Annotated in this window: 51 protein-coding genes and 1 other RNA gene (2 of these 52 running past the window's edge); 40 read left to right on the top strand and 12 right to left on the bottom strand. The window is 59.9% G+C overall.

The window, feature by feature from the left end; all coding sequences use genetic code 11:
- A protein-coding gene (gene rnr, locus ACNAZA_RS07415) for a ribonuclease R (RefSeq protein ID WP_415795862.1) crosses the window boundary here: on the top strand, window positions 1-1,379 show its 3' portion. The gene continues 1,534 nt to the left of window position 1, outside the view; only the last 1,379 of its 2,913 coding nucleotides appear in the window; its start codon lies off the left edge, out of view; its stop codon occupies window positions 1,377-1,379.
- 103 nt (window positions 1,380-1,482) lie between these two features.
- Here the strand turns inward: rnr and ACNAZA_RS07420 are convergent, their stop codons facing one another.
- Window positions 1,483-3,087 carry an NAD(P)H-hydrate dehydratase gene (locus ACNAZA_RS07420; protein WP_415795863.1) on the bottom strand — a complete coding sequence of 535 codons (1,605 nt, stop codon included), beginning with the start codon at window positions 3,085-3,087 and terminating at the stop codon, window positions 1,483-1,485.
- A 95-nt stretch (window positions 3,088-3,182) separates the two neighbouring features.
- A complete protein-coding gene (locus ACNAZA_RS07425; RefSeq protein ID WP_415795864.1) occupies window positions 3,183-4,580 on the bottom strand; it encodes an amidase in 1,398 nt (465 codons plus the stop codon).
- A 269-nt stretch (window positions 4,581-4,849) separates the two neighbouring features.
- Between ACNAZA_RS07425 and rpsB the strand changes: the two genes are divergently transcribed.
- The 21 genes from rpsB to ACNAZA_RS07530 all read left to right on the top strand — a co-directional run bounded on the left by rpsB (window position 4,850) and on the right by ACNAZA_RS07530 (window position 27,021).
- Window positions 4,850-5,602, top strand: a complete 753-nt coding sequence (gene rpsB / locus ACNAZA_RS07430; RefSeq protein ID WP_120969360.1) for a 30S ribosomal protein S2 — start codon at window positions 4,850-4,852, stop codon at window positions 5,600-5,602.
- A 109-nt stretch (window positions 5,603-5,711) separates the two neighbouring features.
- A complete protein-coding gene (gene tsf / locus ACNAZA_RS07435; protein WP_120969357.1) occupies window positions 5,712-6,605 on the top strand; it encodes a translation elongation factor Ts in 894 nt (297 codons plus the stop codon).
- Window positions 6,606-6,701: 96 nt separating this feature from the next.
- Window positions 6,702-7,424, top strand: coding sequence for a UMP kinase (gene pyrH / locus ACNAZA_RS07440; protein ID WP_120969354.1), 723 nt, complete (start codon window positions 6,702-6,704; stop codon window positions 7,422-7,424).
- 58 nt (window positions 7,425-7,482) lie between these two features.
- Window positions 7,483-8,043, top strand: a complete 561-nt coding sequence (gene frr, locus ACNAZA_RS07445) for a ribosome recycling factor (protein ID WP_120969352.1) — start codon at window positions 7,483-7,485, stop codon at window positions 8,041-8,043.
- A gap of 26 nt (window positions 8,044-8,069) precedes the next feature.
- Window positions 8,070-8,807, top strand: coding sequence for a polyprenyl diphosphate synthase (gene uppS, locus ACNAZA_RS07450; protein ID WP_120969349.1), 738 nt, complete (start codon window positions 8,070-8,072; stop codon window positions 8,805-8,807).
- 14 nt (window positions 8,808-8,821) lie between these two features.
- The gene (locus ACNAZA_RS07455; RefSeq protein ID WP_415795865.1) at window positions 8,822-9,688 is read left to right on the top strand and encodes a phosphatidate cytidylyltransferase; all 867 of its coding nucleotides are present in this window, start codon (window positions 8,822-8,824) and stop codon (window positions 9,686-9,688) included.
- Window positions 9,685-10,863, top strand: coding sequence for a 1-deoxy-D-xylulose-5-phosphate reductoisomerase (ispC, locus tag ACNAZA_RS07460; protein WP_415795866.1), 1,179 nt, complete (start codon window positions 9,685-9,687; stop codon window positions 10,861-10,863). Before ACNAZA_RS07455 ends, ispC begins: the two co-directional genes overlap by 4 nt.
- Before the next feature lie 79 nt (window positions 10,864-10,942).
- Window positions 10,943-12,313, top strand: coding sequence for an RIP metalloprotease RseP (gene rseP / locus ACNAZA_RS07465; RefSeq protein ID WP_415795867.1), 1,371 nt, complete (start codon window positions 10,943-10,945; stop codon window positions 12,311-12,313).
- A gap of 44 nt (window positions 12,314-12,357) precedes the next feature.
- Complete coding sequence (gene bamA / locus ACNAZA_RS07470) at window positions 12,358-14,658, top strand: outer membrane protein assembly factor BamA (protein WP_415795869.1); 2,301 nt, start codon at window positions 12,358-12,360, stop codon at window positions 14,656-14,658.
- Entirely contained in the window at window positions 14,658-15,161 is a 504-nt protein-coding gene (locus ACNAZA_RS07475; RefSeq protein ID WP_120969337.1) for an OmpH/Skp family outer membrane protein, read from the top strand. The genes bamA and ACNAZA_RS07475 overlap by 1 nt, the downstream gene beginning before the upstream one ends.
- A gap of 18 nt (window positions 15,162-15,179) precedes the next feature.
- Complete coding sequence (gene lpxD, locus ACNAZA_RS07480; protein ID WP_415795870.1) at window positions 15,180-16,181, top strand: UDP-3-O-(3-hydroxymyristoyl)glucosamine N-acyltransferase; 1,002 nt, start codon at window positions 15,180-15,182, stop codon at window positions 16,179-16,181.
- Complete coding sequence (fabZ, locus tag ACNAZA_RS07485; RefSeq protein WP_120969331.1) at window positions 16,181-16,621, top strand: 3-hydroxyacyl-ACP dehydratase FabZ; 441 nt, start codon at window positions 16,181-16,183, stop codon at window positions 16,619-16,621. The genes lpxD and fabZ overlap by 1 nt, the downstream gene beginning before the upstream one ends.
- A gap of 6 nt (window positions 16,622-16,627) precedes the next feature.
- On the top strand, window positions 16,628-17,425 hold the full coding sequence (lpxA, locus tag ACNAZA_RS07490; protein ID WP_415795872.1) for an acyl-ACP--UDP-N-acetylglucosamine O-acyltransferase: 798 nt from the start codon (window positions 16,628-16,630) through the stop codon (window positions 17,423-17,425).
- Between the two features lie 63 nt (window positions 17,426-17,488).
- Window positions 17,489-18,700, top strand: coding sequence for a lipid-A-disaccharide synthase (lpxB, locus tag ACNAZA_RS07495; RefSeq protein WP_415795874.1), 1,212 nt, complete (start codon window positions 17,489-17,491; stop codon window positions 18,698-18,700).
- Window positions 18,663-19,385 carry a ribonuclease HII gene (gene rnhB / locus ACNAZA_RS07500; RefSeq protein WP_415795875.1) on the top strand — a complete coding sequence of 241 codons (723 nt, stop codon included), beginning with the start codon at window positions 18,663-18,665 and terminating at the stop codon, window positions 19,383-19,385. Before lpxB ends, rnhB begins: the two co-directional genes overlap by 38 nt.
- A gap of 88 nt (window positions 19,386-19,473) precedes the next feature.
- Window positions 19,474-20,265: a TrmH family RNA methyltransferase gene (locus tag ACNAZA_RS07505; RefSeq protein WP_415795876.1), complete on the top strand. Its 792-nt coding sequence runs from the start codon at window positions 19,474-19,476 to the stop codon at window positions 20,263-20,265.
- Between the two features lie 170 nt (window positions 20,266-20,435).
- Window positions 20,436-21,608, top strand: coding sequence for a glutamine-hydrolyzing carbamoyl-phosphate synthase small subunit (gene carA / locus ACNAZA_RS07510; RefSeq protein ID WP_415795878.1), 1,173 nt, complete (start codon window positions 20,436-20,438; stop codon window positions 21,606-21,608).
- Window positions 21,601-24,849, top strand: a complete 3,249-nt coding sequence (carB, locus tag ACNAZA_RS07515) for a carbamoyl-phosphate synthase large subunit (RefSeq protein ID WP_415795879.1) — start codon at window positions 21,601-21,603, stop codon at window positions 24,847-24,849. The genes carA and carB overlap by 8 nt, the downstream gene beginning before the upstream one ends.
- A gap of 220 nt (window positions 24,850-25,069) precedes the next feature.
- Entirely contained in the window at window positions 25,070-25,546 is a 477-nt protein-coding gene (gene greA / locus ACNAZA_RS07520) for a transcription elongation factor GreA (RefSeq protein ID WP_415795881.1), read from the top strand.
- Window positions 25,547-25,673: 127 nt separating this feature from the next.
- Window positions 25,674-26,096: a DUF4149 domain-containing protein gene (locus tag ACNAZA_RS07525; RefSeq protein WP_415795882.1), complete on the top strand. Its 423-nt coding sequence runs from the start codon at window positions 25,674-25,676 to the stop codon at window positions 26,094-26,096.
- A 46-nt stretch (window positions 26,097-26,142) separates the two neighbouring features.
- Window positions 26,143-27,021, top strand: a complete 879-nt coding sequence (locus ACNAZA_RS07530; RefSeq protein ID WP_415795883.1) for a Kdo hydroxylase family protein — start codon at window positions 26,143-26,145, stop codon at window positions 27,019-27,021.
- 81 nt (window positions 27,022-27,102) lie between these two features.
- Here the strand turns inward: ACNAZA_RS07530 and ACNAZA_RS07535 are convergent, their stop codons facing one another.
- Window positions 27,103-27,870, bottom strand: coding sequence for a glycosyltransferase (locus ACNAZA_RS07535; RefSeq protein WP_415795884.1), 768 nt, complete (start codon window positions 27,868-27,870; stop codon window positions 27,103-27,105).
- Between the two features lie 68 nt (window positions 27,871-27,938).
- Window positions 27,939-28,409, bottom strand: coding sequence for a YhbY family RNA-binding protein (locus ACNAZA_RS07540; RefSeq protein WP_415795886.1), 471 nt, complete (start codon window positions 28,407-28,409; stop codon window positions 27,939-27,941).
- A gap of 31 nt (window positions 28,410-28,440) precedes the next feature.
- On the opposite strand from ACNAZA_RS07540, the gene ACNAZA_RS07545 reads away from it, so the two are divergent.
- From ACNAZA_RS07545 to ppk1, 5 genes are all read left to right on the top strand, one after another.
- On the top strand, window positions 28,441-29,103 hold the full coding sequence (locus ACNAZA_RS07545; RefSeq protein ID WP_415795888.1) for an RlmE family RNA methyltransferase: 663 nt from the start codon (window positions 28,441-28,443) through the stop codon (window positions 29,101-29,103).
- A 278-nt stretch (window positions 29,104-29,381) separates the two neighbouring features.
- Complete coding sequence (ftsH, locus tag ACNAZA_RS07550) at window positions 29,382-31,304, top strand: ATP-dependent zinc metalloprotease FtsH (protein WP_120969257.1); 1,923 nt, start codon at window positions 29,382-29,384, stop codon at window positions 31,302-31,304.
- A gap of 69 nt (window positions 31,305-31,373) precedes the next feature.
- Window positions 31,374-32,222: a dihydropteroate synthase gene (folP, locus tag ACNAZA_RS07555; RefSeq protein WP_415795889.1), complete on the top strand. Its 849-nt coding sequence runs from the start codon at window positions 31,374-31,376 to the stop codon at window positions 32,220-32,222.
- A gap of 40 nt (window positions 32,223-32,262) precedes the next feature.
- Window positions 32,263-33,597: a phosphoglucosamine mutase gene (glmM, locus tag ACNAZA_RS07560; RefSeq protein WP_415795890.1), complete on the top strand. Its 1,335-nt coding sequence runs from the start codon at window positions 32,263-32,265 to the stop codon at window positions 33,595-33,597.
- 370 nt (window positions 33,598-33,967) lie between these two features.
- Window positions 33,968-36,079, top strand: coding sequence for a polyphosphate kinase 1 (ppk1, locus tag ACNAZA_RS07565; protein ID WP_415796094.1), 2,112 nt, complete (start codon window positions 33,968-33,970; stop codon window positions 36,077-36,079).
- A 171-nt stretch (window positions 36,080-36,250) separates the two neighbouring features.
- On the opposite strand, the gene ACNAZA_RS07570 is transcribed toward ppk1, so the two are convergent.
- A complete protein-coding gene (locus tag ACNAZA_RS07570; RefSeq protein ID WP_415795891.1) occupies window positions 36,251-37,732 on the bottom strand; it encodes a Ppx/GppA phosphatase family protein in 1,482 nt (493 codons plus the stop codon).
- A gap of 358 nt (window positions 37,733-38,090) precedes the next feature.
- Between ACNAZA_RS07570 and pstS the strand changes: the two genes are divergently transcribed.
- The 7 genes from pstS (at window position 38,091) to phoR (ending at window position 44,818) form a co-directional block, all read left to right on the top strand.
- Entirely contained in the window at window positions 38,091-39,131 is a 1,041-nt protein-coding gene (gene pstS, locus ACNAZA_RS07575; protein ID WP_415795892.1) for a phosphate ABC transporter substrate-binding protein PstS, read from the top strand.
- A gap of 115 nt (window positions 39,132-39,246) precedes the next feature.
- Complete coding sequence (gene pstC, locus ACNAZA_RS07580; protein WP_415796095.1) at window positions 39,247-40,239, top strand: phosphate ABC transporter permease PstC; 993 nt, start codon at window positions 39,247-39,249, stop codon at window positions 40,237-40,239.
- Entirely contained in the window at window positions 40,236-41,120 is an 885-nt protein-coding gene (pstA, locus tag ACNAZA_RS07585; RefSeq protein ID WP_415795893.1) for a phosphate ABC transporter permease PstA, read from the top strand. Before pstC ends, pstA begins: the two co-directional genes overlap by 4 nt.
- Window positions 41,121-41,138: 18 nt before the next feature.
- Window positions 41,139-41,921, top strand: coding sequence for a phosphate ABC transporter ATP-binding protein PstB (gene pstB, locus ACNAZA_RS07590; protein ID WP_415795894.1), 783 nt, complete (start codon window positions 41,139-41,141; stop codon window positions 41,919-41,921).
- A gap of 10 nt (window positions 41,922-41,931) precedes the next feature.
- On the top strand, window positions 41,932-42,633 hold the full coding sequence (gene phoU / locus ACNAZA_RS07595; RefSeq protein ID WP_120969240.1) for a phosphate signaling complex protein PhoU: 702 nt from the start codon (window positions 41,932-41,934) through the stop codon (window positions 42,631-42,633).
- A gap of 18 nt (window positions 42,634-42,651) precedes the next feature.
- The gene (gene phoB / locus ACNAZA_RS07600) at window positions 42,652-43,347 is read left to right on the top strand and encodes a phosphate regulon transcriptional regulator PhoB (protein ID WP_415795895.1); all 696 of its coding nucleotides are present in this window, start codon (window positions 42,652-42,654) and stop codon (window positions 43,345-43,347) included.
- Between the two features lie 64 nt (window positions 43,348-43,411).
- Window positions 43,412-44,818 (top strand): phosphate regulon sensor histidine kinase PhoR, encoded by a 1,407-nt coding sequence (phoR, locus tag ACNAZA_RS07605; RefSeq protein ID WP_415795896.1) that lies wholly within the window; start codon window positions 43,412-43,414, stop codon window positions 44,816-44,818.
- Here the strand turns inward: phoR and ACNAZA_RS07610 are convergent.
- The 5 genes from ACNAZA_RS07610 to trxA all read right to left on the bottom strand — a co-directional run bounded on the left by ACNAZA_RS07610 (window position 44,815) and on the right by trxA (window position 50,528).
- Window positions 44,815-46,185 (bottom strand): MATE family efflux transporter, encoded by a 1,371-nt coding sequence (locus ACNAZA_RS07610; RefSeq protein WP_415795898.1) that lies wholly within the window; start codon window positions 46,183-46,185, stop codon window positions 44,815-44,817. The two genes, phoR and ACNAZA_RS07610, sit on opposite strands and share 4 nt — an antisense overlap.
- A complete protein-coding gene (locus ACNAZA_RS07615) occupies window positions 46,182-47,906 on the bottom strand; it encodes a hypothetical protein (RefSeq protein WP_415795900.1) in 1,725 nt (574 codons plus the stop codon). The genes ACNAZA_RS07610 and ACNAZA_RS07615 overlap by 4 nt, the downstream gene beginning before the upstream one ends.
- Before the next feature lie 228 nt (window positions 47,907-48,134).
- A complete protein-coding gene (locus ACNAZA_RS07620) occupies window positions 48,135-48,380 on the bottom strand; it encodes a type B 50S ribosomal protein L31 (RefSeq protein ID WP_120969225.1) in 246 nt (81 codons plus the stop codon).
- Window positions 48,381-48,651: 271 nt separating this feature from the next.
- Window positions 48,652-49,914 (bottom strand): transcription termination factor Rho, encoded by a 1,263-nt coding sequence (rho, locus tag ACNAZA_RS07625; RefSeq protein ID WP_120969222.1) that lies wholly within the window; start codon window positions 49,912-49,914, stop codon window positions 48,652-48,654.
- 281 nt (window positions 49,915-50,195) lie between these two features.
- Window positions 50,196-50,528 (bottom strand): thioredoxin TrxA, encoded by a 333-nt coding sequence (gene trxA, locus ACNAZA_RS07630; protein ID WP_120969219.1) that lies wholly within the window; start codon window positions 50,526-50,528, stop codon window positions 50,196-50,198.
- A gap of 309 nt (window positions 50,529-50,837) precedes the next feature.
- Between trxA and ACNAZA_RS07635 the strand changes: the two genes are divergently transcribed.
- The 3 genes from ACNAZA_RS07635 (at window position 50,838) to ACNAZA_RS07645 (ending at window position 52,766) form a co-directional block, all read left to right on the top strand.
- Window positions 50,838-52,088: a TIGR03862 family flavoprotein gene (locus tag ACNAZA_RS07635; protein WP_415795902.1), complete on the top strand. Its 1,251-nt coding sequence runs from the start codon at window positions 50,838-50,840 to the stop codon at window positions 52,086-52,088.
- A gap of 68 nt (window positions 52,089-52,156) precedes the next feature.
- Window positions 52,157-52,495 (top strand): hypothetical protein, encoded by a 339-nt coding sequence (locus ACNAZA_RS07640; protein WP_415795903.1) that lies wholly within the window; start codon window positions 52,157-52,159, stop codon window positions 52,493-52,495.
- Between the two features lie 37 nt (window positions 52,496-52,532).
- Window positions 52,533-52,766, top strand: coding sequence for a hypothetical protein (locus ACNAZA_RS07645; protein WP_415795904.1), 234 nt, complete (start codon window positions 52,533-52,535; stop codon window positions 52,764-52,766).
- Window positions 52,767-52,774: 8 nt separating this feature from the next.
- Here the strand turns inward: ACNAZA_RS07645 and ACNAZA_RS07650 are convergent, their stop codons facing one another.
- A complete protein-coding gene (locus ACNAZA_RS07650) occupies window positions 52,775-53,272 on the bottom strand; it encodes a CPBP family glutamic-type intramembrane protease (protein WP_415795905.1) in 498 nt (165 codons plus the stop codon).
- A gap of 457 nt (window positions 53,273-53,729) precedes the next feature.
- An RNA gene (gene ffs, locus ACNAZA_RS07655) (signal recognition particle sRNA small type) lies at window positions 53,730-53,825 on the bottom strand.
- A 101-nt stretch (window positions 53,826-53,926) separates the two neighbouring features.
- Here ffs and dnaX point away from each other — a divergent pair.
- The 3 genes from dnaX to recR all read left to right on the top strand — a co-directional run.
- Window positions 53,927-56,092, top strand: coding sequence for a DNA polymerase III subunit gamma/tau (gene dnaX / locus ACNAZA_RS07660; protein ID WP_415795906.1), 2,166 nt, complete (start codon window positions 53,927-53,929; stop codon window positions 56,090-56,092).
- A 37-nt stretch (window positions 56,093-56,129) separates the two neighbouring features.
- On the top strand, window positions 56,130-56,462 hold the full coding sequence (locus ACNAZA_RS07665; protein WP_120969202.1) for a YbaB/EbfC family nucleoid-associated protein: 333 nt from the start codon (window positions 56,130-56,132) through the stop codon (window positions 56,460-56,462).
- A gap of 187 nt (window positions 56,463-56,649) precedes the next feature.
- On the top strand, window positions 56,650-56,849 hold the start of the coding sequence (gene recR, locus ACNAZA_RS07670; protein ID WP_415795907.1) for a recombination mediator RecR. The gene runs 391 nt beyond the window's last position; 200 of the gene's 591 nt are visible here — the first part of the coding sequence; its start codon is at window positions 56,650-56,652; the stop codon falls past the right edge of the window.

The following is a 56,849-nucleotide window of genomic DNA, read 5'->3' on the forward strand; positions in this document are numbered from 1 at the left end:
ACCGCGTCATCAAGGCCGAGCTTAACGGTACCCATTACAAGCTGCCCGCCTTGCCGGAGCCCGGCGAAGCCGAGGCCAAGATGGCCAAGCGCCTGGCGTCGCGGGTGGTGGAGCCCAGTCAGAAGCCGCGCAAGCGCGCCGCCGCCAAGGAAGTACAGGCTTGGGAAGCTGCCGGCCTGCACTGCAGTGCCAACGAGCGCCGCGCCGATGAGGCCAGCCGTGATGTGGAAGCCTGGCTCAAGTGCAAATACATGCGCGAGCATCTGGGCGAGGAGTTTGCGGGCACGGTGTCTTCGGTCACCACCTTCGGTATTTTTGTGACGCTGGACGCCATGTATGTGGAAGGCTTGGTGCACATCACCGAGCTGGGAGGCGACTACTTCCGCTTTGATGAAGCGCGCCAGGAATTGCGTGGCGAGCGCTCCGGCATTCGCTACGGTATCGGTGCACGCGTTCAGGTGCAGGTCAGTCGCGTGGATCTGGACGGCCGCCGTATCGATTTTCGCCTGGTGCGCGATGGCGAGGACGGTTTGCCTTCGCAAAACCGTGGCAAAAACGAAGGCCGTGGCGATGCGCGCAAGAGCGGACGTGACGATTCGCGCTCGCGACGAGAAGGTCGTGATGGACGCGACAGCCGTGAGAGCCGCGAGGGGCGGGCCGAGCCTGCGCACTCCGATAAGTGGAATCGCCGTGATGCCAAGGCCAACCGGGCCCAGCGCAATACCGCTGCTAACACTGCGGGCGGAGCGGCAGGTCATGGCGGGGCATCCGCCAGTGCGGGAGCCAGTGCAGGCGCATATATGAATAACGCTGCGCCAGAGCAGCGCCATGGCAAGCAAAGCCGCAAGGCAGCTAAAAAAGCCATGCTCAAGAGTGTCAATCTGGCCGCTTTGGAAGCGGAATACGCGAAAAAGCTTGCCAGTACCCCAGCGGTTCCCGCACCTGTACCCGCCCCGGTGCCTGCCCCAGCCCCTGTGGTTGTGGAGCAAGCAGCGGCGCCTGGCAAGAAGGCGCGGAAAAGCGGTCGTAAGAGCGCGGTGCCGGCCTTGTTGTTGCCGCCTGTCGAGCCTCAGTCGGCAGTGGCGGCTCCCGTGGCCAAGGCCGCACCGGCAGCGGAGCCTGCATCTGCGTCAGCAAAGCCGGCTGCTGCCAAGCGCAGCAAGGCGGCGGCCAAGTCCACCAAGCCCGAAACCAAGGCCGCGCCCAAGCCCGAAGCCAAGGCTGTGCCCAAGGCAGCGGCCAAGGTGACGAAAAAGGTCGCAGCCAAGACAGTGGCTAAGACTGCGAACAAGGCAGCGGAGACGGTTGTGGACAAGGTTGAAGCTCAGGCCGAAGCCAAGCCTGCCAAGGTCACAAAGCGCAAGCCCCGCGCGGTTTGAAGTAAGACTTGAGTTGGTTTGGCTGCGCAGCAACGCGCAGCTGAGTGTCTCGCTCAAAGGCCTTGCCGGAATTCATCCGGCAAGGCCTTTGTTGTTTGGCTTGTCAGCGGGTGCGCAGGTGCTGGGCCAAAGCGCTTGCGCTAAAGGGCCGCTCTGCAGGCCACTGGTCGGCGACTTGGCCGTGGCGATAAGCGCCTTGAATGGCGGCCTGCTGCGCACTGAGCCCCTGTGCCCAGAGCGAGGCGATCAATCCTGCCAGTACGTCGCCCGTGCCGCCGGTGGCCAAAAGTGCATTGCCTGTGGGGTTGATCCATAGACTGGACGTGCGCTGCTTGCTATCCAATGCATTGCAGGCGATCACCGAGCCCGACCCTTTGAGCACCACGGTGCAGGCAAATTTTTGTGCCAGTTCGCTGGCCGCCTGCAGTCTGTCGGCCTGAATGCGGGCGGTATCGGTTTGCAGCAGGCGAGCGGCTTCCAGCGGGTGCGGTGTCAGCACCGTGGCCTGGCCGCGGGCGGCGCGGGCAGCCAGCTGCTGCATCAAGTCTGTGGATGCCGCTACGGTGTTGAGTGCATCGGCATCCAGCACCAGGCGCGGGGCTTGTGCCAGCAGCGTGGGCAGCCAGGGGGCAACTGCCAGTCCTCCGCCGCAGCCGCAGACCACGGTGGCGCTGCTCCAGTCTTGCGCATTGGGTTTGCGTAGCATGATCTCGGGCCAGGCCGAGCCGGCTTGATTGGCATGCTGCTCTGCATCGAGCAAGGCCAGCATCACACGCCCTGCGCCGCCGTGCATGGCGGCCAGAGCTGCCAGCCAGGCTGCGCCGACCATGGACAGCCCCCGCTCCGCCAAGCCCTCGCCGCCCAGAATGGCTACATCGCCAAACACGCCCTTGTGGCAGGCATGCTGGCGTGCCGGAGCGAGCTGGGGCGCGCTGAGCAGGGCCAGAGGCGGCTGATTAGTCTGTTGATGTGCGCTGATGTCTGCGCCCAATTCATCCCACCAGATTTGCCCGCATGCATCGCGCCCGGCGCCGGTAAAAAGACCGGGTTGTAGCGTCAGCAAGGCCAGGGTGTGACGCTCGCGGGTGAGGGCTTGCGGCGCAGGGGCTGTTGCACGCCCTGGCGCGAATCCTGGTGCGAATCCCGGCGCATATTGCCCGGTTTGCGCATCCAGGCCAGAGGCAATGTCCACACACAGCAGAGTGCAGGGGCTGTTTTGCACCAGGGTGAGCAGCTGCCGCAATCTTTTGTCTGACTGGTGGCTGCTGTCTGCCTTCAGGCCTATGCCCAGCAAGGCATCGATGCACAGATCTTGTGCTGTCAGTTCGTCGGGTTGTGCGTCCACCCAGATTGCACCGGCTTGTCGAGCCTTGTCCCATGAGGCCCGGGCATCGGCAGGCAGGGCCTCGCGGGCTCGCACATCGCTGATCAGAATGCGGGCATGGGGCAGCTTGCGCCTGAGGCTGGCGGCAGCCTCATATCCGTCGCCGCCGTTATTGCCCGGGCCGCAGACAATCCAGATGGTCTGGGCATGCGGCGCCAGGGCCATGGCCAGGCGTGCGACGGCCTCGCCCGCTCTTTGCATCAGCGTGTGCGGCGGCAGGGCGGCGGCCAGCGTTTGCTCCAGTCTGCGAGTGCTGGCCGTGCTGAAAAGCGGCAGGCCCTGAGGGAAGGCCGAGATTGATGAGGGCGGGAGTATGCGCTGCATGGCCAGAGCATAGCTCCATGCAGCGCAGAAATAATAGGCAAAAACAGCTGCCAGCCTTTATCAGTCAAGCGCAAGCAGCTATTGAAAGCGCAGTTTTATACCGATAGGGCTGGCTGCAGAATCTGTTCGATTGCAGCGCTGATCTGCAACACGGCGTCGTCATGCAGGGCGGCATGCCAGACCATCAAGCCCATGGGTAGCTCATTGGCCGCATGGCAGGGCAGGGAGAGTGCGCAGCCGTCCAGCATATTGATCACGGCGGTATTGCGTAGCAGCAAGCCATTGACGCGGAAAAACTCGGCGTCGCGTTGCGCGTCCAGCTCTGCGTTCACGCCGTCGGCGGGCGCCACCGAGGCGATGGTGGGCGCCGTCATCGGTACGGTAGGCGAGAGCAGGGCGTCATAGGGCGCGATGGCGGTCTGCATGGATTTAATCCACTGCCGACGCGCGGCCCGCAAATCCAGGTAGTCTGCCGCGCTCATGGAGGCGCCGCGTTCTATGCGCGAGCGCACGCGGGGGTCGTAGAGTGCGGCCTGGGCCGGGTCCTTCAGGTATTTGCGGTGCCAGGCATAGCTTTCGGTAGGCGAAAAACCGCCAATTGCGTTGACGGCGTCCAGCGCAAGCAGTTCGGGCAGGTCGATCCATTCGATGCTGGCCCCGGCGGCCTGCAGCTGAGCAATGCTGCGCTCGAAGGCCTGCTGTACGGCCGGTTCGATCTGCTTAAAAAACACCTGTCGCGGTACGGCTAGCCGGCGCTGTTGCAGGTTTTTTTCACTGGTCGAGACTTTGCGATCGGCCAGAATTTCGTGCAGCAAGACGGCATCGCGCACGCTGCGGGTGATGGCGCAGGCGGTATCCAGCGTAGGAGACAAAGGGATGGTGCCGCCTGCAGGCACCAGTGCGGCCGTGCTTTTGAAACCTACCAGGCCATTGAGGGCGGCAGGAATGCGGATGGAGCCGCCGGTGTCGGAGCCCAGGGCGGCCCAGGCTGCACCGCTGGCTACCGAAACGGCGGCCCCCGATGAAGAGCCGCCGGGAATGCGTGCCGGGCGCGAGGGCGCCAGCAAGGGATTGCCGGGGTGGCGGGCATCGAGCGCGGCCGGTGTGCCAAAGTGCGGATTGGTGCCCACGCCGGAGAAGGCAAACTCCGACATATGGGTGCGACCGATAATGGCGGCCCCGGCGGTGCGCAAACGCGCAACGGCCGGGGCATCGCTAGCAGCGGCTGCGGATGATTGCAGCAGCATGGAGCTGGCGGTAGTGGGCGAGCCCCGGGTGTCAAACAGATTCTTGACGGAAATGGCCAGTCCGGCCAGCGGGGTATCGGGCGCAGCAGCCGAAGCTTCGAGGCGCGCTTCTACGAGAAAAGTCTGAGAAAAAACGTTGCCGCACAACGGACTTTGCGCGGCGGCGATGCTCAATTCCATCAGCTGGGAAGCACTGGTTTTGCCTTGGCGTATGTCTTGTACAGCGTCAAACAGGTCGTGTTGCATGGCGATGTGCTAAAATTTTCCGGCTTTGCTGAGGGTTTGCCCTGGAATTGATGAAATGCTTGGCTGCTAAATGCTTGCCGACTCGTTGATTCAGTATCTATGGGCTGATCTGATTCATGCTGATCTCGGACGATTTTTGTGCGCAAGGCGTGCAGCTTGTCCGGCAGCTGCAAGGCAAATAGCAAACCAGTCCCTTCAAGGTGTTGCGCTCACTTGGCTGAGTGCAATCGTTGGGCTGGATTTTAGACCTAACCTTTGAGGTAATTAACATGGCAGTAACAATGCGCGAGATGCTGGAAGCTGGCGTCCACTTCGGTCACCAAACTCGCTTCTGGAACCCCAAGATGGCCCCGTTCATCTTCGGTCACCGCAACAAGATTCACATCATCAACCTGGAAAAGTCGCTGCCGATGTTTCAGGACGCCCAGAAGTTCGCCAAGCAATTGGTGGCCAACGGTGGCACCGTGCTGATGGTGGGTACCAAGCGTCAAGCCCGCGAAATGGTGGCTGCTGAAGCTCAGCGCGCCGGCGTGCCTTACGTCGACCAACGCTGGTTGGGCGGCATGCTGACCAACTTCAAGACCGTCAAGACTTCGATCAAGCGTCTGAAGGATATGAAGGCTCAGCAAGAAACCGGCCTGGAATCCATGTCCAAGAAGGAACAGCTGATGTTCGTTCGCGAACTGGAAAAGCTGGAAAAGGACATCGGCGGCATTCAAGACATGAACGCTCTGCCTGACGCCATCTTCGTGATCGACGTGGGCTTCCACAAGATCGCCGTGGCCGAAGCCAAGAAGCTGGGCATCCCCCTGATCGGTGTGGTGGATACCAACCACAACCCCGAAGGCATCGACTACGTGATCCCCGGTAACGATGACTCCGCCAAGGCTGTGCAGCTGTACGCTCAAGGCATGGCTGACGCCATCCTGGAAGGCCGTGAAGCCCGTCTGAACGACGTGGTCAAGGCCGCCGCCGGTGAAGACGGCGACGAGTTCGTGGAAGTGGAAGAGTCCGCCGCCTAAGCGAAGTCCGGCTGCGCGACCGCATCGCGAGAAAAAGCGGGGCTCTAAGTAGCCCCCTTTTTTTAAGCCGAATTCCTGTAACGAATCGAACAGATACTGGAGAAATACGATGGCAATTACTGCAAGCATGGTCGCTGAACTGCGCGCCAAGACCGACGCCCCCATGATGGAATGCAAGAAGGCTCTGACCGAAGCTGATGGCGATATGGCCAAGGCCGAAGAGCTGCTGCGCGTCAAGCTGGGTACCAAGGCTGGCAAGGCCGCTTCCCGCGTGACTGCCGAAGGCGTCGTGACTGCTTTCATCGAAGGCGGCAAGGGCGGCATGATCGAAGTCAACAGCGAAACTGACTTCGTGTCCAAGAACGACAGCTTCATCGCCATGGCCAACGCCGCTGCCAAGCTGGTGGCCGAGCACAAGCCTGCCGATCTGGAAGCCCTGGGCGCTATCGCCTACGAGCAAGACGGTTTCGGCCCCACTCTGGAAGACGTGCGCAAGGGCCTGATCGGCAAGATCGGCGAGAACATGTCTTTCCGCCGCTTCAAGGCTTTTGACGGCGCCGGCCTGGCTGCTTACGTGCACGGCACGCGCATTGGCGTGGTTGTCGAGTTCGAAGGCGACGCAACTGCCGCCAAGGACGTGGCAATGCACGTGGCCGCCATGAAGCCCGTGGCTCTGACTTCCGCTGACGTGCCTGCCGATCTGATCGCCAAGGAACGCGCTGTGGCCGAAGGCAAGGCTGCCGAGTCCGGCAAGCCCGCTGACATCGCTGCCAAGATGGTTGAAGGCTCGGTGCAGAAGTACCTGAAGGAAGTGTCCCTGGCTGACCAGGTCTTCGTGAAGGCTGCTGACGGCAAGCAAACCGTGGGCCAAATGCTCAAGGCCGCCAACACCACCGTGAAGGCGTTCACCATGTACGTGGTGGGCGAAGGCATTGAGAAGAAGACTGACGACTTTGCCGCTGAAGTGGCTGCCCAGGTGGCAGCAGCCAAGGCTGGTGCGTAAGCCTCAAGCCTGAGCAACAATCGCGGCCTGGAGCCGCGATTGATTTATCTCCCTCCCGTTTTTCATAATCACTTTAATTTCCACCGGAGAATCATCATGTCCAACGCCATTCCAGCCCACAAGCGCATTTTGCTCAAGCTGTCGGGTGAGGCGTTAATGGGGGATGACCAATTCGGCATCAACCGTGCAACCATTGAGCGCATGGTCTCCGAGATCGTGGAAGTAACCAAGGTCGGTGTGCAGGTCGCTGTGGTGATTGGCGGCGGCAATATCTTCCGCGGCGTCGCTGGTGGCTCCGTCGGCATGGATCGCGCCACCGCTGACTATATGGGCATGCTGGCCACGGTGATGAATGCCTTGGCACTGGCAGACGCCATGGACAAGCAAGGCCTGACAGCCCGCGTGATGTCGGCCATTGCCATCGAGCAAGTGGTGGAACCCTATGTGCGCCCCAAGGCGTTGCAGTATCTGGAAGAAGGCAAGGTCGTGGTCTTTGCCGCCGGTACCGGCAACCCCTTCTTTACCACAGACACCGCTGCAGCATTGCGCGGTGCTGAAATCGGTGCCGAAGTGGTGCTCAAGGCCACCAAGGTGGACGGTGTGTATACCGCCGATCCACACAAGGACGCTTCGGCGACCCGCTATGACAAGCTGACGTTCGACGAAGCCATTTCGCGCAATCTGGGCATCATGGATGCCACTGCCTTTGCGCTGTGCCGCGATCAGAAGCTGCCCATTCGTGTTTTCTCCATCGTCAAGCCCGGCGCACTCAAGCGCGTGGTGATGGGTGAAAACGAAGGCACTCTGGTGTACGCTTAAGAGTTCGCTCGCTTTTGATGCAAACTCTTGGCTGCCGAGTCCCTCCAAGGAAAAGAACATGACGATTGCCGAAATCAAGAAAAATACCGAAACCAAGATGGGTCAGTCCATCGAGGCACTGAAGAACAACCTCTCGCGCATCCGCACCGGTCGTGCCAATCCCGCTTTGCTCGACTCCATCCATGTGGAGTACTACGGCTCCATGGTGCCTTTGTCGCAAGTGGCCAACGTGTCTTTGCTGGATTCACGCACCATCAGCGTGCAGCCCTGGGAAAAGAACATGGCTGCCAAGGTGGAAAAGGCGATTCGCGAAAGCGATCTGGGTCTGAATCCCGCATCGCTGGGCGATCTGATCCGCGTGCCCATGCCTCCCATGAGCGAAGAGCGCCGCAAGGAAATGACCAAGCTGGCCCGCAACGAAGGCGAAAACTCCAAGATTGCCATCCGCAATCTGCGCCGTGATGCCAACGAAGGCGTCAAGAAGCTGGTCAAGGACAAGGAAGCTTCCGAAGACGATCAAAAGCGTTCGGAAGCCGATATCCAGAAGATCACCGACAAGCACATCTCCGAGATCGACGTGCTGGTGGCTGCCAAAGAGCAAGACATCCTGGCAGTCTGAGGCAAACAGCCCGAGGACCTGCACTTTTGACTTCCAAAAAAACCGGCGCGGTTCCGCGCCATATTGCCGTCATCATGGATGGCAACGGGCGCTGGGCCAAGCGTCGCCTGCTGCCCCGCCTTGCCGGGCACAAGCAGGGTGTGGAATCGTTGCGCCGCTGCGCCCGCGCCTGCGTGGAGCGCGGCGTGCAGGTGCTCACGGTGTTTGCCTTCTCCTCTGAGAACTGGAATCGCCCGCAGGAAGAGGTCTCCGGCCTCATGAGTCTGCTGGCGACCGCACTTGCCAAGGAAGTGAGCCAGCTGAGCCGAGATGGTGTTCGCCTGTACTTTGTGGGCGATCGCTCAAGCCTGTCTGAAAAAGTGCGGCATGGCCTGGCGCAGGCCGAGCAGCAAACCGCACACAACACCCGTCTGATTCTCAACATCTGCTTCAACTACGGCGGTCGTTGGGATATTGCCCAGGCGGCCGAAAAGCTGGCGGCTCAGGGCGTGGCCATCACCCCCGAGAGTCTGGACAAGGCCATGGCGCTGGCCCATGTGCCCGATCCGGATTTGTTGATCCGTACCGGTGGCGAGATGCGCATCAGCAACTTCCTGCTCTGGCAGGCCGCCTATTCCGAGATGTATTTCAGCGCCAGCCTGTGGCCTGACTTCGATGAGGCTGAACTCGACCTAGCCATTGGTGCTTTCAATGGCCGGGAGCGGCGCTTTGGTCAGACATCCGAACAGATTCAACAGCCGTCCACACCGACTGTGACGGCATAAACAAAAGAGGTGCCATGCTCAAGCAGCGCGTTATCACTGCCTTGATTTTGCTGGCCATCCTGCTGCCCGCATTGTTCTACACCGGCAGCAGCACGCCATTTGCCGTGCTCATGCTGATTTTCATGGCCGCAGGTGCCTGGGAGTGGGGGCGACTCAACGGGTTCGGGCAGATGGGCTCCCTGGTCGTGGGCGGTGTCTGCACCGTGCTGTGTGCCGCCTCCTGGTGGGCAGGCTGGTTGCAGCAGCCTCTGGGGGCGTTTGGCATGCTGTGGGTGATTGCCGGCGGCATGTGGGTGCTGGGTGGTGGCTTGCTGCTGCGCGCTGGCGTGGCTGGCTGGCCGCACATTCCTGCTGCTGTGCGCTTGGTGGGCGGCGTGCTGGCCCTGTGGGTGGCCTGGATGGCCGTGGTGCAGGCGCGCAATGTGGGAATCAATTTCCTGCTTTCCATGCTGGTGCTGGTATGGGTTGCCGACGTTTTTGCCTACTTTGCGGGTCGAACCTTTGGCCTCAAATTCACCAAGAACAAGCTGGCTCCGACCGTGAGTCCCGGCAAGAGCTGGGAAGGCGTCTGGGGCGGCATGCTGGGCGTGATCGCTCTGGCCCTGTTTTGGGTTTGGGCGGACCGGCACTATGGTGCTGGCGTGCCCAGTTTTTATTCGGTGCTGCAGTCGCGCGGAACCTGGTTCCTGCTGCTGGCAGTGGTGTTTATGGCTGCGATGAGCGTGGTGGGCGACCTGGTCGAATCCCTGATCAAGCGCAGCGTTGGTGTCAAGGACAGCAGCGGTTTGCTGCCCGGCCATGGTGGTGTTCTGGATCGCATTGATGCCCTCTTGCCCATGCTGCCGTTGGCAATGATGCTCTCATCCTTTGTGCATCCATGAAGCAAAAAATCACGGTTCTGGGTTCTACCGGTTCGATTGGAACCAACACCCTGGATGTGGTGGCGCGCCACCCTGATCAGTACCAAGTGTTTGCCTTGAGCGCAGCCACCCAGGTGGATCTGATGCTCAAGCAGTGCGCGCAATTCAAGCCCCGCTTTGCCGTCATGGCCAGTGCTCCCCATGCGCATTTGCTGGCTGAAAAATTAAAGCAAAATGGGCTTGAAACCCAGGTGTTGCAATCGCAAGATGCTCTTGAATCAATAGCATCTCATCCTGAGGTTGATGCTGTCATGGCGGCCATCGTCGGTGCTGCGGGTCTGGCCCCCTGTCTGGCTGCAGCCAAGGCCGGCAAACGTTTGCTGCTGGCCAACAAAGAAGCCTTGGTGGTCGGCGGGGCGTTGTTCATGGACACCGTCAAGCGCCACGGCGCCACACTGCTGCCCATCGATAGCGAGCATTCGGCCATCTTCCAGTGCCTGCCCGAAGACCGCAGCACCTGGGCTGCGCGTGTGGACTCGCTGCTGCTGACCGCCTCGGGTGGACCTTTCCGTCAGCGCGATCCCGCCACTTTGGCCGAGATCACGCCCGAGCAGGCTTGTTCCCACCCCAATTTCTCCATGGGTCGCAAGATCTCGGTGGATTCGGCCACCATGATGAACAAGGCGCTGGAAGTGATCGAGGCCCGCTGGCTGTTCGACATGGCGCCCGAGAACATCAAGGTGGTGATTCACCCGCAGCAAATCGTGCATTCCATGGTGCAATTCACGGACTCATCGGTGCTGGCTCAGCTGGGCACGCCGGATATGCGCGTGCCCATTGCCTGCGGTCTGGCCTGGCCCGAGCGCATTGCCAGCGGCGCGCCGCTGCTGGACTTTGCCAAGCTGGCAGCGCTGACGTTCGAGGAGGCAGATGCCCATCGTTTTCCGGGCCTGCACCTGTCCTGGCAAGCGTTGAGCGCGCCTGAGGGCACGACAACCGTGCTCAATGCGGCCAATGAGGTGGCTGTGGCCGCTTTCCTGGAGCGTCGTCTGGGCTTTGACCGTATCCATGCCGTCAATCTGCAGACCCTGGAGGTCGTGCAGCCTGGACCTGTCGCCAGCCTGGAAGATCTGATGGCGCTGGATGCCAGAGCGCGTGAGCAAGCGCGTGCCATTGCAAACCAGTGGGCTCTGTAAGCAGGCAGCGGTGGGGCCCTGTGATTGAACTTGTGCGCCGGCGCGCTGTCAAAGTGCCATTGAGTCAAAGGAGCTGCTGGTGTTGCTGACGGTTGTTGCGTTCATTGTGGCGCTGGGTGTGTTGATCGCTGTGCACGAGTGGGGGCATTACCGCGTGGCCGTGGCCTGTGGGGTGAAGGTGCTGCGCTATTCCGTGGGCTTTGGCAAGCCGCTGCTGCGCTGGACCAGCAAAAAGACCGGTACCGAGTACGTGGTCGCTGCGCTGCCGCTGGGCGGCTATGTGCGCATGTTGGACGAGCGTGAAGCCGAGGTGGCGCCAGAGGAAAAGCACCTGGCTTTCAACAACCAGCCTCTGCGTTCCAGAGCCGCCATCGTGGCAGCCGGCCCGGTGGCCAATCTGGTGTTGGCCATTGCCCTGCTGTCCGTCGTCAACTGGATGGGTGTGACCGAGCCTGCTGCCAGACTGGCAGCGCCGCCTGCGGGCTCTTTGCTGCAAACCGCAGGAGTGCAGGGCGGAGACTGGGTGCAGCGCGTTGCCGTTGGCAATCAGGCCTGGGAGCCGGTGCGCTCCCTGGGCGATTTGCGCTGGTCCATCACTACGGCGGCAATCGAGGGCGATGCCCTGCAGTTGGAGGTTGCTGCCGCACCTGACGCTGGCGCCCGCGTGCTGAATATCGATCTCGCCTCCCTGGAGCCAAAAGAGCCCGATGCGGCTTTTTTTGAAAAAGTGGGTTTGGCCGGACCCTGGTCCAGCCCGGTGCTGCAAGAAGTGGTTGAAGGCGGTCCGGCACAGGTATCCGGTCTGCGCAAAGGCGATCTGGTGCAGAGTGTGGACGGCAAGCCGGTGCAAGACGGCGCGCAGCTGCGCAGCTGGATACGCCAGTCGGGTACCTCCGGCCAGATTGCGCCCCAAAGCTGGCAGATTCAGCGCGATGGGAAAACCATGCTTTTGACAGTGCAGCCGGAACTGGTGGCCGCGACGGCCGAGCAGCCCAGCACGGGCAGGATCAATGCCTTCATCGGCGGTGAAATCGAGATGGTGGTGGTACGCCGCGGCTTTGTGGACGGTCTCTGGGCCGGCGTGACGCGCACCTGGGAGCTGTCTGCCATGACCTTGCGCATGATGGGGCGCATGCTGATCGGCGAGGCTTCGCTCAAGAACATCAGCGGCCCGCTGACCATTGCCGACTACGCCGGCAAGTCCGCCAGCATGGGGTTGGTGCAGTATCTTTCGTTTCTTGCGCTCATCAGCATCAGCCTGGGCGTTCTCAACTTGCTACCATTGCCAGTTTTGGATGGCGGGCACCTGATGTATTATCTTTGGGAAGCCGTCACAGGCCGCAGTGTTTCTGATCTTTGGGCCGAGAGATTGCAAAAGGCAGGTGTGGCAGTCATCCTGATGATGATGTCGGTCGCCTTTTTCAATGACTTCAACCGGCTCTGGGGCTAATTTTTCGCCGATTTCGGTAGCTGCAATTGCGGCAAATTCCACTCATGAAAAAACATTTCACTCGCTTTGGCGTGCGCAAAGCAACGGCCTTGGCTGCCATGGTTTTGGCTGCGAACGCGGCATGGGCACTTGAACCTTTCAAAGTGCAGGATATTCGTGTTGAGGGCCTGCAGCGCGTAGAAGCCGGTACGGTCTTCGCATCCATGCCGCTGCGCGTGGGCGAGCAATACGACGACGAAAAGGGAGCAGCCGCCATTCGCTCGCTGTTCGCGCTGGGCTTGTTCAAAGACGTGCGCCTTGAAGCCAATGGCAATGTGCTGGTGGTCGTGGTGGAAGAGCGTCCCACGATTGCTGAAGTGAATTTCGCCGGGACCAAAGAGTTCGACAAGGACACTTTGCTCAAGGCCATGCGCGATGTGGGTCTGGCCGATGGCCGCCCCTTCGACAAGGCGCTGGCAGATCGCGCCGAGCAAGAACTCAAGCGTCAGTACATCAACCGCAGTCTGTATGGCTCCGAGGTGGTGACGACCGTCACGCCGATTGAACGCAATCGCGTGAACCTGACCTTCACGGTGTCCGAAGGCGAGCCTGCCAAGATCAATGAGATCCATATTGTTGGCAACAAGGCGTTCAAGGAGTCCACACTCAAGGACCTGTTCGACCAGGACACCGGCAACTGGATGAGCTGGTACACCAAGTCGGATCGCTACGCCCGCAACAAGCTCAATGCCGATCTGGAATCGCTGCGCTCCTACTACCTGCAGCGCGGCTACCTGGAGTTCCGCGTGGACTCCACCCAGGTGGCCATTTCGCCAGACAAGCAAAACATTGCGCTGACTGTGAATGTTCACGAAGGCGAGCAATATGTGGTGTCCGGCGTGAAGCTGGCGGGCAACTTCCTGGATCGTGATGACGAGTTCAAGTCCCTGATCAAGATCAAGCCCGGCGAGCCCTATAACGCCGATCAGGTGAGTCAGACCATCAAGGCATTCACCGATTACTACAGCAACTTCGGTTTCGCCTTTGCCAAGGTGGAAGCCGTGCCTGAAATCGACCGGGCCAACAACCGCGTGGAGCTGGTGCTGCAGGCTCAGCCTTCGCGCCGCGCCTATGTGCGCCGCATCAATGTGAGCGGCAACAACAAGACCCGTGATGAAGTGATTCGCCGGGAGTTCCGTCAGTTTGAAGCCTCTTGGTACGACGGCGACAAGATCAAGCTGTCGCGCGACCGTGTGGACCGCCTTGGCTTCTTTACGGAAGTGAATGTGGAAACCCAGGAAGTGCCTGGTTCTCCCGATCAGGTGGATTTGTTGATCAACGTGGCTGAAAAGCCCACGGGCTCGATTCAGCTGGGGGCCGGTTTCTCCAGTGCTGAAAAGGTCTCGCTGTCCTTTGGTATCAAGCAGGAAAATGTGTTTGGTTCCGGTAACTACCTGGGCGTTGACGTAAATACCAGCAAGTTCAACCGAACCATCGTGATGTCCACCACCAATCCGTATTTCACGGATACGGGCATTTCGCGCACCTACGATCTGTACTACCGCACCATGCGTCCTTATTACGATGACGCAGCCTACAAGATCATCACCCAGGGTGCCACCGTGCGCTTTGGCGTGCCGTTCAGCGAGGTGGATACGATCTTCTTCGGTGGCGGTGTCGAAGGCAACGAGATCAAGCCGGGCACTTACATGCCCCAGGTCTATCAGGATTACTGCAACAACTGGGGTTGCAAGCAGACCGGCATTCCCATGACCATTGGCTGGTCTCGCGATAATCGCGATAGCGCCTTGGCGCCTAATGCAGGTCGTTATCAACGCTTGAATACCGAATTGTCCTTCCTGAGCGACATGCGCTATGTCAAGGCCAATTACCAGATTCAGCAATATATCCCGCTGAACAAAAAATACACGATTGCCTTGAACGGCGAGTTGGGCTGGGGCAAGGGCCTCAACGGCCGTCCATTCCCGATTTTCAAGAACTTTTATTCGGGCGGCTTGGGTTCGGTTCGCGGTTTCGAGCAGGGCTCGCTGGGCAAGCACGACACCACTTATACGAATCTGGCTCTTGGCGGCACGCGCAAGATGACCTTGAATGCCGAGTTCATGGTGCCATTCCCTGGCGCAGGCAATGACCGAACCTTGCGTTTGTTTACTTTCCTGGACGTGGGCAATGTGTGGGCAGAAGGGGAAAGCATGGAGTTGAACTCCCTGCGCGCTTCCACAGGTATCGGTATTAGCTGGATTTCGCCTTTGGGCCCGCTGCGTTTGGCTTATGCTCAGCCTATCCGCAAGGAAACCGGGGATAGAATCCAAAAACTGCAATTCCAAATCGGAACATCTTTCTAATGAAATCTCTCTCTAGCCACCTTTCTCTGGCTGTGCTGCTTGGCGCCGTGGCCGTCTCTGCGCATGCACAAGAATTCAAGGCCGGTTTTGTGAACACGGATCGCATCTTCCGTGAAGCTTCTACCGCCAAGGCTGCCCAGGCCAAGCTTGAGCAGGAGTTTTCTAAGCGTGAAAAGGATTTGGTCGACAAGGGTAATGCCTTGAAGAGCGCTTCGGAAAAATTCGAGCGTGAAGCCCCGACCATGGCCGAGAGCCAGCGCATGGCTCGTCAGCGTCAGCTGGTGGATCAGGATCGTGACTTCCAGACCAAGCGCCGCGAGTTCCAGGAAGACCTGAATTCCCGCAAGAATGAAGAGCTGTCTCAAGTGCTCGACCGCGCCAACAAGGTGGTCAAGCAAGTGGCCGAAGCTGAAAAGTACGACGTGATCCTGCAGGAAGCTGTGTATATCAACCCCAAGTTCGATATCACAGACAAGGTGATCAAGGCCTTGAACGGCAAGTAAACCATTCAGGTTGAATCTGTGAGCGTTTTATTGGGACAGATTCTCGATGCGCTCGGCGGAGAACTGCTGGGTGGCGGGCGCGAGTTGCAAATCTTGCGCATCGCCCCTCTGGACTCCTCGGGCCATGGTGATCTGAGCTTTCTAAGCAACCCGCGCTATCGCCAGCAGCTGGCCGCCTCTCAGGCGGCCTGCGTCATTGTGGCGCCTGCAATGCGCGAAGAGGCGCAGGCGCGTGGCGCCTGTATCGTCACCGACGATCCCTATGCCTATTTCGCCCGTGCCACCCAGTGGTGGAAAGTGCAACATGCAGGTGCTGCCCTGCGAGGCATTCACGCCAGTGCCGTGGTGCATGAGTCTGCCGTGGTGCATGAATCGGCCTATGTGGGCCCGCTGTGCGTGGTGGAAGCGAATGCGCGCATCGGTGCCGGTACCATGCTCAAGTCTCGCGTGACCTTAGGCGAAGCCTGCGAAGTGGGCGAGCGTTGCATTTTGCACCCGGGCGTGGTCATCGGCGCGGACGGTTTTGGCTTCGCTCCATCCAAGGGCGCGTGGATCAAGATCGAGCAGCTGGGACGGGTACGCATAGGTAACGATGTGGAAATTGGCGCCAATACCTGTGTTGACCGGGGTGCACTCGACGACACGGTGATCGAAGACGGCGTCAAGATCGATAATCTGGTGCAGATTGCCCACAATGTGCACATTGGCGCGCATACGGTGATCGCGGGCAATACCGGTATTGCGGGCAGCGCCCGTATTGGTGCACATTGCCAGATTGGCGGCGCAGCCAATATCCTGGGCCATTTGACCATTGCGGATGGCACGGTGATTTCGCCGACATCCATGGTCACCCGCTCATTACCCAAGCCGGGTTTTTACACAGGCATCTTTCCGTTGCAAGAAAACGAGCAATGGGAAAAGAACGCTGCAACATTCAAGCAGCTGTATGTGCTCCGTGAGCGCATCAAAAAGCTTGAGCAAACGCTGGCCAATGACCAGCGAAGCAACAACGGAAACTGATGATGGATATTCAAGCAATTCTCAAGCAACTGCCGCACCGCTACCCCTTTCTTCTGGTGGATCGGGTGCTGGAGCTTGAGCGCAACACCCGTATCAAGGCCATCAAGAACGTCACTTTCAACGAGCCGTTCTTCACCGGTCACTTCCCCGGTCGTCCCGTCATGCCTGGCGTGCTGATTCTGGAAGCCTTGGCCCAGGCCGCGGGTCTGCTGGCCTTTGATGCCATGGGTCAGGTGCCTGATGAAAACAATATCTACTATTTCGTGGGTATTGACTCTGCGCGCTTCAAGCGCCCCGTGGTGCCGGGAGATCAGCTGGCTCTGGAAATTACCATCGACCGCGTTCGCGGCGGCATCTGGAAGTTCAATGCCGTGGCCAGCGTGGATGGCGAAGTGGCTGCAGAAGCACAGCTGATGTGCACCATGCGCCAAGTGGGTTAAGCGTTGATGGCTGCTGTCAGTCTGATTCACCCCACGGCAGTCGTCGATCCGGCAGCCCAGCTCGACTCGTCGGTGGCTGTGGGGCCGTATGCCGTGATCGGGCCCAAGGTGCGCATTGCCGCGAACACCACCGTGGGCGCACATTGCGTGATCGAGGGCGACACCACCATTGGCTGCGACAACCATATTTTCCAGTTCGCTTCCCTGGGGGCGCAGCCGCAGGACAAAAAGTACGCGGGCGAGCCCACGCGTCTGGAGATCGGTGATCGAAACACGGTGCGCGAGTTCTGTACCTTCAATACCGGTACTTCGCAAGACCGTGGCGTGACCAGCATAGGCTCGGACAACTGGATCATGGCCTATGTGCACATTGCACACGACTGCATCGTGGGCAACAACACCATCCTGGCCAATAACGCCACGCTGGCGGGCCATGTGCATGTGGATGATTGGGTCATCCTTGGCGGCCTCACGGGTGTGCACCAGTTCACCCATATCGGTGCCCATGCCATGGCCGGTTTTGCCAGCCATGTCTCGCAGGATGTGCCGCCTTTCATGATGGTAGACGGCAATCCTCTGTCCGTGCGTGGCTTCAACGCCGAAGGCCTGCGTCGCCGCGGTTTCACGCCCGAGCGTCTGGCTGCTGTCAAGCAAATGCACAAGCTGCTGTACCGCCAGGGGCTGACCCTGGATGCGGCAACCCAGGCGATTGAAGCCCTGAAGGCCGACATGCCCGAGGCGCTGCAGGATGTGGACCGCATGCAGGCCTTTCTGGCAGCATCCACGCGCGGTATTGCACGCTGAGTACGGCGCGCAAGCACTGCAGAACTGATAGCGGCTGGCGCCGCTTCCATCAAAGATTGAGACGTGAATAGCTCTGAAACCTCCAAGCAGATAGCACAAGCAGCTGCGCAATCCGTAGCGCCCAGCATTGCCATGGTGGCCGGAGAGGCTTCCGGCGATCTGCTGGCTTCCTTGCTGCTCGACGGTTTGCGCCAGCGCTGGCCCGATGCCCGCTCCATTGGTATCGGCGGTGCGCAAATGCAGTCGCGTGGCTTTGACGCCTGGTGGCAGTCCGAGCGCCTGGCCGTGCATGGCTACAGCTGGGAAGTGCTGGCCCGCGTGGCCGAGTTGCTGGGCATTCGCAAAAAGCTGCGTCAACGCCTGATTGCGCATCCGCCCTCGGTCTTTGTCGGTGTGGATGCGCCTGACTTCAATCTGGGTCTGGAAATCAAGCTGCGCGAAGCCGGCGTCAAGACGGTGCACTTTGTCTGTCCCTCCATCTGGGCCTGGCGTGCCGACCGGATTGAGAAGATTCGCCGTGCGGCCGATCATGTGCTGTGCATTTTTCCCTTCGAGCCCGAGCTCCTGGCCCAGCACGGCATTGAGGCCACTTATGTGGGTCATCCGCTGGCCCAGGTGATTCCTCTGCATCCGGACCGCGCTGCGGCGCGTGCCAAGCTGGGTTTGCCTGAAGAGGGTCTGGTGCTGGCCTTGCTGCCCGGTAGCCGCCGCTCGGAAGTGCGTTATATCGCTTCGGGATTTTTCAAGGCCGCGGCCTTGGTGCTTAAAGCGCTTCCAGCTACCAAAATCGTAGCGCCCGCCGTTCCTTCCTTGTGGGAAGAAGTGCAGCGCATTGCTGCGGACGCGGGTATGGGGGACAAGGTTCTCATCGTGAAAGGCCAGTCCCATGATGTGCTGGCGGCCTGTGATTGCACGCTGATTGCCAGCGGCACGGCCACCCTAGAAGCGGCCTTGTTCAAGCGCCCCATGGTCATCAGCTACAGCATGCACCCTTGGAGCTGGCGTCTGATGCAGCGCAAGCAGCTTCAACCTTGGGTGGGGCTGCCCAATATTCTGTGCGGCGATTTCGTCGTGCCCGAGTTGCTGCAGGATGCCGCAACTCCCGAGGCGCTGGCGAAAGCCGCCTTGGGCTGGCTGCGTGCCAGCCAGGATTCTCCTGTCACCATTGAAGCGCTGGTTGAGCGCTTCACCGCGCTGCACCACGAACTGCGCCGAGATACCGCCCAATTGGCTGCCCATGCGATCGAAAAAATCATTGCCTCCTCCGCTGCTTGAGCAGGATTGCCTGCCGTGGCATCCGCCCGGTCTGGTCGCCGGGGTGGATGAGGCAGGGCGTGGCCCGCTGGCCGGGCCGGTGGTGGCTGCTGCCGTCATCCTGGATGATATGAAGCCGATTGCAGGCCTGAACGACTCCAAGAAACTCACCGCCAATCGCCGTGAAGTGCTGTACGACGAAATTCGTGCCAAAGCTCTGTGCTTTTGCATTGCCCAGGCGTCTGTGCAGGAGATTGACGAGCTCAATATCCTGCAGGCCACCCTGCTGGCCATGCGCCGTGCGGTGATGGGCTTGCGCCTCAAGCCCGTGCTGGTGCTGGTCGATGGCAATCAGCTGCCGCAGATCGATGTGCAGGCCGAGGCCATTGTCAAGGGCGACTCCCTGGTCAAGGCCATTTCGGCCGCCTCGATCTTGGCCAAGGTCACGCGTGATCGCTGGTGCGAGCGGCTGGATATGCAGTATCCGCAATACGGTTTTGCCACCCACAAAGGCTATGGCACGGCCGCGCACCTGGAGGCCTTGCGCGCCCACGGTGCCACAGGCGAACATCGCCGCACGTTTGCCCCCGTCACCAAGGTGTTGCAGGCCGGGCAGATTTGCGAAGGTGGCTTTACCGCGCCCGTGCTTTGTGAAAGCGGCGCCTCGGGCTCGCTTATCCTGTCGCAGGCATCGCTATATTCCTGAGCCAGGTGCTCTGCAGGGGCCGGGGTCTCGCCGTCCGATAGCTGTCGGACAGAGAGATCCGGCTCCTGTTTCCATTCAAGAGGTAGACATGGCTCCACGCCCTCAGGTCACAGAAATTCATTCGCGCGACAACGCTTTCGTCAAGGAACTGCGCCGACTCTCGCAAGACAGCACGGCCTATCGCAAGCAAGGCCAGGTCTGGCTGGAAGGCGATCACCTGTGCCGTGCCGCATTGGCGCGCGGCCTGGCACCCAAGATTGCGGTGTTTTCAGAGTCTTTTTGGCCGCAAGCGCCCGCTGAATGGGCGCAAGCTGCTAGCAAAATCATTGTTTTGGCCGACAGCCTGTTTGCCGAGATCAGCAGTCTGGAGTCACCGGCCCGCATGGGTTATGTGATGGGCTGGGATGCCGCGGCGCAGGTCAAGCCTGGCATTGCCACGGTGGTGCTGGACCGCGTGCAGGATGCCGGCAATGTGGGCTCCATCCTGCGCAGCGCGGCCGCCTTTGGCTTTGGCCAGATCGTGGCTCTCAAGGGCACTGCAGCTATCTGGAGCCAGAAAGTGCTGCGCGCCGGCATGGGGGCGCATTTCGGCCTGCACATGGTCGAAGCCGCTTCGGTGGACGATGTGCAGACTTTGCAGGTGCCGCTGGTCGTAACCAGCTCGCACCAAGGGACTTTGATTCACGAAGCCAGCCTGCCCTGGCCCTGTGCCTGGGCCATGGGTCATGAAGGGCAGGGCGTGGGCGAGGCGCTGATGCAAATGGCCGAGCACCGCATCAGCATTGCGCAGCCCGGGGGGGAGGAGTCACTCAATGTGGCTGCAGCAGCGGCGATTTGCCTGCATGCCAGCAGCGTAAGCATGCTTGCGCGAAGAGGGTAATCCCGAGGCATTTCAAGGGACTGAAGTCGACTGAGCCTATAATGGGCGGCTTTCAAGCATCTTTCTACGCCTAGCGACGCTACCTCGCCATTTCCCTGCAGACAAAATGTCCCAGCACACATGCCGGGGCCTCGTTGGGCGTAACCGTAATTAAAAAACCGGAGAACCCAGTGCTTTTGTCTCTCAAGGGAAACTTCCCATCCGCCATTCTGGCGCTCGCAGACGGCACGGTCTTTATTGGCAACTCGATTGGTGCGCAAGGCACCACCGTTGGCGAAGTCGTTTTCAACACTTCGCTGACCGGCTATCAGGAAATCCTCACCGACCCCAGCTATTGCCAGCAGATCGTGACACTCACGTATCCGCATATCGGCAACTATGGTGTCAATCCTGAAGATGTCGAGGCTGACAAGATCCATGCCGCAGGTCTGATTATCAAGAACCTGCCTTTGCTGGCCAGCAACTTCCGTTGCACTCAGACTCTGTCCGAGTACCTGGTCGAAGGCAAGACCGTCGCCATCGCCAACATCGATACCCGCAAGCTCACGCGTCTGCTGCGTGACAAGGGCGCACAAAACGGCGCCATCGTGGGTCTGGCTGCGGGCGAAGAAGCCACGCAGGCCAAGATCGACGAAGCCATTGCCGCAGCCAAGGCCGCACCCAATATGAAGGGGCTGGATCTGGCCAAGGTGGTGTCCACCGACAAGTCCTATCCCTGGGCTGAGACCGAGTGGAAACTGGGTCAAGGCTACGGCAAGCTGGAATCGCCCAAGTTCAAGGTCGTGGCCTACGACTTTGGCGTGAAGAAGAACATTCTGCGCATGCTGGCCGAGCGTGGCTGCGACGTGACCGTGGTGCCCGCCCAGACGCCTGCCAAGGACGTGCTGGCGCTCAACCCCGATGGCGTGTTCCTGTCCAACGGCCCGGGCGATCCCGCACCTTGCGATTACGCGATTGCGGCCGTGCAGGAAATCATGGCTGCCGACATGCCGGTGTTCGGCATCTGCCTGGGTCACCAGATCATGGCCCTGGCCTCCGGCGCCAAGACCTTCAAGATGCAAAACAGCCACCACGGTGCCAACCACCCCGTGAAGGATCTGGACACTGGTCGCGTCAGCATCACCAGCCAGAACCATGGTTTTGCGGTGGAACTGGACTCGCTGCCCGCCAATGTGCGCGCTACGCACATCAGCCTGTTTGACGGCACGCTGCAAGGTCTGGAGCGCACCGATGTGCCCGCCTTCTGCTTCCAGGGTCACCCCGAAGCATCGCCCGGCCCCAACGATATCGGCTATCTGTTTGACCGCTTCACAGCGCTGATGGAGAAACACAACAATGCCTAAGCGCAACGACCTCAAAAGCATTCTGATCATTGGCGCCGGTCCCATCGTGATCGGTCAGGCCTGCGAGTTTGACTACTCCGGCGTGCAGGCCTGCAAGGCCCTGCGCGAAGAGGGTTACAAGGTCATCCTGATCAACAGCAACCCTGCCACGATCATGACCGACCCCGCGACTGCGGACGTCACCTACATCGAGCCCATCACCTGGCAGACGGTCGAGAAGATCATCGCCAAGGAACGTCCCGATGCCATCTTGCCCACCATGGGTGGCCAGACCGCGCTGAACTGCGCACTGGACCTGTGGAAGCACGGCGTGCTCGAGAAGTACCAGGTCGAGCTGATCGGTGCCAAGCCCGAAGCCATCGACAAGGCCGAAGATCGTCTGAAGTTCAAGGACGCCATGACCAAGATTGGTCTGGGCTCCGCACGTTCCGGCATCGCCCACACCATGGACGAAGCCTGGGCTGTGCAAAAGGAAATGGGCTTCCCCACCGTCATTCGCCCCAGCTTCACGCTGGGCGGCACGGGTGGCGGCATCGCCTACAACTCGGAAGAGTTCGAGATCATCTGCAAGCGCGGTCTGGAAGCTTCGCCCACCAACGAGCTGCTGATCGAAGAATCGCTCTTGGGTTGGAAAGAGTACGAGATGGAAGTGGTTCGCGACACAGCGGACAACTGCATCATCGTGTGCTCTATCGAAAATCTGGACCCCATGGGCGTGCACACCGGTGACTCCATCACCGTGGCCCCCGCGCAGACGCTGACCGACAAGGAATACCAGATCATGCGCAATGCCTCGCTGGCAGTGCTGCGTGAAATCGGTGTGGATACCGGTGGTTCCAACGTGCAGTTCTCGGTGAATCCCAAGGACGGTCGCATGATCGTCATTGAGATGAACCCCCGCGTCTCGCGTTCTTCGGCACTGGCCTCCAAGGCCACGGGTTTCCCCATCGCCAAGATCGCAGCCAAGCTGGCTGTGGGCTTTACGCTGGACGAACTCAAGAACGACATCACCGGTGGCAAGACTCCCGCGTCGTTCGAGCCTTCGATCGATTATGTGGTCACCAAGATCCCACGTTTTGCCTTCGAGAAGTTCCCCACTGCCGACAATCGCCTGACGACCCAGATGAAGTCGGTCGGTGAAGTGATGGCCATTGGCCGCACTTTCCAGGAATCCTTCCAGAAGGCCTTGCGCGGTCTGGAAGTGGGCGTGGACGGCATGAACGAAAAAACCCAGGATCGCGAGATTCTGGAAAAGGAACTGGGCGAGCCCGGTCCCGACCGCATCTGGTATGTGGGTGACGCTTTCGCTGCCGGCTGGACGCTGGACGAAGTCCACAACATCACCAAGATCGACAAGTGGTTCCTGGTGCAGATCGAAGAGATCATCAAGATCGAACTCGAACTGGATCAAGTTGCTGCCGCCAAGGGCGACGCTGCTCTGGCCTCGCTGGATGCGGGCACTCTGCGCGCTCTGAAGCAAAAGGGCTTCTCGGATCGTCGCCTGGCCAAGCTGCTGCACACCACCGACAAGGCCGTGCGTGAAGCGCGCAAGGCGCTGAAGGTGCGTCCCGTGTTCAAGCGCGTGGACACCTGCGCTGCCGAGTTCGCTTCCAACACCGCGTACATGTACTCCACGTACGACGATGAGTGCGAAGCCGCGCCTACCGACAAAAAGAAGATCATGGTGCTGGGCGGTGGCCCCAACCGTATCGGCCAGGGTATCGAGTTTGACTACTGCTGCGTGCACGCCGCCATGGCCATGCGCGAAGATGGTTACGAAACCATCATGGTCAACTGCAATCCCGAAACCGTGTCTACCGACTACGACACGTCCGACCGCCTGTACTTCGAGCCGCTGACGCTGGAAGACGTGCTGGAAATCGTGGATGTGGAGCAGCCCGAAGGCGTGATCGTGCAATACGGCGGTCAGACGCCTTTGAAGCTGGCCCTGGGTCTGGAGCGCGAAGGCGTGAAGATCATTGGCACCACGCCCGACATGATCGATGCGGCCGAAGACCGCGAGCGCTTCCAGAAGCTGCTCAACGAACTGGGTCTGCGTCAGCCGCCCAACGCCACGGCCCGTACTGAAACCGAAGCGCTGGAAAAGGCTGCCGGCCTGGGTTACCCCCTGGTGGTGCGTCCTTCCTACGTGCTGGGCGGCCGTGCGATGGAAATCGTGCACGAACAGCGCGATCTGGAGCGCTATATGCGCGAAGCCGTCAAGGTCTCCAACGACTCGCCCGTGCTGCTGGACCACTTCCTGTCCAACGCCATCGAGTGCGATGTGGACTGCGTGCGCGACAAGACCGGTGCCGTGTATATCGGCGGCGTGATGGAGCACATCGAACAGGCTGGCGTGCACTCCGGTGACTCGGCTTGCTCGCTGCCCCCTTACTACCTGAAGGCCGAAACCGTCGCTGAAATCAAGCGCCAGACCGCTGCCATGGCCGAAGGCCTGCATGTGGTGGGCCTGATGAACGTGCAGTTCGCCATCAAGGAAGTGGACGGCCAGGATGTGATCTACGTGCTGGAAGTGAACCCCCGCGCTTCGCGTACCGTGCCTTTCGTCTCCAAGGCGACCGGCGTGCAACTGGCCAAGGTGGCTGCGCGCTGCATGGCCGGCCAGACGCTGGCAGAGCAGGGCGTGACCAAGGAAGTCACACCGCCTTACTTCAGCGTCAAGGAAGCCGTGTTTCCCTTCGTGAAGTTCCCCGGTGTGGACACCATCCTCGGCCCCGAGATGAAGTCCACCGGTGAAGTCATGGGTGTGGGCAAGACGTTTGGCGAAGCCTTTGTCAAGAGCCAGCTGGGCGCCGGTGTGAGCCTGCCTACTGAAGGCAAGGTCTTCCTGACCGTGAAGAACAACGACAAGGCCCGCGCCGTGGCGATTGCCAAGGATCTGGTTGCCATGGGCTTTACGCTGTGCGCCACCCGTGGCACGGCCGCTGCGATTGCCGAAGCCGGTATCGAAGTGCAGACCGTGAACAAGGTCACCGAAGGTCGTCCCCACATCGTGGACATGATCAAGAACGAGGAAATCGCTCTGGTCATCAACACGGTGGAAGAGCGTCGCAATGCCATCGCCGATTCGCGTCAGATCCGTACCAGCGCTCTGCTGGCCCGCGTGACCACTTTCACCACCATCTTCGGCGCGGAAGCAGCCGTGGAAGGTATGAAGTCTATGAACGATCTGGGTGTGATCTCGGTGCAGGAAATGCACGCGCAGCTGCAACAGGCTTAAAAGCCTGAGCAATCCGGCGCAGTCCGACAGGGCCGCCGGGTTTTACCGGATTTGTGCCGTGGCAAACACGGCATAATGAACGGCAATGAACTTCAACCGCCGCGCGGCAACGTGCGGCGGTTTGCTTTTGGGGCACGGGCCCCTGCTTGACTTTGTCGAGCAGCACTGTGCCTGCGGTGCCGCGCCATGCGCGGCGTTTGCTGAATTTGGAGACTTGACCATGGCCACCATCCCAATCACCAAGCTCGGAGCGGAAAAGCTCAAGACTGAGTTGCAACGCCTCAAGACCGTCGAACGTCCTGCCGTGATTCAGGCGATTGCCGAAGCACGCGCCCAGGGCGATCTGAGCGAAAATGCCGAATACGAATCCGCCAAGGAACACCAAGGCTTTGTGGAAGGCCGTATCAAGGAAATCGAAAGCAAGCTGTCGGCTGCGCAAATCATCGATCCTTCGGCACTGGATGCCGGCGGCCGCGTGGTCTTTGGCGCCACCGTGGATCTGGAAGATGAAGACAGCGGCGCTGCCGTGACCTACCAGATCGTGGGCGAGGACGAAGCCGACCTGAAGCACGGCCTGATCAACATCTCCAGCCCCATTGCCCGTGCCCTGATCGGCAAGGAAGAGGGCGATACGGCCGTGGTGCAAGCCCCGGGCGGCGAGCGCCGCTACGAGGTGGTGGGTGTGAAATACATCTAAGCACCCCCTGAGGCGCTTTGCGCCTTCCCCCTCTCTGCTTCGCGGAGGAGGACGACAGCCTCGCTGCGGGGCGGCCCTTGCTCGCTGTCTCTGATGCAGGCTGTGCGGATTTTTCGGATAGCTCACTATGTTTGAACGCTTGCCTTTTTTTCTGGCTGCTCTGTGGTGGGGCAGCTTGTCTGCTATAGGCTTTATGGCCGTGCCCATGCTGTTTGCCAATCTGCCTTCTCCAGCCATGGCGGGCTTTATGGCGGCCAAGCTGTTTGCCGCACAGACATGGATTTCCATAGCGTGCTGCGCACTGCTGCTGGTGTTTTCAAAGCAAAGAAAGGCTGAAAAGATTGAGGAGTGGGCGCAAGCTGCTATCGGTTTTGTTATCGCCGGTATGTTGCTGGCCCTGTTGGTGCAGTACGGCGTCTCGCCCAAGATCGTGGCGCGCGAGAACCTCAAGCTGTGGCATGGCCTGGGCACGGCCATGTATGCGTTGCAATGGCTTTGCGCAGCCGTGGTGCTGTGGCGTTTGATCGGTGTGCGCTCGCGTTCGGCTTGATCCATGCCAAGCCATGGCTGGCGCTGAGGGGTAAACTGGCGCGGCCATGGAATCTCAAATCGTAAAAATTGACGCCACCGACTGGCGCAACGTTCCCAACCGTCCCGAATGGACGGCCGCCGTTGAGGCTGGAAAGCTGCTGTACTTCCCCTCGTTGGCCTTTGATCTCACCGAGCAGGAGAAAAGCCTGCTGCGTCCGGATGTGCGCGACCCCAAAGCACGCAATATCAGCCTCAATGTGGATGGCTCCATCAAAGGGGTGGCGGGCGATGAGGCCACACAGCAGCAGGTGGCTGCCATGGTGGGCCGTTTCCGCGATCAGGCGACGGCGCTGATTGCGGGGCTGTTTCCCGACTACATGCCGGTGGTGCGCATGGCTCCCACCAGCTACCGGCCTTCACAGGTGGAAACGCGGGCCCAGTCCTGGCGCGCCGACGACAAGCGCATGCATGTGGACGCTTTCCCATCGCGCCCCAACTATGGGGAGCGCATTCTGCGCGTCTTCACCAATGTCAATCCTCACGGGCAGCCGCGCGTTTGGCGTGTGGGTGAGCCCTTCGAAGCGGTGGCCAGGAAGTTCTTGCCACGTGCCAAGCCCTATGTGCGCTGGCAGGCCAAGGCGCTTGAAATGCTGCATGTGACCAAATCGTTTCGCAGCGAATACGACCATCTCATGCTGCAACTGCACGACGGCATGAAGGGTGATCTGAACTATCAGCAAAACGCACCGCAGGAGACTGTGCCTTTTGCTGCGGGCTCTACCTGGGTGTGCTTTTCCGATCAGGCCGTACACGCCGTGATGGCCGGCCAATACATGCTGGAGCAGACCTTGTTTCTGCCGCCCGGCAGCGAGTACGACAAAGAGGCCAGTCCGCTGGCTATTTTGACGCGGCTCAAAGGTCATCCCTTGGTGGATGTGCGCTGAGCACGCATGTCGCACCCAGCAAAAAGGCGTTGCCGCAGTGGCAACGCCTTTTATTTTTAGGGTTGAGAGTCGATCAGTAGATCAACCCCAGGCCTTGGCAATCCATCGTGCCGGCTGGATATGGCGAAAACGCTTATTACGGCGACCTTCCAGAGCATCCGGCGGGTTGACTTCTCCGTGGAAGATCACAATGCGCGCATCTTTCGGCGGCACGGGCTCTTTCCAGTAATTGGTGGGCCAGGCAGGAATGCAGTAGTACTTGAAGCTGGGGCACCAGGAGGCCGGCCAGTAGGCCAGCTTGCCTTGCTTGTGCAAGAAGTGCGACAGGTATTCCTGCTCGTTGCGATACTGGGCGCGCAATTGCTCGGTACGGGCACGAAAATTTTCCAGCACATCGGCATGTGCTCCGAGCTGAAAGCGATAGACCGAAGAATTACCCACAATCCGTTCGCCGAAGCGCCAGAAACGCGGGTAATCGTGGATGATGAGGAATTCACCGCTTTGGGTGAAGAAATCATCAAGGCTGCCGACTACCACCACATCCAGATCTAGGAACAGAGCCACGCCTTTCAAGCCGTACAGGTCGCCTTCAAAAGTGGTGAGCTTTTTCCAGGCGCCATCGCGCTGGCCCGGTGCCAGATGGATGTTGAGGTCTGGAATGGGGAAGCACTCCACCTCTTCACGAATCCCTTCCGTATTGTCGGTCAGGCAAACAAAGCGAAAATCTCCCTTGAGATGGCGGCGCACCATGGCGTAGAGACGGTTAACGTACTCCGGGCCGTACTTGGTACCCCATTTCATGCAAAGGATATGGCGTTGCTGCGTTGGCAGCGGTGTGGTCTGGACCATTGGTGAGATGTCTCAGCAGTAGGAAAGAAGGCGCAAAGCGCCTGGAAGGCTGGATGCTTGGAGGAAAATTAGTCCAAGCGGCCTTTTTTGACCGACTTTTGCTTGGGCTTGGAACGTTTGATCGTGCCGCCGGCTGTCAGGCGTTGATTGCCAAGCACACGAATCTGCTTGACTTCAGGCTTGGTTCCGGTACGGCCGAACTTGAGCACCTTGATGTCGCGTGGGCCGGGCATGCGGTCTTCGTCATGACGGCGCTCTTTCTCTGGCATGGGACGCCACAGCACGAGCAGCTTGCCGATGTGTTGGATGGGGGCGGCGCTCAGCTCGTCGCACAGAGTCTGATACATCTGTTCGCGGGCTGCGCGGTCGTCACCAAAAACGCGGACCTTGATCAGGCCGTGTGCGTTGAGGGCTGCATCCACTTCCTTCTGGACGGCAGGTGTCAAACCGTCACCGCCAATCAGGACCACGGGGTCCAAATGGTGTGCTTCGGCGCGTTGTTCCCGGCGCTCGGCGGGAGTTAATTGAATTTGGGGCATACCCGTATTATCGAGGCTGAGAGAATCCAGCATGAAAACGAAAACTAAAAGTAAGAAGGTCAATAAGAATTGGCTTTACGACCACATCAACGATCCGTATGTTAAAGCGGCTCAAAAAGATGGCTATCGGGCGCGTGCCGCCTACAAGCTCAAGGAGATCGATGAGGGTCTGAAACTCATTCATCCTGGGCATACCGTGGTGGATCTGGGCTGCGCCCCAGGTGCCTGGAGTCAGTATGTACGCCGCCGTCTGTCTCCTACGGGGGCGGCTGTGGGGCAGCTCAATGGCCGCATCATCTCTCTGGACTTGCTGCCCATGGAGCCTATCGAGGGCGTGCAGTACATCCAGGGCGATTTCCGCGAGGAGTCCGTGCTGACCCAGTTGCAAGACGCCATGAATGGCGGCAAGGCCGATGTGGTGGTCTCTGATATGGCACCGAATCTGTCGGGCAACTCGTCTACCGATGCTGCGCGCGTGGCCGTGCTGATCGAAATGGCCGTGGATTTTGCGATCCATAACATGAAAGCTGAAGGGGCTTTGGTGGTCAAGCTGTTCCACGGTAGCGGCTACAACGAGCTGGTGGATCTGTTCAAACAGACCTTCAAGGTGGTCAAGCCCATCAAGCCCAAAGCGTCGCGAGACAAATCCTCGGAAATTTTCCTGGTCGGCATGGGCTTGAAGTCGCCAGCTTGATGGCCTTGCCGGAGAGGCAGTTTCCTCAAAGTGACTCTTGTTTGCCCCATGGGCAAGGTTTTGACCCTTCGGCATACTGCGCTTAAGTCATCGCCTTCGGTAGCAGGAAAACCAATCGGGACATGGGCTTGGCGCAGGAATGTGCCCAAACCCGTGTTCTGTCTATGGCCGCTATAGAGGGGATTAAGTCTCCCGGGTGCTTGAAACACCTAAAATGAACCTCAAATAGGTTCGGAAGCCCTTTCGGCCCTTTCATCTGTATTTCTTTGGAGCCCCGCTTGAACAATCAGTGGTTTTCAAAAGTTGCCGTCTGGCTCGTCATTGCCATGGTGCTTTTTACGGTGTTCAAACAGTTTGACACCCGAGGCGCTGGCAGTGCATCGCATGTTGGCTATTCCGAGTTTCTGGACCAAGTGCGCAGCAATCGCATCCGCAGCGCCACCATCCAGGAAGGCGCTGGCGGCACCGAGATCGTTGCCACGACCACCGACGACCGCAAGGTCCGCACCACGGCCACTTACCTGGACCGCGGCTTGGTGGGCGATCTGATCAACAACAACGTCAAGTTTGATGTCAAGCCCCGCGAGGAAGGCTCCTTGCTGATGACTTTGCTGGTCAGCTGGGGCCCCATGCTGCTGCTGATTGGCGTATGGGTGTACTTCATGCGCCAGATGCAGGGCGGCGGCAAGGGCGGCGCTTTCAGCTTTGGCAAGTCCAAGGCGCGCATGCTCGACGAAAACAACAACACGGTCACTTTTGCCGATGTGGCCGGTTGCGACGAAGCCAAGGAAGAAGTCAAGGAAGTCGTGGACTTCCTGAAGGACCCCAATAAGTTCCAGAAGCTGGGCGGACGCATTCCCCGCGGTCTGCTGCTGGTCGGCCCTCCCGGTACCGGCAAGACCTTGCTGGCCAAGTCGATTGCCGGCGAAGCCAAGGTGCCATTTTTCTCGATCTCCGGCTCCGACTTTGTCGAAATGTTCGTCGGTGTGGGTGCGGCCCGCGTGCGCGACATGTTCGAGAACGCCAAGAAGAACGCTCCTTGCATCATCTTCATCGATGAAATCGATGCCGTGGGTCGCCAGCGTGGCGCCGGCATGGGCGGCGGCAATGACGAGCGCGAGCAGACTCTGAATCAGATGCTGGTTGAGATGGACGGTTTTGAAACCAACCTCGGCGTGATCGTTGTGGCGGCCACCAACCGCCCCGACATTCTGGATGCCGCCTTGCTGCGTCCCGGACGTTTTGACCGCCAAGTCTATGTGACCTTGCCCGACATTCGTGGCCGTGAGCAGATTCTCAATGTGCACATGCGCAAGATTCCCGTCGGTCAGGATGTGAACCCCGCCATCATTGCGCGTGGCACACCCGGCATGTCCGGCGCCGATCTGGCCAATCTGTGCAATGAAGCCGCTCTGATGGCTGCGCGTCGCAATGCACGCACGGTGGAGATGCAGGACTTCGAGAAGGCCAAGGACAAGATCATCATGGGCCCTGAGCGCAAGTCCATGGTCATGCCTGAAGAAGAGCGCCGCAACACGGCTTACCACGAAGCGGGCCACGCATTGATAGGCAAGTTGTTGCCCAAGTGCGATCCGGTGCACAAGGTCACCATCATTCCGCGCGGCCGTGCTTTGGGCGTGACGATGAGCCTGCCCGAAAAGGACCGTTACTCCTATGACAAGGAGTTCATGCTCAACCAGATCGCCATGCTGTTTGGTGGCCGTATTGCCGAAGAAGTTTTCATGAACCAGATGACGACTGGTGCGTCGAACGACTTTGAACGTGCCACGCAGATCGCACGCGACATGGTGACGCGCTATGGCATGACCGATGCCCTGGGCCCCATGGTGTATGCCGAGCAGGAAGGCGAACCGTTCCTGGGCCGCTCCATGAGCAAGCCCAGCAACATCAGCGAAGAGACCATGCAAAAGGTCGATGCTGAAGTGCGTCGCATCATTGACGAGCAGTACCACTTGGCACGCAAGCTGATCGAAGACAATTCGGACAAGATGCACGCCATGGCCAAGGCGATGCTGGACTGGGAAACTATTGACGCTGAACAGCTGGACGACATCATGGCTGGCAAGGCGCCGCGTCCGCCCAAGGACTGGACGCCTCGCAACCCTCCATCTTCGGATGGTGGCAATTCGTCGGGTGGTACGCCGGAGTCTAGCTCCGAGCCTTCACCGACAGCGGCCTGAGCGCATTGCACCCACAAAAGGTCCTTCGGGACCTTTTGTTTTTTGTCACTTTTTTCGGAAAAATCATTTATGTCGCAGCAATGGCAAACCTCGCGCTTTGTGCTGGATCTGAGCAAGCCTCAGGTCATGGGCATTGTCAACGTCACGCCCGATTCGTTTTCGGATGGCGGTGCGCACAGCGGCGTATCGGGTGCCATGGCGCATGCGCAGTTGCTGCTCACACAGGGGGCGCATATTCTGGATATCGGCGGCGAATCCACTCGTCCCGGGTCTCCGGCGGTTCCTCTGGATGAGGAGTTGAAGCGCGTGCTTCCCGTGATCAAGGAAGCGGTCAAGCTGAACGTTCCTTTGTCCATCGATACCTACAAACCCGAAGTCATGCAAGCCGCGCTGGATCTGGGGGCTGACATCATCAATGACATCTGGGCCTTGCGCCAGCCGGGTGCGCAGCAGGTGATGGTTCAGCACCCCAGCTGCGGCGTGTGCCTGATGCATATGCACAAGACGCCCCAGGAGATGCATCTGGATCACATGCAAGGCGATGTGGTGGTGCAGGTGCGTGACTTCTTGCTGCAAACCACGCAGCCTTTGCTGGATGCCGGAGTCGCGCGTGAGCGCATCGTCTGGGATTACGGCATTGGCTTTGGCAAAAGCGTGGCACAAAATTTTGCCTTGCTTGCACATCAGCAGGACTTGCTGGGCCTAGACTTTCCGCTTCTGGCAGGCTGGTCGCGCAAAGGCTCTTTGGGGCAGGTGACGGGCTTGCCGGTGGATCAGCGTATGGTGCCCAGTGTCGCCGCTGCTTTGCTGGCGGTTGAGCGTGGTGCGCGGGTGGTGCGGGTTCACGATGTGGAGCAAACCGTGGCCGCTTTGGCTGTCTGGCAAGCCATGCAGGCTTCGGCCGCTGATCACGCTTGAATTCAGGTATCGGCTAATCGCTAAAAAGAACGAGGAAACTATGGCGCGTCAGTATTTCGGCACCGATGGCATTCGCGGACTGGTGGGCAAGTCGCCCATCACGCCAGACTTTGTGTTGCGCCTGGCACATGCGGTCGGGCGTGTGCTGCGTCGCACGCAAGAGCGCCCGCTGGTGCTGATTGGCAAGGACACCCGTATCTCCGGCTATATGCTGGAAAGTGCTCTGGAGTCCGGCTTCAATTCGGCAGGCGTGGATGTCATGCTGCTGGGTCCGCTTCCCACGCCCGGCGTGGCCTATCTCACCCGCGCGCAGCGCGCGAGCCTGGGTGTGGTGATCAGTGCCAGCCACAATCCGTTTTATGACAACGGCATCAAATTCTTCAGCGCCGAAGGCACCAAGCTTTCCGACGAATGGGAAGAAGCGGTAGAGCAGGCCTTGAAGGAGGAGCCGGTCTGGGTGGACTCCGCTAGCCTGGGTAAGGCGCGCCGCCTGGATGACGCAGCGGGCCGCTATATCGAATTTTGCAAAAGCTCGTTTGATCAGAGCCTCTCCTTGCGCGGTGTGAAAATCGTGGTCGATGCGGCTCACGGAGCGGCCTACCAGATCGCGCCCAAGGTGTTTCACGAGCTGGGTGCCGATGTGGTGGCCATTGGCTGTGCGCCCGATGGGCTCAATATCAACGAAGGCGTGGGGGCCACCCATCCCGAGGCCTTGGTGACAGCCGTGCGCGCCAACAAGGCCCATTTCGGCGTTGCGCTGGATGGCGATGCCGACCGCCTGCAACTGGTCGACGGACAGGGGCGTTTGTACAACGGCGATGAGCTGGTGTATCTGATGGCTGCAGATCGCTTGGTACGCGGCGAACCAGTGCCGGGCGTGGCGGGCACGCTGATGACCAATATGGCGGTGGAGCTGGCACTCAAGGCGCAGGGCGTGGGCTTTGAGCGTGCCAAAGTGGGCGATCGCTATGTGCTGGAGGCTTTGCGTCGCAATGGCTGGCAGCTGGGCGGTGAAAGCTCGGGCCACCTGCTGGCGCTGGACAAGCACACCACGGGCGATGGTCTGATCAGCGCGCTGCAGGTTCTGCAGGCCTGTGTGCGTTCCGGCAAGAGTTTGGCGCAGTGGTTGGAGAAGGTGCAGCTTTTCCCTCAGGTCATGATCAATGTGCGCCTGCAGCCGGGTCAGGACTGGAAGAGTAATACCAAGCTGGCCCAGGAGCAGGTGCTGGTCGAGCAGGAGTTGGGCGATACCGGCCGGGTGCTGATCCGCGCCAGCGGCACCGAGCCCTTGTTGCGGGTCATGGTCGAAACCCGCGAGGCCGAGCTGGCCAACCGCTGTGCGCAGCGTCTGGCCGACGCCGCCAGAGCGGCCTGATCTGTCTGGGCCACGGCTGTGCTGTCGGTTGACGACACAGCCTGTGTGACGCTGCAGATCAGAAGATGTCATCAATCGGTCATATGACTGTCACGAAGCTGAGGCAGACTGTTACAAAGCTCATTCGAGCGCTCTCGGGCCGCACAGGCTCCGTTGTGACATGTCTCAGTCCATTTCGGGTTCTTCCGCTGCAGTCTTGGCCGTTGACGCCGATGCGCAGTCCGCCATTTCTTCATCTTCCACCGCAGAGATAGTTGCCGCAGTACCCGCTGCGGCGCACCCAGGCCACGGCGCAGACGTTAGCATGAGGCCAGGGCCAGACAGCGCGCCAGCAGTGGCGGCAGTGCTGGCATTTCCTTCTTCCCCCAAGATGCCGCCTGCATACACTGAGGCGGTACAGGAGGCATCGAACGTGAAAGCCAAGCCTTTAGATGCAGAGGTGGTGCCATCGGTGGAGTTGCTGGACCGAGATCACAGCATTCTTTCCTTCAACGAGCGGGTGCTCAACTGGGCCGAGCGCGAAGACGTTCCTTTGTTGGAGCGCCTGCGCTATCTGTGCATTGTTTCCTCCAACCTTGATGAGTGGTTCGAGGTGCGCAGCGCTCCTCATGTATCGGCCGCCAAAACGGGCGATGAAGCCGGGCTGTACACCCGCAGCAGTTTCGCCGCGCTGATGGACACGGCGCACGAACTGGTCGCACGCCAGTATCTGCTCTACAACCAGTCCATCATTCCCGCTTTTGCCAAACACCACATCCGTCTGATTTCGCACGGTGATCGCAGTGTGGCTCAGCGCAAGTGGGTGCGCGAGTATTTTCTGCGCGAAGTCCAGCCCCTGCTCATGCCGGTGGGGCTGGATCCTTCCCATCCTTTTCCGCAGGTTGCCAACAAGGCGCTGAACTTCATCGTTCGCCTCAACGGTGTGGACGCTTTTGGGCGCGCCAACGAGGTGGCTATCGTCAAGGTGCCGCGCGCCTTGCCGCGCTTGATTCCGTTGCCCGCCAGGATTTCAGGCAAGCAGCGCTTGTATGTGAGCATCTCCAGCGTGGTGCGCGCGCATCTGGCCGAGCTGTTCCCAGGGCGGGAGGTGGCCGAGTTTTCCCAGTTCCGCGTCACACGCCATTCTGATCTGGCCGTGGATGAGGAGGATGTGGTGGACTTGCGCATGGCTTTGCGCCAGGGTTTGCATCACCGCCACTATGGTCAGGCCGTGCGCCTGGAAGTGTCATCGTCTTGCTCGCCCATTCTCTCGGACCTGCTGCTGGAGCAATACGGCTTGCCCGAGCAGGCGCTGTTTCGCGTCAAAGGCCCTGTGAATCTGGTGCGCCAGATGCAGCTCATCGATCTGGTGGATGACCCTTCGCTGCTGTTTCCCAAGTGGAAGCCGGCCTGGCCTCTGCAGCTGGTTCCCGGTCGTCCCATCTTGGCCCAGATGCGCAAAAGCGACATCATCATCCATCAGCCTTTCGAGAGTTTTGACTCGGTGCTGGAGATGCTGCGCGAGGCCGTGAACGATCCGCAGGTGCTGGCCATCAAGCAAACGATTTACCGCACGGGCTCTGACTCCGAGATCATGAGTTTGCTGGCCGAAGCTGTCAGCCGTGGCAAGGAAGTGCTGGCCGTGCTGGAGCTCAAGGCCCGCTTTGACGAAGAGGCCAATATCAACTGGGCAGAGAAGCTGGAGTCCCTGGGGGTGCAAGTGGTGTATGGCGTGGTAGGGCTCAAGACCCACGCCAAGATGCTGCTCATCACGCGGCGCGAGAAGCGCAGCGGCCAGCTCAAGCGTTACGCGCACCTGTCCACGGGCAATTACAACGTGCGCAGCGCCAGGCTGTATACCGATATCAGCCAGCTGACCTGCGATCCGCAGATCACCGAGGACATGGATGCGGTGTTCCGCCACCTCTCCAGCCACAACACCTTGCCCACGTTGCAAAAACTGGTGATGGCGCCGTTTCATCTGCAAAGCCGCATGCTGGAGCTGATTGCCCAGGTGGGTGCAGCTGCAGCTGCAGCCAAGGGCGATCATGCCCGCATCGTGCTCAAGATGAATGCCTTGACGGACGAGGCGCTGATGAGCGCTCTGGTGGATGCCGGACGCAACGGCGCACAGATCGACCTGATTGTGCGCGGTGCCTGCATGCTGCCGGTACAGCCCAATATTCGCGTGCGCTCCATCATCGGCCGGTTTCTGGAGCACTCGCGGGTGTTCTATTTCTCTTGGGGCAAGCAAGAGGAGCTGTTCCTTTCCAGCGCAGACTGGATGAACCGCAACATGCTGCGACGAGTGGAACTGGCCTGGCCGGTGCTCGATAAAAAGCTGCGCCAGCGCGTGATTGACGAATGCTTGGTGGCCTATCTGTGCGACGACCGCGATGCCTGGCTGCTCAATGCCGACGGCACTTACAGCAAGCCCTTGCATCCTGCTTCAGGTCAGGGGGCTCAGCACGCGCTGATGCTGCGCTACGGGCCTGCGAGTTGATTCTGCTTGGTCAGTGCTGTTGAAATCGGTAGCTGTCAGCGCTTGATTGATAAGGATTTCAAGCTTTTTTGGCCTGAAACTCAAGCATTGAAAAGCGCTGGATACTCATGTTTTGATAGTCGAAATGAAAAGGGACTGTTTCTACAGTCCCTTTTTTGGTGGTGGTCAGTCTTAGCGCAGCAGCAGCTTGAGGCTCCAGGGCGTCTTGCTCCAGGCCGCGGCCTCCAGCTCCAGCAGGCGAGCCGACTGTGGATAGGCGGCGGCCCAGCCGGCAGGGGTGCTCAGCTTGCATTCGCTGCCGTCGCGCTGCAAATCCAGGCCTTGGGTCTGCGGGTCGCGGCGTGCGTGGCTGAGTTGGGTGGCAATGCGCAAGGCCATCAGGGGCAAAGCCAGATCGGGGTTGTCAATCACATGTTCGAGTTTGCGCAGCTTGCCTTGGTGGCCCAGCACCAGTTGGGTGATTCTTTCGCGCAGGCTGCTTTCCCAGGTCGCAAAGCCGCAATGCTCGCAGATATAGGCGCCGTGGCGGTGGTAGTCGTTCAGCGAGATGCGCATGCCCACCTCATGCAACTGCGCGGCGGTGAGCAGGGCCTGCTGGCTCATGGGCTTGGCAGCATCGCCTTGAATGCGTTGCCACAGATCGCTGGCAATACGGGATACGCGCTGTGCCTGTACGGTATCGACGCCGAAGTCCTGCTGTAGGGCCAGCACTTCGGCGGCTTCCTTGTCGGCCGGAGGCTCATGGTCCAGCAGATCGTGCAGCGCGCCTTGGCGCAGCGCTCCCTGGGCGACTTCCAGCTCGGCAATGTCCAGCAACTCCACCACGGCCAGCATCACGCTGATGCCGCCGGCCACCACGGGGCGGCGGTCTTCCTTGAGGCCTGGAATGCGCAGTCTGTCCACATGGCCTATGTCCAGCAACTGCTGGTAGAGCTGGCGCAGCTTGCTGCGGGTGATGATTTTTCCGTCCAGACCTTGGGCCGTCAGCGCATCGGCCACGGCATTGGCCGTGCCTGAAGACGCGTAGGCACAATCCCAGGCCGTGCCGGGGTAGGCCAGGCGGGCATCGGCCAGGCATTCCTTGGCGGCGGCGATGGCGGCGGCGAAATTGGATTTGCTCAGTGCGCCGTCGGCAAAGAATTTCGAACTCCAGGACACGCTGCCCAGAGGAAACGATGCCAGCTGCAAAGCCTGGCTGTGTTGGCCGATGATGATTTCGGTGGAACGTCCGCCGATATCGATCACTAGGCGCCGTTGCTGGCTGGGCGGCAGCGAGCTGGAGACGCCGCGGTAAATCAGTCTGGCTTCTTCTTCGCCGGAAATGATCTCGATGGGAAAGCCCAGCAGTTCGCTGCCGCGAGTGACAAATTCCTCTGCATTGATGGCTTCGCGCAAGGTTTGCGTGGCCACGGCGCGCACGCGCCCGGGGGCAAAACCTGTCAGTCGCTCGCCAAAGCGGGCCAGGCACTCCCAGCCGCGCTGCATGGCCTGGGCGCTCAGTTCGTGTCTGGAGTTGAGGCCGTTGCCCTGGCGCACGGTTTCCTTGAGGTACTCCACGCGTTCTATGCGCTGGTGAGAGCCTACGCGCCCAATTTCAAGGCGAAAACTGTTGGAGCCAAGATCAACGGCGGCAAGCAAAGATTCGGGGGCCATGTCTAAGCGGGTCAAGGTGGAAAATGAAGTCAGGCATCCGCTCCAAACCACGGGTGGCTTGACGGCATGGCCTGACGGAGGACAGTCAGCACCGAAATATGCCTGAGCAGGCTGCATTCGGGTTGCAGTTCTCGGGTGTGACTTGGTTTTGCTCAGGTATTCGTGCCAGCGTGCCGGGCGTGGACAAAGAGCCTGCTCGGGCGAGGGTAAGCCAGTCTGAGAAGGCAATATGACAGCAGCATGACGCTGAAAACGCTGTCATTTTATTTATGACGATGAAAATGTAGATGTCACGACGTTGTCATAAATGGTTTTTACAGTTCAGTCATCGAATCTTTCAACCCTAAGAGGTCGTTTCATGAAGTTGTCCCTGATTCACGTTCTGGTGGCTGGTGCTTTGTCTGCTGGTGGCCTGGGCCAAGCGTTTGCTCAGCAAGAAGCTACCGGTGCCGGTGCGAGCTTCCCGGCTCCTTTGTACTCCAAGTGGGCCGCGGACTATCACAAGGCTACTGGCGTCAAGATCAACTACCAATCCGTGGGCTCCAGCGCGGGTGTCAAGCAGATTGAAGCCAAGACGGTGGATTTCGGTGCTTCGGATGAGCCTCTGAAGGATGACGAGCTGGCCAAGAAGGGCCTGGTGCAGTTTCCCACGGTGATCGGCGGCATCGTGCCCGTGGTCAACATCAAGGGCATTGCTCCCGGTCAACTCAAGCTCTCCGGTCAGGTGCTGGGCGATATCTATCTGGGCAAGATCACCAAGTGGAACGATGCAGCCATTGTGGCTCTGAACCCCGGTGTCCCTCTGCCTGATGCCACCATTGCTCCCGTGCGCCGCGCCGATGGCTCGGGCACGACTTTCGGCTTCACCAACTACCTGTCCAAGGTCAATGCCGAGTGGAAGGAAAAAGTGGGTGAGGGCAAGGCTGTGAACTGGCCCACGGGCGCAGGTGGTAAGGGTAACGAAGGCGTGGCCGCTTTTGTGGGCCGTCTGCCCAACTCCATCGGTTATGTGGAGTACGCCTATGTCAAGCAAAACAAGCTGACCTATACCCAGCTCAAGTCGGCTGACGGCACCTATGTCTCTCCCGACGACGCGACTTTCAAGGCCGCCGCTGCCGGTGCCGACTGGACCAAGAGCTTCTACCAGATCCTGACCAACCAGCCCGGCAAGGATGCATGGCCCATCACCAGCGCGACCTTTATCCTGATGCACAAGACCCAGGAAAAGCCCGCCCAGGCCGTCGCTTCGCTGAAGTTCTTTGAATGGGCCTACAAATCGAGCGACAAGACCGCTGCCGATCTGGACTACGTGCCCATGCCCGACGCTGTCAAGAACGTGATCTACAAGTCCTGGGCTCAAATCAAGGATAGCTCCGGCAAGGCTTTGCCACTGCAGTAATCTCTGAGCTGGGTGCGGCACTGCAGTGCTGCACCTAGCATCAGGCTTTTCACAACTCACGCGAATAAAGGCGCTGAACGTGTCCACTACGTCGCCCTCCGGCTCGCTGGCTGCCATGACCTCTCAAGAATCTGCCCAGCGGCACACTCCTCCTCCGCCACGCGCGCCCCTGATCTCAGGGCGTCTGGCGGATCGTTTGTTTGGCGGCATGGCACGTGCAGCGGCCTTGCTGACGCTGGCCCTGTTAATGGCCATCATGATTTCTCTGCTGATCGGCGCCTGGCCAGCCATCAGCGAATATGGTCTGAGCTTTCTGACGCGCAGCGTATGGGATCCGGTGCAGGATCAATACGGTGGTCTGGTCATGATTTACGGCACTTTGGCCACCTCGCTGATTGCGCTGCTGATTGCCGTGCCCGTAAGCTTTGGCATTGCCTTGTTTCTGACCGAGCTGTCGCCCGCCTGGCTCAAGCGCCCGCTGGGTACAGCCATCGAGCTGCTGGCCGCCGTGCCCTCGATTGTTTACGGCATGTGGGGTTTGATGGTGTTCGGCCCCGTGCTGGCCACCTATGTGCAGCAGCCGCTGCAAAAGCTGTTTGACGGCGTGCCTTATCTGGGGGCCTTTGTCTCCGGTCCGCCCGTAGGTATCGGCATTTTGTCGGCCGGCATCATCCTGGCCATCATGATCATCCCCTTCATCGCTTCGGTGATGCGTGATGTGTTCGAAGTGACGCCGGCTCTGCTCAAGGAGTCTGCCTACGGCCTGGGTTCCACCACCTGGGAGGTGGTCTGGAAGGTGGTTCTGCCCTATACCAAGACTGGTGTGCTGGGCGGCGTGATGCTGGGCCTGGGCCGCGCTCTGGGCGAGACCATGGCCGTGACCTTTGTGATCGGCAATATGAATCAGCTGAACTCGCTGTCGGTGTTCGAGGCTGCCAACAGCATCACTTCGGCTCTGGCCAACGAGTTCGCCGAAGCCGGCGAGGGCCTGCATCAGGCTTCGCTGATCTATCTGGGTCTGGTGCTGTTCTTCATCACCTTTGTGGTGCTGGCACTGTCCAAGGTCTTGCTCAGCCGCCTGCAAAAGAATGAGGGAGCGCGTTCATGAACTCGACGTCCGCAAAGATGATCTCCGCGTCGGAACTGGCCGCCGTTCGTCAGGCTAAGTACAACCAGCGCAAGCGCCTCAATCAGGTGGCCCTGGCGCTGTCGCTGGCCGCCATGGCTTTCGGCGTGTTCTGGCTGGTCTGGATTCTCTGGGAAACCATTCGCCAGGGTATGGGTGGCCTGAGCGTTGCCCTGTTCTCGCAGATGACGCCGCCGCCCAATGAGGTGGGCGGTATCGCCAACGCCATCTTCGGCTCGTTCATCATGGTGGCTTTGGCCACTTTCGTGGGCACGCCTATTGGCGTGATGGCCGGGGTTTATCTGGCCGAGTACGACAAGAAAAGCTGGCTGGCATCCACCACGCGCTTTGTGAATGACATTCTGCTGTCGGCCCCGTCCATCGTGATCGGCCTGTTTGTCTACACCGTGGTGGTCACCCGCTTCAAGAGCTTCTCGGGCTATGCCGGGGTGGTGGCGCTGGCGCTGATCGTGATTCCGGTGGTGATCCGTACCACGGAAAACATGCTGGTGCTGGTGCCTGCCAGCCTGCGCGAAGCCGCATACGCGCTGGGTACGCCCAAGTGGAAGGTCATCATGATGGTGACGCTGCGTGCAGCCCGTGCTGGCGTGATCACCGGCGTGCTGCTGGCTGTGGCACGGATTGCCGGCGAAACCGCGCCGCTGCTGTTCACGGCCCTCAACAACCAGTTCTGGAATGCAGACCTGTCCAAACCCATGGCCAGCCTGCCTGTGACCATCTTCAAATTTGCAATGAGCCCGTATGAGAACTGGCAACAACTGGCCTGGGCCGGTGTGTTCCTGATCACCGTGGCCGTGCTGGGGCTGAATATCCTGGCGCGTTTCATTACCCGTCAAAAGTAATTCATCAATGGTATGAACATGACTGCAACCACATCCACCACACCTGGCAGCTCCAAGCTGGCCGTGCGCGACCTGAACTTCTATTACGGCAAGTTCCATGCCCTGAAGAACATCAACCTCGACATTCCCGAGAAAAAAGTCACGGCCTTCATCGGCCCCTCGGGTTGCGGAAAATCCACGCTGCTGCGTACTTTCAATCGCATGTTCGAGCTGTATCCCGAGCAGCGTGCTGAAGGCCAGATCCTGCTGGATGGCGAGAACCTGCTGACCAGCAAGCAGGATGTGGCCTTGATCCGTGCCAAGGTCGGCATGGTGTTTCAGAAGCCCACGCCGTTTCCCATGTCCATCTACGACAACATCGCTTTTGGCGTGAAGCTGTTTGAAAACCTCAACGCTTCCGATATGGATGATCGCGTGGAATGGGCGCTGCGCAAGGCTGCGCTGTGGAACGAAGTCAAGGACAAGCTGCAGCAAAGCGGCTCGGGCCTGTCGGGCGGTCAGCAGCAACGCCTGTGCATTGCGCGCGGTATTGCCATCAAGCCTGAAGTGTTGCTGCTAGACGAGCCCTGCTCGGCATTGGACCCGATTTCTACCGCCAAGATCGAAGAGCTGATTGCGGAGCTCAAGAACGACTACACCGTGGTCATCGTGACCCACAACATGCAGCAGGCCGCGCGTTGCAGCGATTACACGGCCTATATGTATCTGGGCGACCTGATGGAGTTCGGCGAAACCGAACAGATGTTCTTCAAGCCCCAGCGCAAGGAAACCGAAGACTACATTACCGGCCGTTTTGGTTGAGGAGCCAACAATGACAGAAAAACATCTCTCCAGTCAGTTTGATACCGAACTCAACCGCGTCTCCGCCCGCGTGATGGAACTCGGCGGTTTGGTGGAGTCGCAGATTCGCCAGGCCGTTTATGCCCTGACCAGCTTCAACACCGATGCCGTGGAGCAGGTCATCAGCACCGAAAAGCGCGTCAATGCCATGGAAGTGGAGATTGACCATGAGCTTTCTTCCATCATTGCCCGCCGCCAGCCTACGGCCCGTGATCTGCGCTTGCTGATCGCGTTTTCCAAGGCAACGGCCAATCTGGAGCGCATGGGTGACGAGGCCTGCAAGATGGCCCGCATGGTCAAGTCCATCATCGATGGCGGTGCTTCGCGCTCTTTGCCCACGGGCGATTTGCGGGTGGCGGCCGAAATGGCCTCCGAGTTGCTGCGCAAGACGCTGGATGCTTTTGCACGCCTGGACACCAAGGCAGCGGTTGTCATCCTCAAGGAAGACGATCTGATTGACGAGGAATTCGACGGCTTTGTGCGCAAGCTCATCACCTACATGATGGAAGATCCGCGCACGATTTCTGCCAGCCTGGACCTGCTGTTTTTGGCCAAGGCGATCGAACGCATCGGAGACCATTCCAAGAATGTGGCCGAGCTGATCATCTACCTTGTCGAAGGCAAGGATGTACGCCATCAGACGATGGCAGATATCGAATCTGCGTTGCGTTAAGCAGGAGGCAAGCCAGGGATGAAGAAGATGCCCATGGTCCTCATCGTAGAGGACGAACCGGCCATTGCGGAGCTGATTGCGGTCAACCTGCGTCACAACGGTTTTCAGCCCGTCTGGGCCGAAGATGGCGTGTCGGCACAGCGTGAACTCGATGCCGTGCTGCCCGATGTCATCTTGCTGGACTGGATGTTGCCAGGCTCCAGCGGGCTGATGCTGGCGCGCAAATGGCGTGCGGATGCGCGTACCAAGAGCGTGCCGATTCTGATGCTGACCGCGCGTGGCGACGAGCCTGACAAGGTGGCTGGCCTGGATGCGGGGGCGGATGACTACATCACCAAGCCTTTTTCCACGCAGGAGTTGCTGGCCCGGATTCGTGCCGTGCTCAGGCGCCGTGCTCCCGAGCAGGTGCAGGACAAGGTCAGCGTGGGCGAGCTGGTGCTGGATGCCGCCGCCCATCGCGTGAGCTGGCAGGGGGACTTGCTCAAGGTAGGGCCTACCGAGTTCAAGCTGCTCAACTATCTGATGAAGCACCCCGAGCGCGTGCACAGCCGTGCCCAGTTGCTGGACAAGGTCTGGGGCGATCATGTGTTCATCGAAGAACGCACGGTGGATGTGCACGTCAAACGCCTGCGCGAGTCGCTGGGCGTGGCCGGCGTGCTGATTGAAACCGTGCGCGGTGCGGGCTACCGCTTCAGTGCCCAGGCCCTGGCCTGATTTCGTTTCGCCAAACCTCGGCCCGGCCTGGCTGGGCCGCCAAAAATCACAACAGAAAGCAATTATGGGGTGGCGTGGTTTTCGATTATTGGCCTCTCAGATCGCTGCCGCCCTGGTGGCCTGGCTGGTCTGGGTCTATCTCATTCATCCCGAAGCCAAGCTGGTACAGCAATCCGTTGCCGTACTGGCCGGGGCGTTGATAGGCGGCTGGATCTGGTGGCTGGTGGATAGCTGGAATGGTGCGCAGCTGCTGCGCTGGCTGCGCCAATCCGAGCTGGGTGCCGTGCCCAATCTCTCGGGCATCTGGGGCGAAGCCGGCGTGCGCATGCGTCGCTGGATTCGCCAAAGCGTGCAACAGGTGCAGCAAGGTGACCAGCGCCTGAACGATATTTTGTCGGCCCTGCAGGCCAGCCCCAACGGCGTGGTCTTGCTCGATGCCCAGGGCCGTATTGAATGGTGCAACCAGATTGCTGCCCGTCAGTTCGGCTTCGATGCGGATCGGGATGTGATGCAAAGCATTGGCAATCTGGTGCGCGACCCTCAGTTCAGCGCCTATTTTGCAGCGCAGGATTTCGCGCACGACCTGGTCATGCAAGGGCGTGAAAGCACGCCTTCGCGCCCCGTCAAACTCTCGGTGCAGCTTTATGGCTACGGGGAAGGGCGTAGGCTGCTGTTGGCGCGCGATGTGACGGCGCTGGAGCAGGCCGAGGCCATGCGCCGCGATTTTGTGGCCAATGTCTCGCATGAAATCCGCACGCCGCTGACGGTGCTCGCCGGTTTTGTGGAAACCTTGCAGAACCTGCCGCTGGAAGAGGCGGAGCGCAATCGCTACCTGGAGCTGATGGCCCAGCAGGCCGAGCGCATGCAGCATCTGGTGGAAGATTTGCTGACTCTCTCGCGGCTGGAAGGCAGTCCTTTACCCAGCAGCAACGACTGGGTGTCGGTACGCCAGCTGCTGCAGCGTTGCGAGAACGAGGCGCGTGGCTTGTCTACCGCGCTCACGCGCAAGCAGGCCAGGCCGCATATGCTGGAGTTTCCCGCCGATGAGGTGCTGGCCCTGGCCGGTGAGGTGGCCGGTGCCAGTGCCGAGCTGCACAGCGCGTTTTCCAATCTGCTGGGCAATGCCATGCGCTACACGCCGGCCGGCGGCCGGATCGTGGTGCGCTGGGAAAGCCTGCCCGATGGTTCGGCCCGCTTTGCCGTCAAGGATTCCGGTGCCGGCATAGACCCCAAGCACATCACACGGCTGACGGAGCGCTTTTACCGTGTGGATCGCAGCCGCTCGCGGGATACCGGCGGCACGGGCTTGGGTCTGGCCATCGTCAAGCATGTGCTGCAGCGCCATGGTGCCACGCTGAGCATCAGCAGCACTGTGGGTCAGGGCTCGGAATTTGCGGTGACCTTTCCGCCGCTGCGCATTCGCCAGGCGCAAACCGTGTTGCTACCGCCTCAGGTGGCCTCAGCCGATTAGGCTTCAGGCATGGGCTGAGGCTGACGTATGGCGCGGTACAAGATGGCGCTGAAGGCCAGAGCGGTTACCAGCAAGGCGGCTGCGCTGGCCAGCCAGAAGGGCAAAGGGCTGTGCTGGAGATCGCTCCAGCGCGCTCCTGCTTGCCATTCATAGGCCAGCCAGTATCCCAGGCCCAGGCCGCCGCCCCAAAGCAGCAGGCAATAGATGATGAGCGGCGCCACGGTGATGCGGTAGCAGCGCAGCACAAAAATGCAAAAAGTCTGCACGGCGTCGGCGCAGTGATAAATGGCCACCCAGCTCAGCAGCAGCGAGGCCAGTGCAATGACTTCCGGGCTGCTGGTATAGATGCTTGCAATCCAGTGCTTTGCTATGAATACAAGAGCTGATAGCGTAATACCTATAAGCGCTGCAAGCCAAAAACACTTTGAAATCAGGCGGCGTGCCAGGGCTTCGTCACCTGCACCGCGCCAGTAGCCTACGCGGGCGCTGGTGGCAATCGCCAGCGACAGCGGCACCATATAGCAAATGGCCGCCAGATTGGCTGCAATCTGATGGCCGGCCGAGGCCAGTGTGCCCTGGCGCGCCACAAACAAGGCCATCAGCGTGAAGGAGGTCACTTCCACCAGAATGGCCAGACCCGCAGGAATGCCCAGGCGCACAAAGTGGCCCAGCATCGTCCAGTCCGGGCGCTCCGGTTGGTGCCACAAGGCCAGGGGGGCGTAAATCGGCTGCAGCCGCAGCAACTGCAGTGCCACGAAAAACATGAGGTAGTTGACCGTCAGAGTGGCCCAGGCGCATCCCACGGCGCCCATGGCCGGCAGGCCTGCGCCGCCAAAGGTGAACCAGATGGACAGCGGCACCTTGACGATCAGCGAGAGCAGCTGCAGCCAGGTGACCAGCTGTGGGTGGCCTAGGGCCTGATTGAGTGCGCTGAAAATGCGAAACAGCAGCGCCGGCGGCAGGCCAAAGGCCAGTACGGCCAGGTAAAGCTTGACTTCGTGCTGCAGCGCCTCAGGCACATGGGTCCAGCGCAGCAGCGGATCCGGCATGAGGAGTACGGCCATGCCTGCGATGCATGCAATCACGCACAGATACATGGACTGGCGCAGCGACCTGCCAATGGCCAGAGGTTGCTGGGCGCCGCGTTGCTCGGCCCACAAGGGCAAAAGCGCCTGGAAGATGCCCATCAGCGAGGCGTAGACGCTGATGAAAATGGCCGCCCCTACCGACAGGGCGGCCACGGCGTTATCGGAGTAGCGGCCGGCAACAATGGTGTCGGTCGTGCCGAACGCCATCACGGCCAGCTGGCCGGCCAGCACCGTGAGCGCATGGCGGCCTATGTGCTTTATCTCGGCACTGGTGCTCATGGCTTGCTGCCATGGCGCAGCAAGAGCAGGGTTTCCTTGCGGTCGGTAGGCCGCTTGATGCGAGCCACTTGATTCCAGCCTTCCCGCAATTTTTGGTTGTGATCACCGGCCCAGCGGTCTTCATCGACCACCAGCCATTCGCATTGGCCGGGCTTGGCGCGGCGCAGCAAGGCCGTATCCACATGCAGGTAATAGCGCAGGGCCGAGATCTGGGCGCGGCCCAGTCCGTAGGTCAGCATGCAGCCTTGTTGCTGGTTGGCTTGCATGGGGACGGCAAGCAGCTTCATCTGTGCCTCGTAGCTGCGTGCATGGTCCAGCAGCGGCATCCACAAGGTACACATCAGCAGCCAGGCCAATGTGGTGCCGCCCGCCGGCAGCACCAGGCTTTTCCAGATGGCGGCGCGATTGCGCGAAGTGCGCCAGATCACCAGCATCACCCAGCCGGCACTGGCCAGCAAGGCGATCAGCACGGTCAGCCAGTCAATGCTGGCCTCGAATTGTGGCGCCAGGCGCGCGATATTGCTGGCGATCTTGGGTGGATAGCCTGTCTGGAATGCCAGCCAGATCACCCAGATGGCGATGGCCGAGATGCTGAAGAACAGCAGCGTGAACCAGTCGATCAGCGCGCTGATGCTGCGCCGGAAGGTGGGCAGAGCAAAAGCCGCCAGCGTGGCAATGGCCGGTAGGCCCAGCAGCAGGGCGCGGTCTGCGGGGTAGCTGACAAAGCAGGCAATCAAAGGCACGACAGAAAACCACAGTGCCGTACTCAGATGAGGGTTGCTGCGCGGCTGGGCGATCTGGCGGCGCCAGACCCAGAGCGTCCACAAGGCCAGCGGCCAGGCCGGCCAGCAAAACCACAGCAGCAGCTGCAGCAGGCTGCTCCAGTCCTTGGCTGTGCTGGTGTTCACCAGATGCCAGACCCAGAGATCCAGGGCGGTGGTCAGCGCCACCGCCACGGCGGTGGCTGCGACCCAGATCAACGCCCAGATGATGGACTGGCGGGGATTGGCTTCAGCGGCATCGCCCCAGCTGCGCTGAGTCAGGGCAATCAGGCAGCCGCCCAGGCCGAACAGCACGGCCATGGTGGGGGCGCCGCTCAGCGCCAGACCCGTCATGCCCAGCAGCAGCGCGATACCGGCCTTGAAGGGGTGATAGGGGTTGGCCGCTGCCGCGAAAAACAGCATGGCCGTGAAGGCCAGCTGGGTGACATAGGCCGTGGTTTCGTGCGAGGGCTGGGCCAGGCCCAGGCTGGCGACCAGCGCCAGCAGGGCGGCATCAGCCATGGCCCGGGCATAGTCCACCCGCTGGGCCTCGCCACCGAAAGCAAAGGCCACGGGCTGGGCACCGGGCGAACGGGCCAAGTAATAAGCGCCCCACCAGGTGGCGGCCAGAACCAGTACCAAAAGGCCGGCGAACGGCAGGCGCGCAGCCATCTCGGGTCCGAGCAGGCCCTGAAACAGCTGCATGGAGAGGGCGCCCAGCCAGTAGGGCAGCAAGCCATCGGCGCCGGGTGCGAGTTCGGCAATGCGGGGCGCCAGCCAGCTGGTATGGCCCAGGGCCAGTTCCCGCATATAGCCGAAAGCCTCCATGTCTGCCGAGCGCCAGGGCCCGCGCATGACAAAGCCTGGCACCACATAGGCCAGGCACAGCAGGAGCAGGGACCAGCGCGGCAGGCGGCGCACGGCACTTTGGGCAACGATGGCGGGTGTGGGTTGATTCACACGAAAATCCTGGTGAGCTGCAGAGCATTCGGCATTTCAAATAGAAATGACGCTATGCCCGTATATATCGTTCGATTGATGCTCTTGTATCAAGAGCGGGTTTGAGGCCTGAGGCCTCTTGGCGTGCCGCCAGCGAGTGTGCCCTAGTTGCATGCAGCAAGACAGGTCGCTCAAAAAGAAAAGGCAGCACGGTTGCCCGGGCTGCCCTTGCTTGCAAAGAAGAGAGAATTACTTCTTGCCGAAGCGGTTGCGGAACTTCTCCACGCGGCCGCCCATGTTGTCCACCGACTTTTGTGTGCCGGTGTAGAAGGGGTGCGATTCAGAGGAGGTATCCAGCTTGAACAGCGGGTATTCCTTGCCTTCGAAGGTTTCGGTTTCCTTGGTGTTCACGCAAGAACGTGTCACGAACTTGAAGCCGTTGGACAGGTCCGAGAACAGAACTTCGCGGTAGTTAGGGTGAATGCCTTCTTTCATGATCTTCCTTTGGTCAAGTGCGGTAGCCGTGCCAAACCCGCTACAACCCATGTAGCAGTCAGAAATTTGACGTACTTTCCGCAATAGAAAAAGCCCTCCATTATTGCACAGAACGGAAATGGCCTGATGGCTTTCCTTTGCGATGCAGGCATATGGGCTTCAATGAGCTCGAGTGACTGGGTAGATTGGGCCGCCAGGTGCTTAGGTTCGAAACGACAAAGCCCCGCAAGCGGGGCCTTTGTCATGGCTGCAGACGAGCTGCAGGGGTGAATCAACCGCCGCGGCGCATCATGTCAAAGAACTCGATATTGTTCTTTGTGGCCTTCATGTTCTTGATCATCAGTTCCATGGACTCGATCTCGTCCATATTGAACATGAACTGGCGCAGGATGCGTGTCTTTTGCAGAATTTCGGGCGCCAGCAGCAGCTCTTCGCGGCGGGTGCCGCTCTTGTTGAGCTCGATTGCCGGGAACACGCGCTTTTCATACAGGCGGCGGTTCAGGTGCAGTTCGCTGTTGCCTGTGCCCTTGAATTCTTCAAAGATCACTTCGTCCATGCGGCTGCCGGTATCGACCAGTGCGGTGGCGATGATGGTCAGCGAGCCGCCTTCTTCCACATTGCGTGCTGCGCCAAAGAAACGCTTGGGGCGTTGCAGGGCGTTGGAGTCCACGCCGCCGGACAGCACCTTGCCGGAGCTGGGCACGACGTTGTTGTAGGCGCGGGCCAGACGGGTGATGGAGTCCAGCAAAATGACCACATCCTTGCCCAGTTCCACCAGACGCTTGGCGCGCTCGATCACCATCTCGGCCACGTGAACGTGGCGGGTAGCTGGCTCATCGAAGGTGGAGGCAATGATCTCGCCCTTGACGGAACGCTGCATTTCCGTCACTTCCTCAGGGCGCTCGTCCACCAGCAGCACCATCATGTGCACGTCGGGGTGGTTGGCCGTGATGGCGTGGGCAATGCTTTGCATCATCATGGTCTTGCCGCTCTTGGGCGGTGCCACGATCAGGGCGCGTTGACCGCGGCCAATGGGGGCAATGATGTCGATGATGCGGCCGGTGATGTTCTCCTCACCCTTCATGTCGCGCTCCAGGCGCATCTGTTCCTTGGGGAACAGAGGCGTCAGGTTCTCAAACATCATCTTGTGCTTGTTGGCCTCTGGTGAGCCGCCGTTGACCTTGTCCAGCTTGGTCAGGGCAAAGTAGCGCTCGCCATCCTTGGGGATGCGCACTTCGCCTTCGATCATGTCGCCGGTGTGCAGATTGAAGCGACGGACCTGGCTGGGGGAGATATAGATATCGTCCGTGCTGGCCGTGTAGCTGGTGTCGGGGCTGCGCAGAAAGCCAAAGCCATCGGGCAGGATTTCCAGCACACCGTCGGCAAAAACTTGTTCACCCGCTTTGGCGCGTTTCTTGATGATGGCAAACATCAATTCTTGTTTGCGCATACGGCCGACGTTTTCGATTTCGAGGGCTTCGGCCTGCTTCAAGACTTCAGACACGTGCAGTGCCTTGAGTTCATTAAGGTGCATGAAATGACTCCAAAGGTGGAGTGGAGTAACCAGAAAAAGGGGGGAGGCGAGAGCCTAAGAAACACCGTGAAAAGTGGGCAGGCTTGCCTGAAGACATCTCAGCGCGGCCTCGTGCGGAGACCGGCGATTCAAACATTATGACAGGAAAAATCGGATGACTGGCAAGGATTTTTCAGTGCAGATATCAGGATCTGCGCGGTGAAGAAGTCTTAAGGGTATAGGAGAAAACAAAAACGGCCAAGAACAAAGGTCTTGGCCGCTGTTTTTTTGCTGGTGGCAGATCAGGCCAGATGCTGATCCAGAAATGCCGACAGCTGGGTCTTGTTCAGCGCGCCCACCTTGGTGGCGGCCAACTGACCATCCTTGAACAGCATCAGCGTGGGAATGCCGCGGATGCCGAACTTGGCCGGGATTTCGCGGTTTTCGTCCACGTTCATCTTGGTGACCTGCAGTTTGCCTTTATAGCTTTCTGCAGCATCGTCCAAAATGGGGGCAATCATCTTGCAGGGGCCGCACCATTCAGCCCAGTAGTCCACGAGAACGGTGGTGCCGGGTTGCAGTACGTCAGATTCAAAGCTCGCATCAGTGATGTGCTTGATCAATTCGCTGGCCATTGTGAGTCCTGGATTTTCTCAGTCAAAGAAAAGTGGCGGCTAATTCGCCTCTATCGGTTTATTGTGACAGAAACTCATCTCCCGATGCTTGGTGTGGACGGTTGTTTGCTGCTATGGCGCTGATAGCGAAAGCCGGGGTTGACATGGCTTGCGCGGGATTTCCTGCGAGCCTTGTTGCATTTGCCCCCGGTGGTATTCTGCGCAGCCTTGCTGCAGGAGGCCCGTTGGGGTGGCCTATATTGCAGCGCAATTTGAATGCCGCTTGAGCGGTTAATCGGGTGGGATATGAGTGAATCGGAATCGGCTGCAATGAACTGTGATGTAGCCGTGGTGGGCGCAGGCCCCTCGGGATTGATGGTGGCGGAGCGGCTGGCCGCCCAGGGTTTGAAGGTGCGCGTTTTTGAAACCAAGGCGTCGGCAGCGCGCAAGTTTCTCCTGGCGGGCAAAGGCGGCCTGAATCTCACCCATTCTGAAGCGTTCGATAGCTTTGTGACGCGCTATGGCAAGCGCAGCGAGCAATTGAAGCCCTGGCTTGAGCAATGGGGCTCTGCCGAGCTGCGCCAATGGGTGAAGGAGCTGGGCTTTGACACCTTTGTAGGCACTTCTGGACGGGTCTTTCCCAGCGATATGAAAGCTGCGCCGCTGCTGCGTGCCTGGCTGGTACGCCTCAAGTCTCAGGGGGTGAGCTTTCACACGCGCCACCGCTGGACGGGATGGAATACAGCCAATCATCCGGTTTTTCAGGCGGAAAAAGGCGAGGTGAGCGTTCATTGCCGTGCCCTGGTGCTGGCCACTGGTGGCGGAAGCTGGGCGCGCTTGGGTTCCGATGCCGCCTGGCTGCCTCTGCTGCAAGAAAAGGGCGTGGATATTGCACCGTTGCAAGCGGCCAATTGTGGTTTTGATGTGGGCGGCCTGGCTGCTGCTGACCAGGGTTGGAGCGCGGTGTTCAAACAGCGCTTTGCAGGCCAGCCATTCAAGTCCGTGGCACTGCGTTTCACTGACGAAGAAGGCCGCAGCTTTGCCAAGCAGGGAGAGTTTGTTGCCACGGAGACCGGCGTCGAGGGCAGTCTGATCTATGCCGCTTCGGCTCTGTTGCGGGATGCTGTGGCAAGCCAGGGCAAGGCGACTTTTGAGCTGGACTTGCTGCCTCAGTTCAGTGCCGAGCGTGTTTTGAGCGAGGTGCAGCATCCCCGGGGCTCACGCAGCTTGAGCAGCCATTTGAAGGGGCGCTTGGGTATTGACGGCATCAAGGCTGGTTTGCTGTATGAGGTGCTTGGCAAGGACGGCATGGCGGATACGCGTCGTCTGGCTGCCGCCATCAAGGCCTTGCCCGTGACGGTGGTGGCAGCACGCCCCGTGGATGAAGCCATCAGCACGGCAGGTGGCGTGCGGCTTGAAGCCTTGGACGAACGCGGTATGTGTCAGGCTTTGCCCGGCGTGTTCTGTGTGGGGGAAATGCTGGACTGGGAAGCTCCGACCGGTGGTTACCTTCTGACGGCCTGCATGTCCAGCAGTGTTCGGGTGGCTGACGGGGTGACCGGATACCTGCAAGGCGCCTGAGCGCGTTGCAGCATAAGCCATCGCTTGCTAGCAAACGGGCTTGTGCGGTGAGTGAGTCTGGCTTGTCAATGCTTGACCTGCTAGCCCGCAGCACCAAGAATGAAGTCTCGCTGAAGGGAGTTCTTCCGATGTCCTTGTTGCTGCGTCGTTTACGGGGTGAGCCATTTCTACAGATTCCCAGCCATGGGCAGATGCTGACTTGCTACAGGCAGGGCATGTTGCTTGGTTTGGTTCTTTTAGTTGTGTCTTTTGCGCTGGCACAACTGCCTTTTGAGTCCTTGGCCTTGCCCTGGCAGATTGCCTATGGCTTGGTGCTGGGCGTAGGCTTTTACTTGGGTGCTGCGTTGATGGCGAGTCGCGCGCCTTCCAGCCTACCGCCTGAGTTGGCAGCCACTCGGTGGCTTTAATCCTGGCGGATCCTCAAATTCTTGCAGAGGCGCATAGATGGATGCTGTTCTGAGTTTTGTGGGAAGTATCTTCAAGCAAGTGGCGTTCGAGCTGCTGTTCTTCTGGCCTGGTTGGCTGGCGCTGAAGGTGCTGACGCTTGGGAAGTTTCCGAAGCTGACCAAACCGGGTAGAGATATCAATGACTATGGGGACGTGCAAGCTGTCTCGTACTTTGGCGTGTTTGTGGTTTTGCTGGCTTTAGTCGGCATCGTGAAGTACTGGCCCAAGTGAGGGGGCAATCACGCCCAATACATGATGGCGGTGCTGATGGCGTTGTGCAGTGCGTGGCTCAGTGCCACCAAGACAAACGCGCGGCCAGTTGATGGGCGCACCGAGGCATAGGCGAAAGCCAGAATGAGGCCTGTAATGAAGGCTAGGACCACATACTCAATGGAGTAGTTGTGAGCCAGGCCAAAGAGGGTGGCGGATGCGAAGACGGCAACATAGCTTGGTAGTCGCAGCTTCTGGATCAGCAGCCAAAATGGGAGTGCTTGGAATAGAGCCGTTTCAAGCAGCGGACCGACAAGCGACCCCATGACGATTCGGGTGCCCACAGAGGCCGATTTGAGCGGCCCCTCTGTGGGTGGTGTGCTTATCAATGAAGACAGGAAAATGTTGCCGACGACGGTTGCGGTGAACGTCAGCCCTGCAATGACCAGGACGAATAGTGCGGGGTGAAGCTGTCTCAGCCACTCGGCCAATTTGAAAGCTGTCCTCGGAGTCCCGGTTTCAGTCATAGGTTTTTTGCGAGAGCAGGATGCCTGCCATCCTAGCTGCCGGCGCTCGTCCTTGAAAGAACAAAATCCCCGAGTCAGCCGTGAAGGCGCATATGCTTTGGGAGTCAGAGAAGGCAAAAAAAGCAGCTCTCGCGGCGGCAGTCAGTGCCTGCGTAGGAGATTCGCGCTTGGCAGAGTCAATATCGCGAGCATGGCATCGAGGGGCGATTGACGCAGTTCTGGCCCTGACTTGTCAGAGGTTCCCAGATGCGTTGAGACGCGGCCATGCCCAAACCTTGTCTGAAGGTCAGTCGGAATTGCAGCAAATCTGGTGGATTTTCGCTCTTGAGAGCAACCTTTGAGAGGTCGCCTAGGTCTTGTGTGGTTGGCAAGGCGCCAGACCAGAATGATGCAAAGACCTGAAAAGAGTTTTCTCTGGAAGACGACCTCTTGTCTACAAAGAGGTTTTCCATCGAAAGGTGACGAACCTTACCTCGGCACTGGTTCCACAGTTAGGGCTGCTTGGTTCCCCACCTGACCCGGTTGGCCGCTTCCCCATGCGAGGAGGCCCGTCACCGCTGATTATAGGTGCAAATGCATGGTCCCCGGGATCTCGCGGCAGGAATGCACCGCAGATGTGGGATGGCATGCGGCGTACTCGTAGAATCACGGCTTATGTCTTATTTAGTGCTCGCTCGCAAATACCGGCCCCGTACCTTCTCCGAAATGGTGGGGCAGGAGCACGTGGTTCAGGCTCTGACCAATGCGCTGACTCAGCAGCGCCTGCATCACGCCTATTTGTTTACCGGCACGCGCGGAGTGGGCAAGACCACGGTGTCGCGCATTCTGGCCAAGTCGCTCAATTGCCAAGGCGTGGACGGCCAGGGCGGAATCACCGCCACCCCGTGCGGCGTTTGCGCAGCCTGCACTGAAATTGATAGCGGACGTTTCCCAGATTACACCGAGCTCGATGCGGCCTCCAACCGTGGCGTGGACGAGGTGCAAAGCTTGCTGGAGCAGGCGGTGTACAAGCCGGTGCAGGGGCGCTTCAAGGTCTTCATGATCGACGAGGTGCACATGCTGACCAACACGGCTTTCAATGCCATGTTGAAGACGCTGGAAGAGCCGCCCGAATACCTCAAGTTCGTGCTGGCCACGACCGATCCGCAAAAAGTGCCGGTCACCGTGCTCTCGCGCTGCCTGCAGTTCAATCTGCGGCCCATGGCCCCCGAGACGGTGCTTGAGCATCTGAGTCATGTGCTGGGCCAGGAAAGCGTGCCTGCCGAGCCTCAGGCGTTGCGCCTGCTCTCGCGTGCAGCCCGTGGTTCCATGCGCGATGCGCTCTCGCTGACCGATCAGGCCATTGCCTTTGGCAGCGGTCAGTTGCAGGAAGCCACCGTGCGCCAGATGCTGGGCAGCGTGGATCGCAGCCATGTGTTCAGGCTGATCGATGCGCTGGCTCAGGGCGATGGCCGGGTGGTGGTTGAGACCTCGGAGCAGCTGCGCCACAACGGCCTGTCTGCAGCCTCCACACTGGAAGAAATGTGCGCCGTGCTGCAGCGCATGGCCGTGCTGCAGGCCGTGCCCGATATGCCCGTGGATGCCAGCGACCCGGAGGCCGCCGAAGTGGCGCGTCTGGCGGATCTGATGCCCCGCGACGAGACCCAGCTGCTCTACAGCATCTGCTTGCACGGCCGTGCCGAGCTGGGTCTGGCCCCGGATGAATATGCGGCGCTGACCATGGCGCTGCTGCGGCTGCTGGCCTTCAAACCGGACAATGCCGAAACCGGCGCGGCTGAAAAAAAAACTCTAGCGCGGACCTCGCCCAGACCTAGTCCGGCGGTTACGGCCCCCGTCGCGCCAGTCGTGCGGGAGGTGGCGGAAAGTACGCCTCAAAACCTGCCTGCTGCAACTGCGGCGCCTTTAGCCGAAAAACCAGAGCCAAAACAGTCGGATGTGCAGGTAAATCTGCCGCATCGTGCTATGGTTTCCGAGATACCAAGTACCACAGTCCAGTTGCAAGCCGCTGCTGATGTCGTGCCGCCGCTGCAGCCTGCCGCAGCGGTCCAACTGGCCCCGGTTGAAGAGACCAAGCCGGCTGATTCTGCGCAGCCGCAACAGCCCAATCAGCCCAATGGCATTGCCGATGAACTCGCAGAGACGGCAGCCGAAGTGGTCGAAGTCGCTGCGGTGGTTGACGAGGCCGATGCTTCGGACGAGTTTGCTGCCACTGCCGAAACCATCGATGAGTCCGGCCCCGATGAAGGTGCCTGGGCCGGCATGCCCGAGGAAGGTTGGGCCGACGAAGGCCGCTGGGGCGACGATGCCGAGGTGGATGTCGGTCTGCCGGTGAATGCCGAGCCCCTGCGCGAGCAGCCCGTCGAGCAGGAATCGCCCCAGGTGTATGCCAGCACCGTGATGGAGGTGCAGGAGCTGGTGTGCACGCCGGAAGGCGATTTCTGGCAAGGTGTGGTGCAGCAGCTGGTAGACAGTGAAGCCATTGTGGCGCTGGCCCGGCAACTGGCCCTGCAGTCGCAGCTGATGGCACGCGAAGGCGATCTGTGGACGCTGCGTGTGGAAACCAACTCGCTGAACCAGGCCGGTTCGCGCGAGCGTTTGCGTGCTGCGCTGGAGGCCGCCGGTCATGCGCGACAATTGCAGGTGGAGCAAGGCGCGGTGACGGACACTCCGGCCCGCCGCATGGCAGTGATCACCCAGGCCCGTCAGCGCATTGCCGAAGAAATTGTGACGAACCACTCCATGGTGCAAACCTTGGTGCGTGAGCATGGCGCGAAAATCGTGCCCGGCAGCATCAAGCCTGTAGCTATTCGGCCTGAATAAGGTCTTACGTTTTTCCCCGAAAGAAGAAGGAATTCACATGTTCAACAAAGGACAACTCGCCGGCCTGATGAAGCAAGCCCAGGCCATGCAGGACAACCTCAAGAAGGCTCAGGACGAACTGGGCAATGTGGAAGTGGAAGGTGAGTCTGGCGCGGGTCTGGTCAAGGTCGTGATGACTTGCAAGCACGATGTCAAGCGCATCACCATCGACCCCAGCCTGCTGGCCGAAGACAAGGACATGCTGGAAGATCTGGTGGCCGCCGCCTTCAACGCTGCGGTGCGCAAGGCTGAAGAAACGTCCAGCGAGAAGATGGGCAAGATCACTGCCGGCATGCCAGGCCTGCCCGGCGGCATGAAGTTCCCCTTCTAATTGCTCCCCCTGAGCGGCTATGCCGCTTCCCCCTAAGGGGGACGACACCCTTTGCTGCGGGGCGGCCCTTGCTGGGCGTCTCGCACCTGGATCGCGCCGGTTTCAAGCGGTGCGGGTGTTGTCAAAAATGAATGGCGATCTGGCACCAAGCAGATCGCTTTTTTTCTGGTCAATGAAAGGACAAGCCGTGTCTGATGTGCAATCTCTGGATACCTTGATGGAGGCGCTGCGCCGCCTGCCGGGAGTGGGTATCAAGTCGGCGCAGCGCATGGCGTTTCATTTGCTGCAGCGCGATCATGCCGGGGCCTTGAATCTGGCCAAGGCGCTGGAATCGGCCGTGAATTCGGTAGGACACTGCCAGCGCTGCCACACGTTCACCGAGGCCGA

The sequence above is a fragment of the Comamonas aquatilis genome (assembly GCF_965139575.1).
Taxonomy (GTDB): Bacteria; Pseudomonadota; Gammaproteobacteria; order Burkholderiales; family Burkholderiaceae_C; genus Comamonas; species Comamonas aquatilis.

Excerpts from the sequence above, each read along its gene's own strand:
- ACNAZA_RS07420 (WP_415795863.1), bottom strand. The coding sequence starts at position 3,087 with ATGCAGCGCATACTCCCGCCCTCATCAATCTCGGCCTTCCCTCAGGGC.
- ACNAZA_RS07425 (WP_415795864.1), bottom strand. The coding sequence starts at position 4,580 with ATGCAACACGACCTGTTTGACGCTGTACAAGACATACGCCAAGGCAAA.
- rpsB (WP_120969360.1), top strand. The coding sequence starts at position 4,850 with ATGGCAGTAACAATGCGCGAGATGCTGGAAGCTGGCGTCCACTTCGGT.
- tsf (WP_120969357.1), top strand. The coding sequence starts at position 5,712 with ATGGCAATTACTGCAAGCATGGTCGCTGAACTGCGCGCCAAGACCGAC.
- pyrH (WP_120969354.1), top strand. The coding sequence starts at position 6,702 with ATGTCCAACGCCATTCCAGCCCACAAGCGCATTTTGCTCAAGCTGTCG.
- frr (WP_120969352.1), top strand. The coding sequence starts at position 7,483 with ATGACGATTGCCGAAATCAAGAAAAATACCGAAACCAAGATGGGTCAG.
- ACNAZA_RS07455 (WP_415795865.1), top strand. The coding sequence starts at position 8,822 with ATGCTCAAGCAGCGCGTTATCACTGCCTTGATTTTGCTGGCCATCCTG.
- ispC (WP_415795866.1), top strand. The coding sequence starts at position 9,685 with ATGAAGCAAAAAATCACGGTTCTGGGTTCTACCGGTTCGATTGGAACC.
- bamA (WP_415795869.1), top strand. The coding sequence starts at position 12,358 with ATGAAAAAACATTTCACTCGCTTTGGCGTGCGCAAAGCAACGGCCTTG.
- ACNAZA_RS07475 (WP_120969337.1), top strand. The coding sequence starts at position 14,658 with ATGAAATCTCTCTCTAGCCACCTTTCTCTGGCTGTGCTGCTTGGCGCC.
- fabZ (WP_120969331.1), top strand. The coding sequence starts at position 16,181 with ATGATGGATATTCAAGCAATTCTCAAGCAACTGCCGCACCGCTACCCC.
- lpxA (WP_415795872.1), top strand. The coding sequence starts at position 16,628 with ATGGCTGCTGTCAGTCTGATTCACCCCACGGCAGTCGTCGATCCGGCA.
- rnhB (WP_415795875.1), top strand. The coding sequence starts at position 18,663 with ATGCGATCGAAAAAATCATTGCCTCCTCCGCTGCTTGAGCAGGATTGC.
- ACNAZA_RS07505 (WP_415795876.1), top strand. The coding sequence starts at position 19,474 with ATGGCTCCACGCCCTCAGGTCACAGAAATTCATTCGCGCGACAACGCT.
- carB (WP_415795879.1), top strand. The coding sequence starts at position 21,601 with ATGCCTAAGCGCAACGACCTCAAAAGCATTCTGATCATTGGCGCCGGT.
- greA (WP_415795881.1), top strand. The coding sequence starts at position 25,070 with ATGGCCACCATCCCAATCACCAAGCTCGGAGCGGAAAAGCTCAAGACT.
- ACNAZA_RS07525 (WP_415795882.1), top strand. The coding sequence starts at position 25,674 with ATGTTTGAACGCTTGCCTTTTTTTCTGGCTGCTCTGTGGTGGGGCAGC.
- ACNAZA_RS07530 (WP_415795883.1), top strand. The coding sequence starts at position 26,143 with ATGGAATCTCAAATCGTAAAAATTGACGCCACCGACTGGCGCAACGTT.
- ACNAZA_RS07535 (WP_415795884.1), bottom strand. The coding sequence starts at position 27,870 with ATGGTCCAGACCACACCGCTGCCAACGCAGCAACGCCATATCCTTTGC.
- ACNAZA_RS07540 (WP_415795886.1), bottom strand. The coding sequence starts at position 28,409 with ATGCCCCAAATTCAATTAACTCCCGCCGAGCGCCGGGAACAACGCGCC.
- ACNAZA_RS07545 (WP_415795888.1), top strand. The coding sequence starts at position 28,441 with ATGAAAACGAAAACTAAAAGTAAGAAGGTCAATAAGAATTGGCTTTAC.
- folP (WP_415795889.1), top strand. The coding sequence starts at position 31,374 with ATGTCGCAGCAATGGCAAACCTCGCGCTTTGTGCTGGATCTGAGCAAG.
- glmM (WP_415795890.1), top strand. The coding sequence starts at position 32,263 with ATGGCGCGTCAGTATTTCGGCACCGATGGCATTCGCGGACTGGTGGGC.
- ppk1 (WP_415796094.1), top strand. The coding sequence starts at position 33,968 with ATGCCGCCTGCATACACTGAGGCGGTACAGGAGGCATCGAACGTGAAA.
- ACNAZA_RS07570 (WP_415795891.1), bottom strand. The coding sequence starts at position 37,732 with ATGGCCCCCGAATCTTTGCTTGCCGCCGTTGATCTTGGCTCCAACAGT.
- pstS (WP_415795892.1), top strand. The coding sequence starts at position 38,091 with ATGAAGTTGTCCCTGATTCACGTTCTGGTGGCTGGTGCTTTGTCTGCT.
- pstC (WP_415796095.1), top strand. The coding sequence starts at position 39,247 with ATGACCTCTCAAGAATCTGCCCAGCGGCACACTCCTCCTCCGCCACGC.
- pstA (WP_415795893.1), top strand. The coding sequence starts at position 40,236 with ATGAACTCGACGTCCGCAAAGATGATCTCCGCGTCGGAACTGGCCGCC.
- pstB (WP_415795894.1), top strand. The coding sequence starts at position 41,139 with ATGACTGCAACCACATCCACCACACCTGGCAGCTCCAAGCTGGCCGTG.
- phoU (WP_120969240.1), top strand. The coding sequence starts at position 41,932 with ATGACAGAAAAACATCTCTCCAGTCAGTTTGATACCGAACTCAACCGC.
- phoB (WP_415795895.1), top strand. The coding sequence starts at position 42,652 with ATGAAGAAGATGCCCATGGTCCTCATCGTAGAGGACGAACCGGCCATT.
- phoR (WP_415795896.1), top strand. The coding sequence starts at position 43,412 with ATGGGGTGGCGTGGTTTTCGATTATTGGCCTCTCAGATCGCTGCCGCC.
- ACNAZA_RS07610 (WP_415795898.1), bottom strand. The coding sequence starts at position 46,185 with ATGAGCACCAGTGCCGAGATAAAGCACATAGGCCGCCATGCGCTCACG.
- ACNAZA_RS07620 (WP_120969225.1), bottom strand. The coding sequence starts at position 48,380 with ATGAAAGAAGGCATTCACCCTAACTACCGCGAAGTTCTGTTCTCGGAC.
- rho (WP_120969222.1), bottom strand. The coding sequence starts at position 49,914 with ATGCACCTTAATGAACTCAAGGCACTGCACGTGTCTGAAGTCTTGAAG.
- trxA (WP_120969219.1), bottom strand. The coding sequence starts at position 50,528 with ATGGCCAGCGAATTGATCAAGCACATCACTGATGCGAGCTTTGAATCT.
- ACNAZA_RS07635 (WP_415795902.1), top strand. The coding sequence starts at position 50,838 with ATGAACTGTGATGTAGCCGTGGTGGGCGCAGGCCCCTCGGGATTGATG.
- ACNAZA_RS07640 (WP_415795903.1), top strand. The coding sequence starts at position 52,157 with ATGCTTGACCTGCTAGCCCGCAGCACCAAGAATGAAGTCTCGCTGAAG.
- ACNAZA_RS07645 (WP_415795904.1), top strand. The coding sequence starts at position 52,533 with ATGGATGCTGTTCTGAGTTTTGTGGGAAGTATCTTCAAGCAAGTGGCG.
- ACNAZA_RS07650 (WP_415795905.1), bottom strand. The coding sequence starts at position 53,272 with ATGACTGAAACCGGGACTCCGAGGACAGCTTTCAAATTGGCCGAGTGG.
- dnaX (WP_415795906.1), top strand. The coding sequence starts at position 53,927 with ATGTCTTATTTAGTGCTCGCTCGCAAATACCGGCCCCGTACCTTCTCC.
- ACNAZA_RS07665 (WP_120969202.1), top strand. The coding sequence starts at position 56,130 with ATGTTCAACAAAGGACAACTCGCCGGCCTGATGAAGCAAGCCCAGGCC.